At 68.3% G+C, this 55,342-nt stretch carries 54 protein-coding genes (1 of these 54 cut by a window edge); 24 read left to right on the top strand and 30 right to left on the bottom strand.

Annotated features, from left to right (window positions below; genetic code table 11):
• Positions 1–222, bottom strand: partial view of a sensor domain-containing diguanylate cyclase gene (locus ACTHN1_RS16270; RefSeq protein ID WP_440471982.1) — the 5' end (the start) only. 1,590 nt of this gene lie to the left of the window's left edge; 222 of the gene's 1,812 nt are visible here — the first part of the coding sequence; its start codon is at positions 220–222; the stop codon falls past the left edge of the window.
• Between the two features lie 187 nt (positions 223–409).
• Between ACTHN1_RS16270 and ACTHN1_RS16265 the strand changes: the two genes are divergently transcribed.
• The 10 genes from ACTHN1_RS16265 (at position 410) to ACTHN1_RS16220 (ending at position 9,612) form a co-directional block, all read left to right on the top strand.
• Positions 410–739 (top strand): YerC/YecD family TrpR-related protein, encoded by a 330-nt coding sequence (locus ACTHN1_RS16265; protein ID WP_440471981.1) that lies wholly within the window; start codon positions 410–412, stop codon positions 737–739.
• Between the two features lie 10 nt (positions 740–749).
• Complete coding sequence (gene hisG, locus ACTHN1_RS16260; protein WP_440471980.1) at positions 750–1,664, top strand: ATP phosphoribosyltransferase; 915 nt, start codon at positions 750–752, stop codon at positions 1,662–1,664.
• Complete coding sequence (gene hisD / locus ACTHN1_RS16255; RefSeq protein WP_440471979.1) at positions 1,661–2,953, top strand: histidinol dehydrogenase; 1,293 nt, start codon at positions 1,661–1,663, stop codon at positions 2,951–2,953. Before hisG ends, hisD begins: the two co-directional genes overlap by 4 nt.
• Positions 2,950–4,059, top strand: a complete 1,110-nt coding sequence (gene hisC / locus ACTHN1_RS16250) for a histidinol-phosphate transaminase (protein ID WP_440471978.1) — start codon at positions 2,950–2,952, stop codon at positions 4,057–4,059. Before hisD ends, hisC begins: the two co-directional genes overlap by 4 nt.
• Positions 4,056–5,129: a bifunctional histidinol-phosphatase/imidazoleglycerol-phosphate dehydratase HisB gene (gene hisB / locus ACTHN1_RS16245; protein WP_440471977.1), complete on the top strand. Its 1,074-nt coding sequence runs from the start codon at positions 4,056–4,058 to the stop codon at positions 5,127–5,129. The genes hisC and hisB overlap by 4 nt, the downstream gene beginning before the upstream one ends.
• A complete protein-coding gene (gene hisH, locus ACTHN1_RS16240; RefSeq protein WP_440471976.1) occupies positions 5,129–5,725 on the top strand; it encodes an imidazole glycerol phosphate synthase subunit HisH in 597 nt (198 codons plus the stop codon). The genes hisB and hisH overlap by 1 nt, the downstream gene beginning before the upstream one ends.
• The gene (gene hisA, locus ACTHN1_RS16235; protein WP_440471975.1) at positions 5,725–6,489 is read left to right on the top strand and encodes a 1-(5-phosphoribosyl)-5-[(5-phosphoribosylamino)methylideneamino]imidazole-4-carboxamide isomerase; all 765 of its coding nucleotides are present in this window, start codon (positions 5,725–5,727) and stop codon (positions 6,487–6,489) included. The genes hisH and hisA overlap by 1 nt, the downstream gene beginning before the upstream one ends.
• A complete protein-coding gene (gene hisF / locus ACTHN1_RS16230; protein ID WP_440471974.1) occupies positions 6,483–7,259 on the top strand; it encodes an imidazole glycerol phosphate synthase subunit HisF in 777 nt (258 codons plus the stop codon). Before hisA ends, hisF begins: the two co-directional genes overlap by 7 nt.
• Positions 7,249–7,851: a bifunctional phosphoribosyl-AMP cyclohydrolase/phosphoribosyl-ATP diphosphatase HisIE gene (gene hisIE / locus ACTHN1_RS16225; protein ID WP_440471973.1), complete on the top strand. Its 603-nt coding sequence runs from the start codon at positions 7,249–7,251 to the stop codon at positions 7,849–7,851. The genes hisF and hisIE overlap by 11 nt, the downstream gene beginning before the upstream one ends.
• Before the next feature lie 102 nt (positions 7,852–7,953).
• Positions 7,954–9,612: a calcineurin-like phosphoesterase C-terminal domain-containing protein gene (locus ACTHN1_RS16220; protein WP_440471972.1), complete on the top strand. Its 1,659-nt coding sequence runs from the start codon at positions 7,954–7,956 to the stop codon at positions 9,610–9,612.
• Positions 9,613–9,660: 48 nt separating this feature from the next.
• Here ACTHN1_RS16220 and ACTHN1_RS16215 read toward each other — a convergent pair whose 3' ends face one another.
• Positions 9,661–10,413, bottom strand: a complete 753-nt coding sequence (locus ACTHN1_RS16215) for a maleate cis-trans isomerase family protein (RefSeq protein ID WP_440471971.1) — start codon at positions 10,411–10,413, stop codon at positions 9,661–9,663.
• 257 nt (positions 10,414–10,670) lie between these two features.
• On the opposite strand from ACTHN1_RS16215, the gene ACTHN1_RS16210 reads away from it, so the two are divergent.
• Both ACTHN1_RS16210 and ACTHN1_RS16205 read left to right on the top strand, forming a co-directional pair.
• Complete coding sequence (locus ACTHN1_RS16210) at positions 10,671–11,306, top strand: YbhB/YbcL family Raf kinase inhibitor-like protein (protein WP_440471970.1); 636 nt, start codon at positions 10,671–10,673, stop codon at positions 11,304–11,306.
• Positions 11,307–11,309: 3 nt separating this feature from the next.
• A complete protein-coding gene (locus tag ACTHN1_RS16205) occupies positions 11,310–12,197 on the top strand; it encodes a helix-turn-helix transcriptional regulator (protein WP_440471969.1) in 888 nt (295 codons plus the stop codon).
• A 211-nt stretch (positions 12,198–12,408) separates the two neighbouring features.
• On the opposite strand, the gene mtnC is transcribed toward ACTHN1_RS16205, so the two are convergent.
• The 5 genes from mtnC to ACTHN1_RS16180 form a co-directional block, all read right to left on the bottom strand.
• Entirely contained in the window at positions 12,409–13,107 is a 699-nt protein-coding gene (mtnC, locus tag ACTHN1_RS16200; protein ID WP_440471968.1) for an acireductone synthase, read from the bottom strand.
• Between the two features lie 87 nt (positions 13,108–13,194).
• Positions 13,195–13,755, bottom strand: coding sequence for a 1,2-dihydroxy-3-keto-5-methylthiopentene dioxygenase (locus ACTHN1_RS16195; RefSeq protein ID WP_440471967.1), 561 nt, complete (start codon positions 13,753–13,755; stop codon positions 13,195–13,197).
• A gap of 100 nt (positions 13,756–13,855) precedes the next feature.
• On the bottom strand, positions 13,856–14,500 hold the full coding sequence (locus tag ACTHN1_RS16190; protein WP_440471966.1) for a methylthioribulose 1-phosphate dehydratase: 645 nt from the start codon (positions 14,498–14,500) through the stop codon (positions 13,856–13,858).
• A gap of 62 nt (positions 14,501–14,562) precedes the next feature.
• On the bottom strand, positions 14,563–15,987 hold the full coding sequence (locus ACTHN1_RS16185; protein WP_440471965.1) for an amino acid permease: 1,425 nt from the start codon (positions 15,985–15,987) through the stop codon (positions 14,563–14,565).
• A gap of 115 nt (positions 15,988–16,102) precedes the next feature.
• Complete coding sequence (locus ACTHN1_RS16180; RefSeq protein WP_440471964.1) at positions 16,103–17,575, bottom strand: amino acid permease; 1,473 nt, start codon at positions 17,573–17,575, stop codon at positions 16,103–16,105.
• 146 nt (positions 17,576–17,721) lie between these two features.
• Here ACTHN1_RS16180 and ACTHN1_RS16175 point away from each other — a divergent pair, with 146 nt between their 5' ends.
• Positions 17,722–18,309: an NUDIX hydrolase gene (locus ACTHN1_RS16175; RefSeq protein ID WP_440471963.1), complete on the top strand. Its 588-nt coding sequence runs from the start codon at positions 17,722–17,724 to the stop codon at positions 18,307–18,309.
• 80 nt (positions 18,310–18,389) lie between these two features.
• On the opposite strand, the gene ACTHN1_RS16170 is transcribed toward ACTHN1_RS16175, so the two are convergent.
• Positions 18,390–19,073, bottom strand: coding sequence for an HAD family hydrolase (locus ACTHN1_RS16170; RefSeq protein WP_440471962.1), 684 nt, complete (start codon positions 19,071–19,073; stop codon positions 18,390–18,392).
• A gap of 119 nt (positions 19,074–19,192) precedes the next feature.
• Entirely contained in the window at positions 19,193–20,434 is a 1,242-nt protein-coding gene (gene serA / locus ACTHN1_RS16165) for a phosphoglycerate dehydrogenase (protein ID WP_440471961.1), read from the bottom strand.
• Between the two features lie 190 nt (positions 20,435–20,624).
• On the opposite strand from serA, the gene ACTHN1_RS16160 reads away from it, so the two are divergent.
• The 3 genes from ACTHN1_RS16160 to ACTHN1_RS16150 all read left to right on the top strand — a co-directional run bounded on the left by ACTHN1_RS16160 (position 20,625) and on the right by ACTHN1_RS16150 (position 24,329).
• Positions 20,625–22,013, top strand: coding sequence for an FAD-binding oxidoreductase (locus ACTHN1_RS16160; protein WP_440471960.1), 1,389 nt, complete (start codon positions 20,625–20,627; stop codon positions 22,011–22,013).
• 118 nt (positions 22,014–22,131) lie between these two features.
• A complete protein-coding gene (locus ACTHN1_RS16155) occupies positions 22,132–22,431 on the top strand; it encodes a DUF2388 domain-containing protein (protein ID WP_440471959.1) in 300 nt (99 codons plus the stop codon).
• 47 nt (positions 22,432–22,478) lie between these two features.
• Positions 22,479–24,329, top strand: a complete 1,851-nt coding sequence (locus tag ACTHN1_RS16150) for a DUF7844 domain-containing protein (RefSeq protein WP_440471958.1) — start codon at positions 22,479–22,481, stop codon at positions 24,327–24,329.
• Positions 24,330–24,495: 166 nt separating this feature from the next.
• On the opposite strand, the gene yeiP is transcribed toward ACTHN1_RS16150, so the two are convergent.
• The 8 genes from yeiP to ACTHN1_RS16110 form a co-directional block, all read right to left on the bottom strand.
• Positions 24,496–25,062 (bottom strand): elongation factor P-like protein YeiP, encoded by a 567-nt coding sequence (yeiP, locus tag ACTHN1_RS16145; RefSeq protein ID WP_440471957.1) that lies wholly within the window; start codon positions 25,060–25,062, stop codon positions 24,496–24,498.
• Between the two features lie 95 nt (positions 25,063–25,157).
• Positions 25,158–25,928 carry an SDR family NAD(P)-dependent oxidoreductase gene (locus tag ACTHN1_RS16140; RefSeq protein WP_440471956.1) on the bottom strand — a complete coding sequence of 257 codons (771 nt, stop codon included), beginning with the start codon at positions 25,926–25,928 and terminating at the stop codon, positions 25,158–25,160.
• A 69-nt stretch (positions 25,929–25,997) separates the two neighbouring features.
• Positions 25,998–28,595, bottom strand: coding sequence for a sensor domain-containing protein (locus tag ACTHN1_RS16135; protein ID WP_440471955.1), 2,598 nt, complete (start codon positions 28,593–28,595; stop codon positions 25,998–26,000).
• Entirely contained in the window at positions 28,592–29,485 is an 894-nt protein-coding gene (locus ACTHN1_RS16130) for a hydroxymethylglutaryl-CoA lyase (protein ID WP_440471954.1), read from the bottom strand. The genes ACTHN1_RS16135 and ACTHN1_RS16130 overlap by 4 nt, the downstream gene beginning before the upstream one ends.
• Complete coding sequence (locus ACTHN1_RS16125; protein ID WP_440471953.1) at positions 29,482–30,096, bottom strand: hypothetical protein; 615 nt, start codon at positions 30,094–30,096, stop codon at positions 29,482–29,484. The genes ACTHN1_RS16130 and ACTHN1_RS16125 overlap by 4 nt, the downstream gene beginning before the upstream one ends.
• Positions 30,093–32,084 carry an ATP-binding protein gene (locus ACTHN1_RS16120; protein ID WP_440471952.1) on the bottom strand — a complete coding sequence of 664 codons (1,992 nt, stop codon included), beginning with the start codon at positions 32,082–32,084 and terminating at the stop codon, positions 30,093–30,095. The genes ACTHN1_RS16125 and ACTHN1_RS16120 overlap by 4 nt, the downstream gene beginning before the upstream one ends.
• 52 nt (positions 32,085–32,136) lie before the next feature.
• Positions 32,137–32,529: a VOC family protein gene (locus tag ACTHN1_RS16115; RefSeq protein ID WP_440471951.1), complete on the bottom strand. Its 393-nt coding sequence runs from the start codon at positions 32,527–32,529 to the stop codon at positions 32,137–32,139.
• A gap of 66 nt (positions 32,530–32,595) precedes the next feature.
• Complete coding sequence (locus tag ACTHN1_RS16110; RefSeq protein ID WP_440471950.1) at positions 32,596–33,396, bottom strand: enoyl-CoA hydratase-related protein; 801 nt, start codon at positions 33,394–33,396, stop codon at positions 32,596–32,598.
• A 109-nt stretch (positions 33,397–33,505) separates the two neighbouring features.
• Here ACTHN1_RS16110 and ACTHN1_RS16105 point away from each other — a divergent pair, with 109 nt between their 5' ends.
• The 3 genes from ACTHN1_RS16105 to ACTHN1_RS16095 are packed head-to-tail and all read left to right on the top strand — an operon-like array spanning position 33,506 to position 35,852.
• Positions 33,506–33,751: a FeoA family protein gene (locus ACTHN1_RS16105; RefSeq protein WP_440471949.1), complete on the top strand. Its 246-nt coding sequence runs from the start codon at positions 33,506–33,508 to the stop codon at positions 33,749–33,751.
• Positions 33,748–35,598, top strand: a complete 1,851-nt coding sequence (gene feoB / locus ACTHN1_RS16100) for a ferrous iron transport protein B (RefSeq protein ID WP_440471948.1) — start codon at positions 33,748–33,750, stop codon at positions 35,596–35,598. Before ACTHN1_RS16105 ends, feoB begins: the two co-directional genes overlap by 4 nt.
• Positions 35,598–35,852, top strand: a complete 255-nt coding sequence (locus ACTHN1_RS16095) for a DUF6587 family protein (protein ID WP_440471947.1) — start codon at positions 35,598–35,600, stop codon at positions 35,850–35,852. Before feoB ends, ACTHN1_RS16095 begins: the two co-directional genes overlap by 1 nt.
• Here the strand turns inward: ACTHN1_RS16095 and ACTHN1_RS16090 are convergent, their stop codons facing one another.
• The 11 genes from ACTHN1_RS16090 to ACTHN1_RS16040 all read right to left on the bottom strand — a co-directional run bounded on the left by ACTHN1_RS16090 (position 35,853) and on the right by ACTHN1_RS16040 (position 47,352).
• Positions 35,853–37,349, bottom strand: a complete 1,497-nt coding sequence (locus ACTHN1_RS16090; protein WP_440471946.1) for a J domain-containing protein — start codon at positions 37,347–37,349, stop codon at positions 35,853–35,855.
• Between the two features lies 1 nt (position 37,350).
• Positions 37,351–39,045, bottom strand: coding sequence for an Hsp70 family protein (locus ACTHN1_RS16085; protein WP_440471945.1), 1,695 nt, complete (start codon positions 39,043–39,045; stop codon positions 37,351–37,353).
• Positions 39,046–39,116: 71 nt separating this feature from the next.
• Complete coding sequence (locus ACTHN1_RS16080) at positions 39,117–39,482, bottom strand: hypothetical protein (RefSeq protein WP_295382443.1); 366 nt, start codon at positions 39,480–39,482, stop codon at positions 39,117–39,119.
• A gap of 3 nt (positions 39,483–39,485) precedes the next feature.
• Entirely contained in the window at positions 39,486–40,019 is a 534-nt protein-coding gene (locus tag ACTHN1_RS16075) for a bactofilin family protein (RefSeq protein WP_440471944.1), read from the bottom strand.
• 154 nt (positions 40,020–40,173) lie between these two features.
• Entirely contained in the window at positions 40,174–40,923 is a 750-nt protein-coding gene (locus ACTHN1_RS16070; protein WP_440471943.1) for an SDR family oxidoreductase, read from the bottom strand.
• Positions 40,924–40,927: 4 nt separating this feature from the next.
• On the bottom strand, positions 40,928–42,535 hold the full coding sequence (locus ACTHN1_RS16065; RefSeq protein WP_440471942.1) for a carboxyl transferase domain-containing protein: 1,608 nt from the start codon (positions 42,533–42,535) through the stop codon (positions 40,928–40,930).
• 122 nt (positions 42,536–42,657) lie between these two features.
• Positions 42,658–43,035: a hypothetical protein gene (locus ACTHN1_RS16060; protein WP_141452496.1), complete on the bottom strand. Its 378-nt coding sequence runs from the start codon at positions 43,033–43,035 to the stop codon at positions 42,658–42,660.
• Positions 43,036–43,188: 153 nt separating this feature from the next.
• Positions 43,189–43,548, bottom strand: a complete 360-nt coding sequence (locus ACTHN1_RS16055; RefSeq protein ID WP_440471941.1) for a hypothetical protein — start codon at positions 43,546–43,548, stop codon at positions 43,189–43,191.
• Positions 43,549–43,742: 194 nt separating this feature from the next.
• Positions 43,743–44,918: a thiolase family protein gene (locus ACTHN1_RS16050; protein ID WP_440471940.1), complete on the bottom strand. Its 1,176-nt coding sequence runs from the start codon at positions 44,916–44,918 to the stop codon at positions 43,743–43,745.
• Between the two features lie 121 nt (positions 44,919–45,039).
• Entirely contained in the window at positions 45,040–46,212 is a 1,173-nt protein-coding gene (locus tag ACTHN1_RS16045) for an acyl-CoA dehydrogenase family protein (RefSeq protein WP_440471939.1), read from the bottom strand.
• A 39-nt stretch (positions 46,213–46,251) separates the two neighbouring features.
• A complete protein-coding gene (locus ACTHN1_RS16040) occupies positions 46,252–47,352 on the bottom strand; it encodes a Glu/Leu/Phe/Val dehydrogenase dimerization domain-containing protein (protein WP_440471938.1) in 1,101 nt (366 codons plus the stop codon).
• A 221-nt stretch (positions 47,353–47,573) separates the two neighbouring features.
• Here ACTHN1_RS16040 and ACTHN1_RS16035 point away from each other — a divergent pair, with 221 nt between their 5' ends.
• From ACTHN1_RS16035 to ACTHN1_RS16020, 4 genes are all read left to right on the top strand, one after another.
• Entirely contained in the window at positions 47,574–48,173 is a 600-nt protein-coding gene (locus ACTHN1_RS16035) for a TetR/AcrR family transcriptional regulator (RefSeq protein WP_440471937.1), read from the top strand.
• A gap of 16 nt (positions 48,174–48,189) precedes the next feature.
• On the top strand, positions 48,190–49,119 hold the full coding sequence (locus ACTHN1_RS16030; RefSeq protein ID WP_440471936.1) for an alpha/beta hydrolase: 930 nt from the start codon (positions 48,190–48,192) through the stop codon (positions 49,117–49,119).
• A 137-nt stretch (positions 49,120–49,256) separates the two neighbouring features.
• On the top strand, positions 49,257–52,865 hold the full coding sequence (locus tag ACTHN1_RS16025; RefSeq protein ID WP_440471935.1) for a methylmalonyl-CoA mutase family protein: 3,609 nt from the start codon (positions 49,257–49,259) through the stop codon (positions 52,863–52,865).
• A gap of 123 nt (positions 52,866–52,988) precedes the next feature.
• Entirely contained in the window at positions 52,989–53,297 is a 309-nt protein-coding gene (locus ACTHN1_RS16020) for a hypothetical protein (protein WP_440471934.1), read from the top strand.
• A gap of 50 nt (positions 53,298–53,347) precedes the next feature.
• On the opposite strand, the gene ACTHN1_RS16015 is transcribed toward ACTHN1_RS16020, so the two are convergent.
• Positions 53,348–53,677, bottom strand: a complete 330-nt coding sequence (locus ACTHN1_RS16015) for a DUF6122 family protein (RefSeq protein ID WP_440471933.1) — start codon at positions 53,675–53,677, stop codon at positions 53,348–53,350.
• Between the two features lie 10 nt (positions 53,678–53,687).
• Positions 53,688–54,170 (bottom strand): YaiI/YqxD family protein, encoded by a 483-nt coding sequence (locus ACTHN1_RS16010; RefSeq protein ID WP_440471932.1) that lies wholly within the window; start codon positions 54,168–54,170, stop codon positions 53,688–53,690.
• 236 nt (positions 54,171–54,406) lie between these two features.
• On the opposite strand from ACTHN1_RS16010, the gene ACTHN1_RS16005 reads away from it, so the two are divergent.
• Positions 54,407–55,318 carry a VOC family protein gene (locus ACTHN1_RS16005; protein WP_440471931.1) on the top strand — a complete coding sequence of 304 codons (912 nt, stop codon included), beginning with the start codon at positions 54,407–54,409 and terminating at the stop codon, positions 55,316–55,318.
• The last annotated feature ends 24 nt before the right edge of the window (positions 55,319–55,342 follow it).

Here is a 55,342-nt window from a genome sequence, read left to right as displayed (position 1 = left end):
GCCGGGCAAGGGGCGGAAGCGGCCCGTCCGCTGGCTTGTCTCGATGGCAGCGAGCGTGGCCTGGCCGTCGACGTCGTGGAAATAGGTCGTATGCGCGGCGAGAGGGTAGGTGGCCGTATCGCCGGACATCACCAGCGGGTCCCGTGTCTGCGCCTGTGCGAACGCGCACAGCAGCCACAGCCCCGTCAGCAGCCAGCGAAACCCGCGAATGGCCTCCCTCATCCGGTTCCCTTCCCCGATTCTCGACACCCGCCCAGGCCGGCGGACCCGTCGCCAGTTTAACCATGCGACCCCGTCCGGCAGGGAGGGGCGGCGCTGGACTTGACGACCGCCGAGGGCTTCATTAATGTATTAACGCATTAATGCATTGATTGGCCGGCAACCGGCCTCAGACCCTGCCGGATTCCCGATGAAACGCCGCCCTGCCGCCTCCGACGACCCGAGTGAGAGCACCTCCCTGCAGGCGCTTTCCCAAGCCCTGGCCAGCCTGGGCGAGGCGGGACAGGTGCGGGCGTTCCTGGAAGACCTGTGCACGCCGGCCGAACTGGAAGCCATGGCGGATCGCTGGCGGGTGGTGCCGCTGCTGCTCAAGGGCGTCCCCTATCGCGAAATCCACGATCTGACCCAGGTCAGCGTCACCACCATCGGGCGAGTCGCCCGCACCCTGGAGCGGGGCACCGGCGGCTACGCCACCGCGTTCCAGCAGCAGCAACCGCGCGCCAACGGCGCCTCCCACTGAGTTTTCTCCCATGAGTCCCAGGGTTGTTCCCGCGACGCGCGATCGCCTGCGCATCGCCATCCAGAAAAGTGGCCGCCTGGCCGAGCCCGCGCGCGCGCTGCTGGCAGCCTGCGGCCTGAGCTGGCGCGAGAGCCGCGACAAGTTGTTCTGCTACGGCGAGTCGCTGCCGATCGATCTGCTGCTGGTGCGCGACGACGACATCCCCGGCCTGATCGCCGACGGCGTGTGCGACTTCGGCGTGGTCGGCCGCAACGAGCTCGACGAGCAGGCCGGCGAACGCGCGCGCATCGGCCTGGCGCCGGCCTACCAGGAATTGCGTCCGCTCGGTTTCGGCCAATGCCGGCTGATGCTGGCGGTGCCCGATACCTGGGAATGGCAGGGCCCGGCGCAACTGCAGGGGCTGCGCATCGCCACCAGCTATCCGGCAATCCTGTCGGCGTGGCTGCAGCGGCAGGGCGTGGAGGCCGGCGTGGTGGAACTGTCCGGTTCGGTCGAAATCGCGCCCCGCCTGGGTACCGCCGATCTGATCTGCGATCTGGTCTCCAGCGGCGCGACCCTCGCGGCCAACCAGCTCAAGCCGGTGGAAACGCTGCTGGACAGCGAGGCGGTGCTGGCCGGTCCGGTCCGCGAGTTCGAGGACGAACGCGCGGGCCTGGCGGCGATGCTGCTGCGCCGTGTCGATGGCGTGCTCAAACTCAAGGACAGCAAGCTGCTGATGTTCCGCGCCCACCGCGATACCGTGGCCGAGCTGTCGCGCCTGCTGCCGGACGCGGAGCCGCTGGTGCAGCTGCCCGCATCCGGCGATGGCCCGCTGTCGCTGCAGACCATGTGCCACGGCGCCATCACCTGGCAGCGGCTGGAGGAACTGGAACGCGCCGGCGCGCAGGGCTTGATGGTGCTGTCGGTCGAGAGGTCGCTGGCATGAATCGCCTGATCTGGTCACGGTTGGATCTTGAACAACGTGGCGCCGCGCTGCGCCGTCCGGTGCAGGCAGTCGCCCAGCGCACCCGCGACGCGGTCGCCGCGGTGCTGGCGGAAGTCCGTCAGCTCGGCGACGCGGCGCTGCGGGAGTTCACCAGCCGCTTCGACGGCGTGGCGCTGGATGATTTCGAAGTGGGGACGGCGGAATTCGCCGCCGCCGAGTCGGTGGTGGCGCCGGCGTTGAAGCAGGCGATGCAGGAAGCCGCCGCGCGCATCGAGGCGTTTCACCGCGCCGGCATGGCGCAGCCGTACGCGGTGGAAACCGCGCCCGGCGTGGTCTGCGAACGGATGATCCGGCCGATTCCCCGGGTCGGCCTGTACGTACCGGCCGGCAGCGCGCCGCTGCCCTCCACCGCCCTGATGCTGGGCGTGCCGGCACGGCTGGCCGGATGCCGCGAAGTGATCCTGTGCACGCCGCCGCGCGCGGATGGAAGCGCCGATCCCGCCGTGCTGGTGGCGGCGCGTCTCACCGGCGTGACCCGGGTGTTCAAGCTGGGCGGCGCGCAGGCGATTGCCGCGATGGCTTTCGGCACCGGCAGCGTGCCCCGTTGCGACAAGCTGTTCGGTCCCGGCAACAGCTACGTGACCGAGGCCAAGCAGCAGGTCGCGCAGGCGGGCGTAGCTGCCATCGACATGCCGGCCGGCCCGTCGGAAGTGCTGGTGATCGCCGACGCGGGCGCGGATCCCGCGTTCGTCGCCGCCGACCTGCTGTCGCAGGCCGAACACGGCCCGGATTCGCAGGTATTGCTGCTGTCGGATGCGCCCGCGCTGCTCGACCGCGTCGCCCGCGAACTGGATCGCCAGTTGGCCGCGCTGCCGCGCGCGGCGATTGCCCGCCAGGCACTGTCGGCATCGCGACTGATCGAGGTGGAGCGGCTGGACGACGCTTTCACCATCAGCAACGAATACGCGCCGGAGCACCTGATCCTGGCACTGCGCGAACCGCGCGCCTGGCTGGAACGGGTGGAGGCGGCGGGTTCGGTGTTCCTGGGCGACTACACGCCGGAAGCGCTGGGTGACTATTGCAGCGGCACCAACCACGTACTGCCGACGAGTGGCGCCGCGCGCGCCTACAGCGGGGTGAGCGTGGCCAGTTTCCAGAATTTCGTCAGCGTGCAGGCGGCCAGTCGCGCCGGCATCGGCCGCATCGGCGAATGCGCGTTGACCCTGGCGCGCGCCGAAGGCCTGGACGCGCACGCCAACGCGGTCGCGCTGCGACTGGAGGCGGCATGAACGGCTCGGCTCCGAATGTCGCGGATGCCGGCGTGCTTGCGTTGATCAGGCCGGATCTGCGCGGTTTTGGCGGCTACAAGTCCGCGCGGACCGAGGCGCTGCGGGGCGATGTGTGGCTCAACGCCAATGAATCGGCCTGGGCCAATCCCGCCGATGCGGATGCGGCCTGCCGGCGTTATCCGGACCCGCAGCCGGCCGCGCTGCGCGCGGCGCTGGCCGGCCTGTATGGCTGCGCGCCGGAGCAGTTGCTGATCGGACGGGGCAGCGACGAGGCAATCGATCTGCTGGTGCGCGCGCTGTGCGTGCCGGGGCGTGACGGCGTGGTGATCAGCTCGCCGGTGTTCGGCATGTATGCCGTTTCCGCGCGGCTCCAGGACGCTCCCCTGATCGATGTCCCGCTGCACGACACGGCTCAGGGGTTCCTGCCGGATCTCGATGCGCTCGCCCACGCGGCGCTGGCGGGTTCAGCGAAGCTGGTGTTCCTGTGCTCGCCGACCAATCCCACCGGCCACGCCTGCACGCTGGACGAAATCGCCGGCCTGGCCGGACGCCTGGCCGGTCGCGCCCTGCTGGTGGTGGACGAGGCTTACGTGGAATTCTCCGACGTGCCATCGGCGACGACGCTGCTGGCGCGCTGCCCGAACCTGGTGGTGCTGCGCACCCTGTCCAAGGCGCATGCGCTGGCGGCGGCGCGGATCGGCGTGGCGATCGCGGCGCCGGAACTGATCGCGGTGCTGCGCGCCTGCCAGGCGCCGTATCCGATTCCCGCGCCCTGCGCCGAACTGGCGCTGGCTGGCCTGGCCCCCGCGGCGCTGGCGCAGACCCGGCAGCGGGTGGCGCTGGTGCGCGGCGAACGCGAACGGATGCGCGAGGCACTGGCGATGCTGCCCGGCGTGCGTCGCGTCTATCCCTCGCAGGGCAACTACCTGCTGGTGCGGTTCGACGACGCCGATCGCGCATTCGCGGCGTTGCTGGCCACCGGCGTGGTGGTGCGCGACCAGCGTGCGGCGCCACAACTGGATGATGCGCTGCGGATCAGCATCGGCAGTCCGGAACAGAACGACCGGGTGCTGTCGGCGCTGGCGGTGCGGGAGGCGGCGGCATGACCCCGATTCTGTTCATCGACCGCGATGGCACGCTCATCGAGGAGCCGGCCGATTTCCAGATCGACGCCTACGAGAAGATCCGCTTCGTGCGCGACTGCATTCCGGCCCTGCTGAAACTGCGCGATGCGGGCTATCAGTTCGTCATCGTCAGCAACCAGGATGGACTGGGCGGCGAGGGCTATCCGCAGGCGTCCTTCGATGGCCCGAACGACCTGATGCTGCAGATCTTCGAGAGCCAGGGCATCCGCTTCCGCGAAGTGCTGATCGATCCGAGCTGGCCGGAAGAGAACCGGCCGACCCGCAAGCCCGGCATCGGTCTGGTCCTGCACTACCTGCAGGACCGCGACATTGACTGGGCGCGCTCGGGCATGGTCGGCGACCGGCCGACCGACCTGCAGTTCGCCGACAACCTGCGCATCCGTGGGTTCCAGTTGAAGACGCCGCAGTTCGGCGGCGAGTGGGACTGGCCATCGATTGCGCACGAACTGGCCGACGCACCGCGCCGGGCCAGCGTCCAGCGCAATACGAAGGAAACCCGGATCCGGGTGGACGTGGATCTGGATCGGGTGGCCGAGCCGGCCGTCCGCACGGGACTGCCGTTCTTCGACCACATGCTGGAGCAGATCGGAAAACACGGCGGTTTCGCGTTGGCGATCGATACTCAGGGCGATCTGCACATCGACGAGCACCACACGGTGGAGGACACCGGGCTGGCGCTGGGCCAGGCGTTGAAGCAGGCGCTGGGCGACAAGCGCGGCATCGGCCGCTACGGGTTCACCCTGCCGATGGACGAAACCCTGGCCAGCGCCGCGCTGGATTTCAGTGGCCGGCCGTATTTCGTGTTCGAGGGTGAATTCCGCCGCGAGCGCGTGGGCGATCTGCCGACCGAACTGGTGCCGCACTTCTTCCGTTCACTGTGCGACGCGGCCGGGCTCAACCTCAACCTGAGCGTGCGTGGCGACAACGACCATCACAAGGTGGAAGCCTGTTTCAAGGCGCTGGCGCGCGCACTGCGACAGGCGATCCGCCGCGAAGGCGCGGAACTGCCCTCGACCAAGGGAGCCCTGTGATGCGCGTGGCCCTGGTCGATGCCGGCGGCGCCAACATCGGTTCCGTCCGCTACGCGCTGGAGCGGCTCGGCGTGGACGCCATGTTGACCGCGGACGCGGCCGACATCCGCGCGGCGGATCGCGTGATCCTGCCCGGTGTCAGCACCGCCGCCACGGTGATGGGGCGGCTGCGCGAGCAGGGGCTGGTGGAGGTGCTGCGGCAACTGGAACAGCCGCTGCTGGGCGTCTGCGTGGGCATGCAGCTGCTGTTCGAGCATTCGGAGGAAGACGACACGCCCTGCCTGGGATTGCTGCCGGGGCGGGTGACGCGGCTGTCTCCCGCGCCGGGCATCCGGGTGCCGCACATGGGCTGGAACACGCTGGGCGAGCAACGCGCCTCCAGCCTGACCGCCGGTCTGGACGGTGGCCATGCCTACTTCGTGCACAGCTATGCGGCGCCGGTGGGCGCGGATTGCCTGATGAGCTGTGAACACGGCCAGTCGTTCGCCGCGGTCGTGCAGCGCGGCCACGTGGCCGGCGCGCAGTTCCATCCGGAACGCTCCGCCGATATCGGCGCGCGCTTGATCCGGAACTTCATCGAAACAGGATTGCAGTAATGGTCGCGGTATCGAAAGACACGCAGGCGCGGGATTTCCTGGCCTATCCGGCCATCGACATCCGCGATGGCCGGGTGGTGCGGCTGGCCCAGGGCGACTATGCGCGCGAGACCCGCTACGGCGACGACCCGCTGGCGATCATCCGTGGCTACGCGGAGCAGGGCGCGCAGTGGCTGCATCTGGTGGACCTGGATGCCGCGCGCGCCGGCGGCTACACCCTGGCGCCACTGCTGCGCGATATTTCCGCCACCACCGGCCTGCGGATCCAGACCGGCGGCGGCGTGCGCTCGCGCGACGATGTGGCCCGCCTGCTGGAGGCGGGCGCGGAGCGGGTGGTGATCGGATCGCTGGCGGTGCGCGAACCGGAGGCGGTGCTGGCTTGGCTGGCGGAGTTCGGCGCGGCGCGGATCACCGTGGCCCTGGACACGCGGCAGGACGCCGCCGGCGTGTGGCGCCTGCCCGTGCATGGCTGGACCGAGGACGCCGGCGCAACCCTGGATGAGCTGGCCGGCCGGTTCGAGCGCGCCGGGCTGGTTCACCTGCTCAGCACCGACATCGCCCGCGACGGCATGCTGTCCGGTCCCAATCTGGATCTCTACCGTCACCTGCGCGCCATCGCGCCGGGGCTGCGGGTGCAGGCGTCCGGCGGCGTGCGCGCGCTGGACGATATCGCCGCCGCGCGTGCGCAGGGCTGTGCGGGCATCGTGCTGGGGCGCGCGTTGCTGGAAGGCCGCTTCAGCGTGGCGGAGGCATTGGCATGCTGAGCCGGCGGATCATTCCGTGCCTGGACGTCCGCGACGGGCGCGTGGTCAAGGGCGTGCGCTTCCGCGACCACGTCGACATGGGCGACATCACCGAACTGGCGCTGCGCTATCGCGACGCCGGCGCGGATGAACTGGTGTTCTACGACATCGGCGCCAGCCCGGAAGGACGCTCGGTCGATTACACCTGGGTGGAACGGGTCTCGCGGCTGCTGGACATTCCGTTCTGCGTGGCCGGCGGCATCCGCGACGTCGATACCGCGCGACGGGTGCTGCATGCCGGCGCCGACAAGATTTCGATCAACACGCCGGCACTGGAACGTCCCGCGCTGATTGGCGAATTGGCCCGGGCGTTCGGCGTGCAATGCGTGGTGGTCGGCATCGACTCGGTGCGCGAGGACGACGGCGAATGGCGGGTGCGCCAGTACACCGGCGATCCTTCGCGCACGCGCGCGCTGTCGATCCGCACGCTGGACTGGGTGGCGCAGGCACAGCGCCTCGGCGCGGGCGAGATCGTGCTCAACTGCATGGACAGCGACGGCGTGCGGCGCGGCTACGACATCGAACAGCTGTCCGCCGTGCGCGCGATCTGCGAAGTGCCGCTGGTGGCCTCCGGCGGCGCCGGCGAGCCGGCGCATTTCGCCGATGTGTTCCAGCGCGCCGATGTCGATGGGGCGTTGGCCGCCAGCGTGTTCCACAGCGGCCGGATCGCCATTCCGGAACTGAAGCGTTTCCTGCGCGCGCAGGATATCGAGGTGCGTGATGCCGCTTGAACCGGATCAACTGGATTGGAACAAGGGCGATGGCCTGCTGCCGGCGATTGTCCAGGACGCGGCGACGTTGCGGGTGCTGATGCTGGGCTACATGAACCGCGCGGCGCTGGTCGAGACCCTGGCCAGCGGGAAGGTGACGTTCTACAGCCGCAGCAAGCAGCGCCTGTGGACGAAGGGCGAAAGCTCCGGCCACGTGCTGGAACTGCGTTCCATCGAGACAGACTGCGACAACGATACGCTGTTGATCCACGCGGTCCCCCACGGCCCGACCTGCCACCTGCAGCGCGCCAGCTGTTTCGCCGATGCGCCGGGATCGTTCCTGGCGGAACTGGACGCGCTGGTCGCGCGTCGCGAGCGCGAACGTCCCGCCGGCAGCTATACCACCCGGCTGTTCGAGGAAGGGGTGCGGCGGATCGCGCAGAAGGTGGGCGAGGAAGGGGTGGAGACGGCGCTGGCCGCGGTGGCGCAGGACGAGGCGGCCCTGCTGGGCGAAAGCGCCGATCTGCTCTACCACCTGCTGGTGCTGCTGCGCAGCCGCGGACTGGGCCTGGCCGAAGTGGAAGCCCTGCTGGCCGCGCGCCACGCCGGTTGAGGGCCGGGCTTCGACCCCGGGCAATCCCGGCTACCCCGTTGGGTCTCGGCGACCGATAATCGGCGGATTCGCCTGAAAGGCGCTGACGGGAATCCGCTGCCCATGTCGATGCGCGCATTGTGCCTGCCGCTGCTTGCCCTGTTGCTGTCCACCGGTGCGAACGCGCCGCTCCGCGCGCAGGCGACCGCGGCTAACGGCTCGCAGTCCCCTGCATCGTCCGCGGAACAGCAGCCCGCGACGGTGACGGGCATCGTCTACCTGGACCGCAACGGCAATGGTCGGCGCGACAGGACCGAACCCGGGCTGGCGGGCGTGAAGGTATCCAACGGCCGCGACGTCGTGGCCAGCGACGCGCAGGGGCGCTACGTGCTGTCGAATGACGCACGGATGACCGTATTCGTGATCAAGCCGGCCGGATACGCGGCGCCGACCGGCGCCAATGGCCTGCCGCGATTCTGGGAACAGATATTTCCCAAGGGATCACCTGCGTTGAAGTACGGCGGCATCCCCGCCGGCCCGGTTCCGGCTTCGCTGGACTTCGGCCTGCTGCCCGCGCCACGCCCGGCCCGCGATGCCGCGCTGAAGATGCTGGTGTTCGGCGATCCGCAACCGAAGAGCCGCACCGACGTGGACTACTACGACCGCGATATCGTGGCGCCATTGGTCGGCCGCCACGATGCGAAGCTGGGCCTGAGCGTGGGCGACATCGTCAGCGACGATCTGAGCCTGTATCCGGACATGAACCGGGTCACCGCGAAGCTGGGCGTCCCCTGGCTGCACGTCGCGGGGAACCATGATCTGGATTTCGACGCGGCGACCGACGAGGACTCGCTGCTGAGTTTCCGCAACGTCTATGGACCGGACTCCTACGCGTGGGAGGAACCGCAGGCCAGCTTCATCGTGCTGGACGACGTGGTCTATCGACCGGGCCAGAAGCCGGCCTATGTCGGTGGCCTGCGCGAGGAACAGTTCGAATTCCTGCGTGGCTATCTGGCGACGCTGCCGAAGGAACGGCGCGTGGTGATCGCCGCGCACATCCCGTTCTTCGATCCGGTGCCGGGCGTGGAGAGCTTCCGCCGCGCGGATCGCGAGCGGCTGTTCACCCTGCTGCGGGAACACACCCAGGTGCTGCTGATCAGCGCGCACACCCACAACCAGCGTCACTACCGGCACGGCGCGGCCGACGGTTGGCACGGAGCGCAACCGCTGCACGAATACAACGTGGGCGCGACCTGCGGGGCGTTCTGGTCGGGCACGAAGGATGCGCAGGGCATTCCCGACACCACGATGAGCGACGGCACGCCGAATGGTTACGCGTGGCTGACGATCGCGGCGGATGGCCGGTACGCGCTGCGCTATCGGGTCGCGCGCGCGAAAGACGATCCGGCCATCGGTCTGCATGCACCGAAGGTATTGCGCCAGGGCGCGTATCCGGCCTACGGCGTGTACGCCAATGTCTACATGGGCGACACCGATACCCGGGTGGAATACCGCGTCGACGGCGGCGAGTGGAAACCGATGCGGCGCGTGTTGCAGCCGGATCCGCGCCTGCTGGTGGAAAACATTGCCGACGATGCCGCCGACGCGCTGCGTGGCTACGACCGCTCGCCCGAAGCCGACATTTCCACCCACCTGTGGCGTGGCGCGCTGCCCACCGACCTGGCGATGGGCGAGCACCGGGTCGAGGTGCGGGCGCTCGATCGTTGGCAGGGCGAGCAGCGCGCGGCCACGACCTACCGGCTCGATGAGGCGCAGCCATAGCGAAGGGGAAGCGGGTTCCGCCCGCCCGTCTGCCGCCAGATCCTCCGGTCAGAATTTTCCGGAAAGAAGATACCCGGCATCCGGTACCTGCGCGGGCAGCCGCAGGGTCTTGAGAATCTGATGGACGGTGGCGACGGCGGCCGAGAGCACCGGCTTTCCCAATGCGTCTTCGACGCGCTGGATGGCTGGCAGCGAAGGCATCTGCACGCAGGCCGACAGGACCACTGCGTCCGCTTCGCGGGTGTCGAGTCGTTTGACGTGTTCAAGCAAGCTCATCGGGTCGATTCGCCCGACTGCTAGATTGTCGGAAACCTCCAGGCTGACGGCGTCCGTCACGCGGATGGATTCACTTTCGATGTATGTCGCGACCTGTTGCGTCAATGGCTTCATGTACGGTGTCAGGATCGCCACCTTGCCGAACCCCATGGCCTTGATGCCGTCGCACAACGCGCCGGCGGAACTGATGACCGGCGCGGGCGCCTGATTGTCGCCGGTGATCCTGGCGAGGCGCCGTTCGGATTGGCGATGGTAGCCCGGTCCCTGGCACATGATCGCCACCAGGCAGGCGTAGGCCAGCACATCACAGCGCGCGTCGCTCAATTCCCGCGCGCATCGGTCGCTTTGCTGATCCATCGCCGTCAGTTCGTCGCGGGTAACGTGCATCATGCGCATGCGCGCGGCATGGAACGTGAAGCGCTCTTCCGGGAGCAAGCGTTGTCTTGCATTCAACATGGCCGGGATTTCAGTTTCCATGGTGGTGTTGGAACTCGGCACGATCTGGCCGATGCGATAGGTTTTCATGGTGTCGTCCAAGGTGAGAGGGCATGGAGGCACTTGCGGCCAGCACAGGGGCCGAAAGCAGCGTCGCGCTTGTCGCGCCGTGCTGGAATCTATCGCCGGTTGAGCTGAAGACAATCCATATGCAGTCAGATTGAACGTATTTGGAATAAAATTGATTGGATTTGGTAATTTTGTGTCCCGGGGTGCTCCTAGAATTCCCAACGTGGCGCGGGCTTGCGTCGCGTCGCCTTTCTTCAACACACAGGACAACACCCCACATGAAACTCTTCAGCCACAGCTTCCAGGACGGGCAGGTCATTCCCGGCGAATTCGCTTTCGCGGTGCCCGACGCTGCCGCGCACATTGCGCTGTCGTCGAACCGGAATCCCCACCTTGCGTGGTCCGATGTTCCCGCGGATACCCGGTCATTCGTCATCGTCTGCCATGACCCCGATGTGCCGAGCCGGGGCGACGATGTGAACCAGAAAGGTCGCGAAGTGCCCGCCGAACTGCCCCGCGTCGATTTCTTCCACTGGCTGCTGCTCGATGTTCCCGCGAGCACCACACAGATCGCCGCCGGTTCGCATTCGAACGGCGTGACGCCGCGTGGAAAGCCCGGCCCCGCCACCGTCGATGGTGGGCGCCACGGGCTCAATGACTACACCGGCTGGTTCGCGGACGATGCCCAGATGAAGGGGGAATACCATGGCTATGACGGCCCGTGCCCGCCCTGGAACGACACGCTGGTTCACCGCTATGTCTTCACGATCTACGCACTGGCCACGCCCGAACTCGTCGTTGACGGACCGCTGACCGGTACCAACGTATGTGCCGCGCTGGCCGCCGCACCGGTGCTGGCGCAGGCGAGCCTGACCGGCCTCTATGGCCTCAATCCGTCCGTGCCTCTCGGTTGACCCGTGAGCAGGCGCAACATCGCCGCACCGCGATCACGCCCCGCTTCCCTGTCCATGGAAGCGGGGCGTGGCGCGCAATGGTCATTGCCCTCCGGCGCACCGGTGCTGCGGCGCGGCCTGTGCAGTCTTGCGCAACCCTCTCTGACGCAGGTCCAGCACACACCGCGATTCCTGTTCCATGAGGCGACCATGCTCCTGGTGGCCTCCGGACGGCTCGATCTGGACGACGGGACAAATCCGGTATCGGTGGGACCAGGCACGTCGCTGCTGCTGGTCGAGCCGGAGACATGCGCCGATCTGCTCAAGACGCCGGATGGTCCGGAGCAGCGTTTCCGCTCGCTCTTCCTGACGCTTTCGGCAACGCTTCTGGAAGCGTTTCATCGCGCTCATCCCTCCAGTCCACCGGGCAACGGCGATCCGGCGCCATATCGGCAGGTGCCGCTGGACGAGGACCTGGAATCGACATTTCGATGGGTGCTGGAGAGTGTGGAAGCCAGACCGGCGAGCGACGAACGGCTCCAGTACCGGTTGATGGATCTTCTTCTGGCCCTGGCCGAGCGTGGGCATGCCTTCAGGAATGCGGGGCAGGGCGGAACCGCCGGGCGCCTGCGCACGTTGTTGGGCGAAGCGCCGGACCGGCATTGGACGGCGAACGAGGCGGGGCGCGCGCTGGCGATGAGCGAAGCCACGTTGCGTCGCCGCCTGGCCGGAGAAAACGTGCGCTTCGAGGACCTGTTGGCCGGCATCCGGATGAACCACGCCATGATGCTGCTCCAGACAACGTCGTGGAGCATCCCGCGTATTGCGTTGGCTTGCGGATACCAGTCGCGCGCGCGATTCGCCGATCGGTTCCGCGCACGCTTCGGCTATCTGCCATCCGCCGTTCGCTGACGGCGACTGGCGGCGGATCCATCCGGCAAGGCCCGCGACGGGCGCCGCGCTGAAACGAAAAACGCCCCGGAGAGGGGCGTCATCGGATCCCGGCTGGCTGGCGGAAGCGGGCTGGCGGGATGTGCTGGCGAGCGCAGGCTGGCTGGCAACGGCGCGCAGTCTACCGGCTGCCGTCAGTGAACGAGGAAATGCGAATCGCTCGCAACAAAACTCAGTGCGGCAGTTCGATGGCGTCGAACGCGACCGCGCGGGGATGTCCGTGCGCGGCGTCGTCCCGCCGCGGCTGCGGGTAGTCCTGTGGCCGATCAATCAGCTGCGTGCGCATGCCGGCTTCGCGCGCGGCGTCCAGTTCCTCGACGATGTCGGACAGGAACAGGATTTCGCCGGCGGGCGCGCCGATCTGTTCGGCGATGCGGCGATAGCTGTCGGCCTCGCGCTTGCCGCCGACCTCGGTGTCGAACCAGCCGGAGAACAGCGGGGTCAGGTCGCCCGCGTCGCTGTGGCCGAAGAACAGCTTCTGCGCCGGCACCGAACCGGAGGAATAGACGTACAGCGAGTAGCCCTGTTCGTACCACTGCTTCAGGGCGGGCGCCGCATCCGGGTAGATGTGCGCGGTGAAGTCCGCGTCGCGGTAGCCGGCGTCCCAGATCATGCCCTGCAGGGCCTTCAGCGCGGTGTGCTTGCGATCCTGATCGATCCAGCCCTGCAGTGTCTCGACGATGACGTCGTCACTGCAGACCGCGCCATGTTCGGTGGCGACCACGTCCAGCCAGCGGCGCACTTCCGGTTCCTGGCCGTGCTCGCGGACGAAGCCGGGCAGGGCGCGGCGGGCATAGGGGAACAACACGTCCTTGACGAACGAGATGCTGCTGGTGGTGCCTTCGATATCGGTCAGGATGGCGCGGAGCATGGGGAATGGCGGGTTCGGGAAGACGGGGAACGAATGAAGAACGGCACCGGATCGCGCATGGCGCCCGGTGCCGCGCGGCGGTGCCGCTTACTCGGGCCGGGTCGGGCCGTGGTAGCGCGGGAACTGCTGCGCGATGGTGGTGCCGGTGAAATGACCGACCCAGCCATCCGGCTCGGTGAAGAAGCGGATGGCGACGAAATGCGGTTCCGGTCCCATGTCGAACCAGTGCAGGGTGCTGTCCGGCACGGCGATCAGATCGTCCTGGACGCACTCCACCTCGTAGACCTTGTCGTCCACGTGCAGGGTGAACAGGCCGGAGCCGGCGACGAAGAAACGCACTTCGTCTTCCTTGTGATAGTGCTCGTCGAGGAACTTGGCGCGCATTTCCTCGCGCTTGGGGTTGTCCGGCGCGATGCTGACCACGTCCACGGTCTTGAAGCCGCGCTCGGCGACCAGCCGGTCGATGTCGGCGCGATAGGCGTCCATCACGGCCTCCGGTGCCGCGCCGGGCTGGATTGGCTGGTTGGCCTTCCAGCGCTCGAAGGTCACGCCGATCTTCTGCAGTTCGGTGGCGATGAAGTCGGGGTCGTAGCTGGCGAACTCCGGGGTGACCGGATCGCTTTCATGGAAGATGCGGAGGCGGCTCATGGCTATATGGCTCGACGCGTGGGGAAGGCAAGGTTAGCAGGCGTCCGGTTCCGGTCCAGTTACCTGGCCGGAGCGCGGACGCGGGCCGGGTTATCAGCGCTCAGCGCCGGCAACCCAGCTTGCGCAATTCCAGTTCGCAGTGGAACAGGAACTCGAAGGCTTCCAGGTGGCGGCGCGCCTCGGCCATGTCGCGGCCCCAGGCGTACAGGCCGTGGCCGTCGATCAGGTAGCCCCACAGCGGCTGCTGGTCCAGCAGCGCGTCCACCTGCGCGGCCAGGGTCGGCATGTCCTGGGTGTTGCTGAACACCGGCACCTGGATTTCGGTCTCGTGGGTGGTGTTGCCATGGAAGGCCTTGAGCAGTTCGTAGCCTTCCAGCCGGATGTGGCCGACGCCCGCGTACAGCCGCGAAGCGATGGTCTGGACCGGGGAATGGGTATGCAGCACGCAGCCGATGTCCGGGAAGCGGCGGTACAACTGGGTGTGCAGCAGGGTTTCGGCGGAGGGACGGTGGTCGCTGCCGACCGCCTTGCCGTCGAAGTCGACGACCATGATGTCGCCTTCCACCAGCCGGCCCTTGTCGCGCCCGGAGACGGTGATCGCGGCATGGCGATCGTCCAGGCGGTGCGAGAAGTTGCTGCTGGTGGCGGGGGTCCAGCCGGCCTGCGAAAGCTCGCGGATGTTGTCGATCAGCAGGCGGGCGAGTTCGCCCAGGCGGGCGGCGTCATAGGGCAGGGGGGCGTTCATGGCCCCATTTTAACGCCTGCCGCCGCCGTCGGGCGGGCAGGCGCGGGTTTCCGCGGCGCGCCTCAGCGGCGTAGTTTGCTGTGGCGGTGGCCGTACAGGAAGTAGATCACGAAGCCGACCACCGTCCAGACCGCCATGAGGAACCAGTTGTGCGCGGTCATGGTGGACAGCAGCGCCAGGCAGCAGAAGATGCCCAGGGTGCAGATCAGCCAGGCGGCCGGAATCCGGAACGGGCGCGGCAGGTCGGGCTGGGTACGGCGCAGGATCAGCACGCCGGCGCAGACGGCGGCGAAGGCGATCAGGGTGCCCATCGAGGTCAGCTCGCCCAGCACGTCGAGCGGGAACAGCGCCGCCAGCAGGGCGATGCCGATACCGGTGATGACGGTATTGATGTGCGGGGTGCGGTACTCGGGATGGATCTTGGTGAACACCGGCGGCAGCAGGCCGTCGCGGGCCATGATCATGAAGATGCGCGGCTGGCCGATGATCATCACCAGCACCACCGACGACAGGCCGACCAGCGCGCCGATTTCCACCACCACGCGCAGCCAGCCCAGTTGCGGATGCGCCGCCACCGCGGTGACCACCGGTTCGTCGGTGCCCAGCAGGGTATAGGGCACCAGGCCGGTCATGACCGCGGCCATCGCGATGTAGAGCACGGTGCAGATGGCCAGCGACAGCAGCATGCCGATGGGCATGTCGCGCTGCGGGCGATGCGATTCCTGCGCGGCCACCGAGACCGCCTCGAAACCGATGTAGGCGAAGAACACCATCGAGGCGCCGCGCAGCACGCCTTCCCAACCGAACTTGCCCGGGCCCTCGTTGGCCGGGATGAAGGGCTGCCAGTTGGCCGGATCCACGTATTTCCAGCCCACCGCGATGACCAGCACGATCAGGCCGCTCTTGAGCAGCACCATCGCCATGTTCATCGCCGAGGACTTGCGGATGCCGATGTAGCAGACCCAGGTCAGCAGCAGCACGATGGCGGCGGCGGGCAGGTTGGCGATGGCGCCGGTGGGTTGCAGTTTCGCGTCCAGCGGCGCGCTCACCAGCGCCGCCGGCAGATGGATGTTGAAATGATCCAGCAGGCTCAGGAAGTACCCGGTCCAGCTGACCGCCACCGCCGAGGCGGAGACGCCGTATTCCAGCACCAGCATCCAGCCGATGAACCAGGCCGACAGTTCGCCCAGGGTGGCGTAGGTATAGGTGTAGGCGCTGCCCGACACCGGCACCATCGCCGCGAACTCGGCATAGGCCAGCGCGCAGAAGGTGCAGCAGATGGCCGCCAGCACGAAGCTCAGCATGATCGCCGGGCCGGCGTGATTGGCCGCGGCCTGTCCGGTGATGACGAAGATGCCGCCGCCGATCACCGCACCGATGCCCAGGGCGGTCAGGCCCCATGGGCCGAGGGTGCGGTGCAGGCTCAGCCCTTCGGCGTCGCTGTGGCTGGCATGGGGGTGCTTGGTGGCCCAGAGTTGTCCGAACATCAATCCACTTCCAATCGTCGTTCTTCATCAAGACGTACGGGCAGGCGATTTCCCGGCCATCGTCTCGATGCGTGCATAAAAAAGGCCGGCGCCGTGCGCCGGCCCGTTCGGGCCCTCAGGCCTTCTGCCGCAGTTTGCTGTGGTGGTAGCCGTAGCTGAAATAGATCAGCAGGCCGAACACCGTCCAGCCGACGAAGATCGGCCAGTGCTCCATGAAGGGCTGCCAGAACAGGTAGAGGCAGGCGGCCGCGCCCACCGGGCAGATCACGATCGCCAGCGGAACGCGGAACGGCCGCGGCAGTTCGGGGCGGGTGAAGCGCAGCACCAGCACGCCGATGCAGACGGTGGCGAAGGCGAGCAGGGTTCCCATCGACACCAGTTCGCCCAGCACGTTGAGCGGCATGAGGCCGGCCAGCACGGCGGCGAGCACGCCGACGATGATGGTGCCGACGTAGGGGGTGCGGAACTTCGGATGGACCTTGCCGAACAGCTTCGGCATCAGGCCGTCCTTGGACATGCTGTAGAAGATGCGCGGCTGCGCCATCAGCATGACCAGGATCACCGAGGACAGGCCGGCGATGGCGCCGATTTCCACGGCGGTCTTCAGCCAGGACAGCGCCGGATAGGCCTCCAGCGCGGTCGCCACCGGCTTGGGCGTGCCCAGCAGGCTGTAGTGGGTCATGCCGGTGAGCACCGCGCAGACCACGATGTAGATGATCGTGCAGATGGCCAGCGAACCGAGGATGCCGATCGGCATGTCGCGCTGCGGATTCTTGGCCTCGCCGGCGGCGGTGGAGACCGCGTCGAAACCGATGTAGGCGAAGAACACGATCGCCGCCGCGCGGGTCACGCCTTCGAAACCGAACTTGCCGGGGCCTTCGTTCGGCGGAATGAACGGCGTCCAGTTGGCCGGATCGATGTGCTGCAGACCGAAGCCGACGAACAGGCAGATGACGGTGACCTTGATCGCCACCACGATCGCGTTGACGAACGCGGACTGGGTGATGCCGACGTAGCACAGGCCGCTGATGGCGGCGACGATCAGGATGGCCGGCAGGTTGAACAGGCTGCCGGTGGAGACGAAGTCGGTGCCGTTCCAGTCGATCGGCGCCTGGGTGAGCTGCATCGGGAACGGCAGGTGCAGCGTGGTGGTGAGGAAGCTGACCAGATAACCCGACCAGCCCACCGCGACGGTGGAGGAGGCGAACAGGTACTCCAGTACCAGGCACCAGCCGATGAACCAGGCGACGAACTCGCCCAGGGTGGCGTATGAATACGAATAGGCGCTGCCCGATACTGGCATCAGCGCGGCGAACTCGGCGTAGCACAGGCCGGCCAGGGCACAGGCGAAACCGGCCAGCACGAAGCTCAGCATGATCGCGGGGCCGGCGTGGTTGGCGGCCGCCTGGCCGGTGAGCACGAAGATGCCGGCGCCGATGACCGCGCCGACGCCCAGCATGGTCAGGTGCTTCGCTGTCAGGGTCCGTTTGAGGGTGGCCTCGCCATCGAGGCTGCCTTCGAAGGGTTCACCGGCATCCACATGGCCGGCCGGTTCGACCGGCTTGACCCTGAACAGAGATTTGAGCATTCGCGACTTCCCCGGAGTTGGCGACCGGTCTTGGCCGGTGCCTGTCATTTGGCGGTCACGGGTGTGTGGGTCACCCGCACGGAAGCGCCGTACCTTGCCAAACCGGGCGGGGGATCACAAGCGCGGATGCAGCACGGGGAGGGATAATGCGAGCGAGCATCATTCCCCGCATAACTGAACAGGGCGACCGCGTGTTTGAATCACCGTTGATGGAACAATTGCAGGCCTATCGGGCGCGCTGGCCGGAGGAGGCCGCGACCGTGGATGACTTCCTGGAACTGCTGGCAGACTCGCGAAACCCGTTCCTGCGCGAACGGCTGGAAGGGCATTTCACCGGCGGCGCCTGGCTGGTCAGCGCCGACGGCCGGCGCATCCTGCTGACCCATCACCGCAAGCTGGCGCGCTGGCTGCAACTGGGCGGCCACGCCGATGGCGACACCGACATGGGCCAGGTGGCGCTGAAGGAAGCCGAGGAGGAATCCGGGCTGCCGGACCTGCGGCTGGAGGAGCCGGCGATCTTCGATCTGGACCGGCACTGGATTCCGGAACGCAAGGACGTGCCCGGACACTGGCACTACGACGTCCGCTACGTGATCCGCGCCGGCGCGGACGAACGCTACGTGGTCAGCGAGGAGTCGCTGGATCTGGCCTGGCGCGAGATCGCCCCCATCGCCGAGGAGGACGACGAGTCCCTGGGCCGCATGGCGCGCAAATGGCTGGCCAGGCAGCCGTAGGGTGAATCCGGGAGCCCGAGGCGGCGGCGCACCGAAACGCGCCGGCCAATGATGCCGACACGCCCGACGCGCGCCGCGCGTCAACTGCGGGCGACCACTTCGTCGATGTGGCGCAGCAGATCGGCCGGATCCTCGTACACCCGGAACGCGCCCGAGCGCTCCAGTTCCTCCTGGCCGTAACCACCTGACAGCAGGCCGATGCCGAGCGCCCGCGCGCGCTGCGCGGCCAGCATGTCCCAGATGCTGTCGCCGATCACCAGCGAGCGGGTGATGTCCACGCCCAGCCGGTCGGCGGCGGCGATGAACAGATCCGGATCCGGCTTGGCGTGGCGCACCAGGTCGCGGGTGATCACCGGCACCTGCGCCGGGTCCACGCCGAGCGCGTGCAGGTTGTGCGCGGCGGTCTCCATCCGGCCGCTGGTGGCGATGCCCCAGGGAATGCCCTGCTCGGTCAGGAACGCCAGCAATTCGCGCGCGCCCGGCAAGGGCTGCACCGCGCGCTGCTCCGACTGCCGCGAGTAGGCCTGGGCGTGCCAGCGGCGCAGGCGATCCAGCCGTTCCTCGGTGATGTCCATCCCGGTCTCGCGCAGCAGGATGTGGGTGAACAGCCCGCCGCTCATGCCTATCTTGCGATGGATGCGCCATACCGACAGGTTCACGCCTTCGCGGTCGAGGGCTTCCTTCCAGGCCAGCACGTGCTGGTAGACGCTGTCCACCAGCGTGCCGTCGAGGTCGAACAGGAATGCGGTATCGGCGCGGGGCATGGTTTTCTCCTCCGGAAAGAACGATATGGGCGGCCAGCGGCCGCTTCAGAGACGCTGCGGGCGGCCGGTGGCCGCTTCAAAAATGTTGCGGGCGGCCAGTGGCCGCCCGTGGAGTGAACTCAGTACAGGATGCGCGTCCGCAAGGTGCCGGGAATCGCCGACAGCGCATCCTTCAGCTCTTCGCTCTGCGCCTCGTTCGCGGTTACGTCGATCACCACGTAGCCGACCTTGGGATCGGTGCGCAGGAACTGGCCGTCGATGTTGACGTTGTGCTTGCTGAAGATCTCGTTGATCTGCGACAGCACGCCGGGCACGTTGCGATGGATGTGCAGGATGCGGCGGCTGCCGTCGTGGCCGGGCAGGGTGACCTCGGGAAAGTTCACCGCCGACAGGGTGGAGCCGTTGTCGCTGTAGCGGACCAGCTTGGCCGCCACTTCCACGCCGATGTTGTCCTGCGCCTCCAGCGTGCTGCCGCCGACATGCGGGGTCAGGATCACGTTGTCGATGCCGCGCAGCGGCGATTCGAAGGCCTCGGCATTGCCCTTGGGCTCGACCGGGAAGACGTCCACCGCCGCGCCGCCCACGGCGCCGGACTTCAGCGCGGCGGTCAGCGCGTCGATGTCGACCACGGTGCCGCGCGAGGCGTTGATCAGGTGCGCGCCGCGCTTCATCTTCGCGATCTGGGCGGCGCCGAACATGCCCTGGGTGGAAACCGTCTCCGGCACGTGCAGGGTCACCACGTCGCTGCGTTCCAGGAGATCGTTGAGGCTGCCGGCCGAACGCGCGTTGCCCAGCGACAGCTTGGTTTCGATGTCGTGGAAGATCACGTTCATGCCGATTGCCTCGGCCAGCACGCCGACCTGGGTGCCGATGTGGCCGTAGCCGATGATGCCCAGGGTCTTGCCGCGCGCCTCGTGGCTGCCGGCGGCCGACTTGGACCAACCGCCGCGATGGCATTCGGCGTTCTTCTGCGGGATGCCGCGCATCAGCATGATCGCCTGCGCGATGACCAGTTCGGCCACGCTGCGGGTGTTGGAGTACGGCGCGTTGAAGACCGGGATGCCGGCCAGTTCCGCCGCTTCCAGATCCACCTGGTTGGTGCCGATGCAGAAGCAGCCGACCGCGATCAGCCGGCGCGCCTGCGCCAGCACGTCCGCGGTCAGATGGGTGCGCGAGCGGATGCCGATGATGTGCGCTTCGGCGATGCGGCGCTTGAGTTCCTCTTCCGGCAGCGACTTGTCATGGAAATCGATCTGGGTGTAACCGGCGGCGCGGAAGGTTTCCACCGCGGTCTGGCTCACTCCCTCCAGCAACAGCACGCGGATGTCCTGCTTCGGATAGGAGGTCTTCTTGGTCGACATTGCGGGCGCGGCGGAATGAGGAGGGAAGGGCTTTCCACTATGCCAGAAGCGGGCTTCGTTTGCTGCATTGCCACATGCCGCGGGAGGCTGGACCGCAAATGGTTTCGAGTGCAACCAGGCCGCTGTCTGGACGCGCCGCAGCATCGCTGGCACGCTGGCGCTCCCCCGAGCCGTCCATTCCTCCCGACCGATGACCGATCCGCGTTTGCAGGCGCTGCAGCAGGCCGTGCCGGAGTTGCGCCTGACCACCGAAGCCGCCGAGCTGGAACACTACGGGCGTGACTGGACGCGCCGCTGGACCCCGGCGCCGCTGGCGGTCGCGCTGCCGGCCACGGTGGAAGAGGTGCAGGCGATCGTGCGTTGGGCCAACCAGCACGGCGTGGCGGTGGTGCCTTCCGGCGGCCGCACCGGCCTGTCCGGCGGCGCGGTCGCGGCCAACGGCGAACTGGTGCTGAGCCTGGCGCGGATGAACAAGGTGCTGGCCTTCGACGCGGTCGACCGGACCCTCACCGTGCAGCCGGGCATCGCCCTGGAGGCCGCGCACAACGAAGCACGCGAGCATGGACTGGTCTATCCGGTGGATTTCGCCGCCCGTGGCTCCTGTTCGATCGGCGGCAACATCGCCACCAACGCCGGCGGCATCCGGGTGATCCGCTACGGCAACACCCGCGAGTGGATCGCCGGCCTGAAGCTGGTGACCGGCAGCGGCGACCTGCTGGACCTCAACCGCGGGCTGATCAAGAACTCCAGCGGTTACGACCTGCGGCAACTGGTGATCGGTTCGGAAGGCACCCTGGGCATCGTGGTGGAAGCCACCCTGCGCCTGACCGATCCGCCGCCGCCGACCAACGTCATGCTGTTGGCGCTGCCGTCGTTCGAAGTGCTGATGCGGGTGTTCGCCGAATTCCGCGCACGCCTGCAACTGGAGGCGTTCGAGTTCTTCACCGATCTCGCGCTCAGGCACGTGCTGGCGCATGGCGCGCAGGCGCCGTTCGCGGACGTCCATCCGTACTACGTGGTCACCGAGTTCGCGGTGGGGGACGAGGCCAGGGAAGCGGCCGCGATGGCCGCGTTCGAGGCCTGCCTGGAGCAGGGCTGGGTCAGCGACGGCGTGATCAGCCAGAGCGATGCCCAGGCCGCCCAGCTGTGGCGGTTGCGGGAAGGCATCACCGAGGCGCTGGCGCGCTACAAGCCGTACAAGAACGACGTGTCGGTGCGGATTTCGGCGATGCCGGCGTTCCTGGCCGAGACCCAGGCGCTGCTGGGCGAGGCGTATCCGGATTTCGAGGTGGTGTGGTTCGGCCATATCGGCGACGGCAATCTGCACATCAACGTGCTCACGCCCGAAGGCCTGGACGATGCGGAGTTCGTCCGCCAGTGCGAACACGTCACCAAGCTGCTGTCGGCCTCGCTGCAGCGGCATGGCGGCAGCATCTCCGCTGAACACGGCATCGGCCTGGTCAAGAAACCCTATCTGGACAGCACCCGTTCGGCGGCGGAGATCGCGGTGATGCGCGGCATCAAGCGGGTACTGGACCCGAACGGACTGATGAATCCGGGCAAGCTGCTGGACGCCTGACCGGCGGCTTACGCGGGCGGCAGGCCTTAAGCCGGCCGCGGGCGATTGCGGTTAGTCTTGGCGCGCCGTGCGAGTCACGGCGCCCTGTCATCCAGTCCACCCGAGAGACGGAATGTCCATGTCCCGATTGCTTGTCGCCAGCGCGCTGCTGGTCCTTTCGATTCCCGCTTTCGCCGGCAGTTTCGCCGGCACCTCCGCGGGTGCTTCCTCGGCCGGTTCCTCCGCCTCCTCCGGCAGTTCCTCCGGCGACGACAAGGTGGTGCTGCAGGCCCGCGACGACGCGGCCAGCTTCGTCGCCAGCGAAGGCCGCATCCGCGGCGCGCGCCTGGAGGCCGCGCTGCGCCATCTGCGCGAACGCGACGCCGACGCGCGCGAGGCCAGCGACATGGCCCTGGCGCGAGCCATCCTGGCGCTGTGAACCCCGACCGCCGGAACCCGCGCCGCGCCGGCGCGGGAGTCCGGGTGATGGCCGCGCTGGCGCTGTTCGCGGGCGTGACCGGCGCAGCGGCGGCCGCACCGCGCCTGCGACTGGACGAGGCCGGTCTGGCGGCGAAGGAAATCGCCGCATCCCATGAATTTTTCAGCGCCGCCGAGGCGCGCCTGACGCCGGCCATGCGTCAACGACTCGCCGGCGACATCACCGTGCGCTGGAGCGCGACGCTTGACGAACGGGTGCACGGAAGGGCGCGGCGCGACGGCGTGCTGCTGCTCAATCGCCGCCTGCTGCCGGACCTGCTGGCGGCGCCCGATGCCGCCGGGCGCACGACGGCGTTGACCGCCTTGCTTCACGAACTCGCGCATCTGCTGGATCGCGCGACGGCCGGTGGACCGATGTCGCGGGATCCGCGCCTGCTGGATCTGGCGGGCTGGCAGGTCCGCGCCACGCCGGGCCTGACCCTGCTGATGGGACGCGTGCGCGGGAACCGTTTCCGCGAGCGCGGACCGGATCCCTACGAACTGCACAACCCGCGCGAGTACGTGGCGGTCAACCTGGAGCGCTACCTGCTGGATGCGGACTACGCCTGCCGGCGACCGGCGCTGTACCGCTACTTCGCGCAGCGCTGGGGCCCCTCGCCGGTGGCGGACGCGTCCGGATGCGCCGTCGGTTTCGCCTATGTGGACGCCGGCGACGTCGGTGTCGGCGCGGACGCGGCGATGGCGACGGGAGGGCGCCTGGGCACGCTGGATCCGGAACGGATCTACCAGGTGGACTATCTGCTGGCCGAAGGCAACGACGCGATGATGAGCCGCTGGGGCCACAGCATGCTGCGGCTGGTGATCTGCGCTCCCGGCCGGCCGCTAGGCCCGGATTGCCGGCTGGATCTGGAATACCACCGGGTGCTGTCGTTCCGCGCGTTCGTCGGCGATCTTCAGATTTCCAGCTGGCGCGGACTGACCGGCCGCTATCCCTCGCGCCTGTTCGTGCTGCCGCTGGACCAGGTGATCGACGAATACACCAAGGTCGAACTGCGTGGACTGCGGTCGTTGCCGCTGCGCCTGGAGCGCGCGGAGATCGCGTCGCTGGTGGAGCGGGCGGCGCAGCTGCACTGGAGCTACGACGGCCGCTATTTCTTCCTGGGCAACAACTGCGCGGTGGAGACCTACAAGCTGCTGCGCGACGGCGTGCCGCGGTTGCGCGCGGTGGATCTGGGAGGCATTACCCCGACCGGACTGTCGCGTCGCCTGCAACGCGCCGGCATCGCCGATGGCGGGGTGCTGGCCGATCCGGTGCGCGCGCTCCGCGAGGGCTATCGCTTCGATTCGCTGCGCGAGCGTTTCCAGACCCTGTTCGAGGTCGCCCGCGCGCAGACGGGATTGCCGCAGCGCAGGGTCGAGGATTGGCTGGACGCCTCGCCGCAACAGCGACGGCCCTGGCTGGAGCGCGCGGACCTGAAGGCCGCGGCGGCGCTGCTGGTGCTGGAACAGGCGGCGCGCCGCCAGCAGCAACTGCGCGTGCGCGATGCGTTCAAGCGCCGTTACCTGCGATCGGATGATCCGGCCGGCGACCTGCACGAAGCCGCCGGCACGCTCCAGACACTGTTGCGGGAGACCTCGTGGATGAGTCGTCCGGCGGACCTGCTGGCCGGCACCGGTTATGGCCTGCCGCAGGCGGATGAAAGGAAGGCACTGGAGGCGGGCGGCGACGCGCGCCGGGAACGGCTGCGGGCGCTGGAACAGCGTCTGGATCACCAGGTCCGCGCGCTGCTCAGCCCGGCGCAGGCGCGGGATCTGGAGGCCGTGGACGCCAACATCGCGTGGCTGGGCGCGCACCTGCGCGCGCTCCATCGCGACGAGGGCGGCCTGCGGTTGAACTGACGCTCAGGCGTTTTCGTCGAGCCGGCGGATCATCAGCCGGCGCGGACGCGCGTCATGGACGCCGCGCGGCGGGGCGTAGGCGGGGCGCAGGCGGGGGAGGGGCACTTCCGGAAAAACAAAAAGGGCGGACCCGCGCGGGCCCGCCCTCCGTGGAAACGCCGTCGAATCAGTCGGCGCGGCCGCCGAACTCGCCGGTGGTGGTGTTCACCAGGATGCGTTCGCCGTTGACGATGTACTCGGGCACCATGATTTCGATGCCGGTGTTCAGCTTGGCCGGCTTCGGACGCTTGGTGGCGGTGCCGCCCTTCAGTTCGGGTGGGGTGTCGATCACTTCTAGGGTCACGTGTTGCGGCAGCTGCAGCGCAACCGGCAGTTCGTCGATCACCTGCACATAGCAGCCGCTCAGGCCTTCGGTGATGTAGCCGGCATCGTCGCCCAGCACATCGGCGTCGAGGGTGTACGGGGTGTAGTCCTCGTCGTCGAGGAACACGAAGGCCTCGCCGTCCTTGTACGAGAACGTCGCCTGGCGGCGCAGCAGCTCCACTTCGGTCAGGTTGTCGTCGGCGTCGAAGCTGGCGTCCAGCTTGTTGCCGCCCGGCACGCTGTACATGGTGAAGCGGAAGCGCACGTTGCCGCCGCGGCCCTGCGGCGAGCTGCGGTCGATGTCGCGGATCTGGTACACGCCGCCGTTGTGTTCTACGACGTTTCCTTTCTTGATGTCGAAAGCTTTCATGGGATTGTGGATTCGGGATTGGGAATTCGGGAAAAGGCGGAAGGGGTTTCGGGGGACTGACGCTGCGGATCTCCAGTCCTGAATCCGGTCTCCGCTTACTTGGGCGCCAGCCGGACGGCGCCGTCCAGGCGGATGGTTTCGCCGTTGAGGTAGGTGTTGCCCAGGATGTAGGCGACCAGGTCGGCGAACTCGTCGGGCTTGCCCAGGCGCGAGGGGAACGGGATCGAGGCGCTCAGCGACTGCTGCACCGCCTCGGGCATGCCGTCGACCATCGGCGTCCAGAAGATGCCCGGCGCGATGGTCATCACCCGGATGCCGAAGCGCGAGAGTTCGCGCGCCATCGGCAGGGTCATGCCGACCACGCCGCCCTTGGAGGCGGAGTAGGCGGCCTGGCCGATCTGGCCTTCGTAGGCGGCCACGCTGGCGGTATTGATGATCACGCCGCGCTCGCCGTCGGTGCCGGCATCGTTGTGCTGCATCAGGTTGGCGGCGGCCTTGGCGACGTTGAAGCTGCCGACCAGGTTGACCATCACCGTGGTCTGGAAGGTCGACAGCGGCATCGGCGCTTCCTTGCCCAGCACGCGGCCGGCGCCGAGGATGCCGGCGCAGTTGATGGCGGCGTTCAGCCCGCCGAGGAAATCGCGGGCGGCGGCGATGTTCGCGGCCACGCCGGCTTCGTCGGTGACGTCGGTGCGGAAGTAGCGGGCGTTGGCTTCGCCCAGCGTCGCCACCGCGGCCGCGCCCTTGTCGTCGTTGACGTCGAACAGCGCGACCTTGCCGCCCTGGGCGACCAGATGCTGGGCCACGGCGAAGCCGAGGCCGGAAACACCGCCAGTGATGACGGCGCGGGTAGCGGACAGTTGCATGCAGGAAACCCGGAACGGAAAGGGCCGCATTTTACGCGAACGGCCCGCCGCCCCGGCAGCCGGGCGCGCTCAGCCGTTGGAAGCGCGCTCCAGCGGCAGGTCCAGGCGGCGGGCGAACTCGTCCGGCGACAGCCCCGGGGCGAACAGGAAACCCTGGCCCACCGGCACGCCCAGTTGCAGCAGGAACTGGCGCTGGGCCTCGGATTCCACGCCCTCGGCGACCAGCCCCAGCCCCAGGCTGCGGGCGATGGCGGAGACCGCCTGGCATACCGCCACGTCGGAACGGTTCTGCGGCACGCCTTCGGTGAACAGCTGGCTGAGTTTCAGGCCGTGGATGGGCAGGCGGCGCAGGTAGTTGAGCGCGCTGTAGCCCTCGCCGAAATCGTCGATGGTCAGGACCACGCCCAAGGCCTTCAGTCCGGCGAAGGTGCGCAGGGTGGAAGGCGCATCCTCGATCAGCACGCGCTCGGTGAATTCCAGTTCCAGCGCCGAGCCCGGCAACTGGTAGTCCTCCAGCAGCCGGCGCACCTTCTCGGCCAGGTCCTCGCCGACGAACTGGCGATAGGAGACATTGACCGCCACCCGCACGATGCCCAGTCCCTGGTCGCGCCATTCGGCGACCTGGCGGCAGGCCTCGCGCAGCACCCAGCTGCCGATGTTGACGATGTCGCCGGTGGTCTCGGCGTGGCTGATGAACAGGTCCGGACGCAGTTCGCCGAGCTGGTGGTTCTGCCAGCGGATCAGCGCCTCGGCGGCGACGATGCGGCCCTGGCGCAGATCCACCTGCGGCTGGTAGACCAGCCGGAATTCCTGGTTGTCCACCGCGCGCCGCAGCTGGGTCTCGATCTGCAGGCGATCCTGCTGGCGCTGCGCCAGTTCCGGCGAGAACACCTGCCAGCCGTTGCGGGCGCGGTGCTTGCTGTCGTACATCGCGATGTCGGCGTTCTGGATCAGCTGCTGCGGACGCTGGCCGTCGCCGGGCGCGCGGGCGATGCCGATGCTGGCGGTGATGGAGAACTCGTCCTGGTCGAAACGGAAGGCTTCGGCGAAGGCGCCCAGGATCGCATCGGCCAGGCGTTCCGGGCGCGCCGGTTCCCCGCTGGCGTCGCATACCACCAGGAATTCGTCGCCGCCGAAACGCGCGATCATGCCGTCCTCGCCGACCGCGTCGCGGATGCGGTTGGCCGCCTGCACCAGCAGTTCGTCGCCGGCGTTGTGGCCGAGCACATCGTTGATCATCTTGAAGCGATCCAGATCGATGTACAGCACCGCCGCCTGCGGATGCGCGGGATCGGCCAGGCGTTCGGCGATCTCGGTCAGCACGGCGTCGCGGTTCATCAGTCCGGTCAGCGGATCGGTGCGGGCCTGGATGCGCAGGGTCTCCTCGGCCTGCTTGTCGGTGGAGATGTCCTGCAGGGTGCCGGTGATGCGCGAATTGCCGGGATCGCCGGGCTCGGCGTCGCCGATCACCCGGATCCAGAACGGCTGGCCGTCCTGGCGCCGGCCCTGCAGTTCCAGATCGAAGCCGGCGCCGCCGGTGGACACCCGTTCCACCGCGCAACGCAGTCGCCGCCGATCCGGTTCGCGCAGGCAGGCCAGCAGCGCGTCGAGCGTGTCGGGCGGCAGGGCGGCGCCGAGGATGCGGATGGCTTCCTCGGTCAGGTACATGCGATCGCGGGCGATGTCCCATTCCCAGCCGCCGATATGGGCGAGCGACTGGGCGCGATCGAACAGCGCGCTGTCGCGCTTGAGTTCGGTCACGTCGCTGAAGAGCGAGGTGACCTGGGCGGGACGGTTGCCGCCGGGCAGGAACTGCGGCACCGAGGTGACCGTCAGCCAGATCATCTGCCGGCGCTGGCGGTGGTACATCCCCAGCAGCGCGCTCTCCACCACGTGCCCGGAATCCAGTGCGCGCTGCGCGGGCAGTTCGTCGCGGCGCAGCTCGCGCCCGTCCGCGCCGACCACGCGCCAGTGCTCCATCCGCATCTCGTCGCCGGCGCGCTGATCCTCGCGGATGCCGAAGATCCGCATGGCCGCGCCGTTGCAGTAGTGGATGTCGAGGTCGTGGCCCTGCACCACGATGCCCTTGTCGATGGTTTCCATCAGCTCGCGGTAGCGCATTTCCGCTTCCCGGCGGGTGCTGATGTCGCGCGCCACCGCCACGATGCACTTGCGTCCGTCGAAGGTGATGTTGGCCGAATGCACCTCGACCGGGAAGCGGCTGCCGTCGCCGCGCATGTTGGTGACCTCGATGACGTAGGTGTCACCGCGGTTGAGCGTCTCCCACACCGGGACCAGATGATCGCGCGGCAGATCCGGGTTGAGGACGTTGATGTTCTTGCCGACGATCTGCTCGCGCGGGCGGCGGTAGGCCCGCATGCCGGCGCGGTTGAGATCCATCACCGTGCCGTCCTCGGCGATGATGCTGACCGGATCCGGCACGGCGTCGAACAGGTTGCGGTAGCGCTGGCGCTCGGCTTCGGCCTGGGCCCGGGCGGCCAGCAGCGCCTCGTGGGCACGCGCCAGCAGGTCGCGGATGTCCGCCGGCAGCGCCGGATCGGCGGCGGCCCGCTGCAGGGACGGGAGGGAGTCGTCGGTATCCGACGCGCCGGGGACGACCGCCGCGCTGGCGGAATCGCCCGGATCCGGTGCGCCGGGGGTATTCATGTCGCCGCCATCGCCTTGCCGGCCTTGCTGCCGGTTTCGCGACCGAGCAGGGCGGCCAGCCAGCGGCCGGTTTCGCTAAGGCGTTCCAGATCGACGCCGGTGGCGATGCCCATGCCATGCAGCATGTAGACCACGTCCTCGCTGGCGACATTGCCGCTGGCGCCCTTGGCGTAGGGGCAGCCGCCGGTGCCGGAGACCGCCGCGTCGACCACCCGCACGCCTTCCTCCAGGCAGGCCAGGATGTTGGCCAGCGCCTGCCCGTAGGTGTCGTGGAAATGCACCGCGAGGGAAGACAGCGGGACCACGCTGGCCACCGCCTGCAGCATCGCGCGGGCCTTCAGCGGCGTGCCGACGCCGATGGTGTCGCCCAGCGAAATCTCGTAGCAGCCCAGCTCGTACAGGCGGCCGGCGACCTTGACCACGTCGGCCACCGGCACGTCGCCCTGGTACGGGCATCCCAGCACGGTGGAAACGTAACCCCGCACCCGCACGCCGTCGGCGGTGGCGCGGGCCAGCACCGGGCGGAAGCGCTCGATCGATTCGTCGATGCCGGCGTTGATGTTCTTGCGATTGAACGCCTCGGAGGCGGCGGTGAACACCGCGATTTCCTCCACGCCGACCGCACGCGCGCGGTCGTAGCCGGTCTCGTTGGGCACCAGCACCGGATAGGCGACGCCGGGTTCGCGATGGATGCCGGTGAACACCTCGGCCGCGTCGGCCAGCTGCGGCACCCAGCGCGGGCTGACGAAACTGGTGGCCTCGATGGTGCGCAGGCCGGTGCGCGACAGGCGATCGATCAGGGCGATCTTGTCGGCGGTGGCGATCACCGCCTTCTCGTTCTGCAGGCCGTCGCGCGGACCGACCTCGACGATGCGGACGAAATCGGTCATGGCGTCGCCTCCGTGCCGGCACGGCGCAGGCGCGGATTGCGCGACGCCGGATCGAACGGGTCGAACAGGCCGGGATCGGTGGCGAGCCGCCTGCGCAACGCCTCGGCGTCGCCTTCCACCACATAGACCATGGTGTCGGCTTCGCGCACGCTGCGATCTCCCTGCTGGATGCTTTCCAGCGCGCGGCTGGCCTTGGGCAGGGCGACTTCCAGCACGTCGTCGGCGATGCGGTACTTGAGCAGGAGCACGCTGGTGGCGGGCAGCTTGCCCGGAGTGGCGGGTTTGGTGTCTTCGAACAGGTCGCGCATGTCGTCCTGGCTCAGGGCCAGGTAGCGCTGTCCGTCGAGTTCGAAGCCCAGGGCGCGGAACTTCGAGCGTGGCGGCTTGCCGTGTTCGACCAGCGACACCTGGCATTGCGCGTCGATCTCGGCGTAGTCGCCGGCGCCCAGCGGCATCTTCTCGGTGTCGGCGCCGGGCAGCGGCAGCCAGCGGCCGACCAGCGCCGGGTCGCAGGCCAGTTCCGCTGGCGGACGTTCGAACATCACGCACCCGGACACGACTGGCAGCAGCAGCGCCAGCAGCCAGGGCCGGAACGAACGGCGCCCCCTCATTCCAGCGTCACCAGGACGGCGTCGGCCTCGACGAAGTCGCCGGCGCTGGCGCGCAGTTCGCCAACCACGCCATCGCGCGGGGCTTTCAACGCCAGCTCCATCTTCATCGCTTCCATCACCAGCAATTCCTGGCCCGTGGTCACCGTGTCGCCGGCCTTGGCGCGGACCACCACCACGCGGCCCGGCATCGGCGCGCGCACGCGGTGGTCTCCCCCGGCATCGGCGGTCGCGGTCCTGCGATAGGCGGGCACCTGTTCCAGCACGGCCCGCTGCTGGCCGTCGTGGACGGTGATGCGCTCGCCCTCCCGCAGGATGCGGAAACGCCGTGCTTCGTTATCAATACGCAAACCGAGCAGGTCGCCGGTCAGGCGCGCGCCCTCGATCAGGTGGGTCTCGCCGTCCCGTTCAATCCGGTAACGCCCGTCCGCGCCCTGCGCCTTCAGGGCGAAGGTCTGCTCGCGGTGGATGAAACTTAACGGGCGGTGGCCGGCGTGGCCCAGCCGCCAGCCATCGGCGACGGCCCAGGGCGAGCCGGGATCGGTGGAGGCGCGCGCGTCGGCGGCGGCCTGCGCTTCCTGCGCCAGCAGGGTGGCGGTGGCCGCGGCCAGCAGGGTTGCGGGCGCGGGCGCGCCGCTGGCGACGAACTCGTCCAGGTGCCGGTCCAGGTAGCCGGTGTCGATGCGCCCCTCCAGCACCGCGGGATGCCGGGCCAGCCGTTCCAGGAACGCGATGTTCGATTTCGGCCCGATCACGTCGCACTGTTCGAGGGCGTCGCGCAGGCGCGCCAGCGCGGCGGGCCGGTCGCGGTCGTGGACGATCAGCTTGGCGATCATCGGATCGTAGAAGATGGTCACCGTGTCGCCCTCGACGACGCCCGAGTCCAGGCGCACGTGTTCGTCGCCGGCGGGCAGGCGCAGGCGCTCCAGCCGGCCCGAGCCCGGCAGGAAACCGGCTTCCGGGTCCTCCGCGTACAGGCGCACCTCGATGGCATGGCCGCGCTGCGGGATGGCGTCCTGCGCCAGCGGCAGCGGTTCGCCCGCGGCCACCCGCAGCTGCCATTCGACCAGGTCCAGGCCGGTGGTCATCTCGGTGACCGGATGCTCGACCTGCAGGCGGGTGTTGATCTCCATGAAGAAGAATTCGCCGTCCGGAGCGACGATGAACTCGACCGTGCCCGCGTTGACATAGTCGATCGCCTGCGCGGCCTGGATCGCGGCCTGGCCCATCGCCGCGCGCTGTGCCGGGGTCAGGAACGGGGAGGGCGCTTCCTCCAGCACCTTCTGGTAGCGGCGCTGCGCCGAACATTCGCGTTCGTTGAGGTGCACGGTGTGACCGTGGCGATCGGCGAACACCTGGATCTCGATGTGGCGCGGCGTGGACACGTAGCGCTCCAGCAGCACGCGGTCGCGGCCGAAGGCGTTGGCGGCCTCGCGCTGGCAGCTTTCCAGTTGGGCGATGAAATCGTCCAGCCGATGCACGATGCGCATGCCCTTGCCGCCACCGCCGTGCGCGGCCTTGATCATCAGCGGGAAACCGATGCGCGCGGCCTCGCGCGACAGCGTGTTGGGCGACTGATCCGCGCCGGTGTAGCCCGGCACCACCGGCACGCCGGCCGCGGCCATCAGTTCCTTGGCGCCGGCCTTGCTGCCCATCTTGCGCATCGACGCCGCGCCGGGGCCGATGAACACCAGTCCGGCCGCTTCCACCGCGTCGGCGAAATCGGCGTTTTCCGACAGGAAGCCGTAGCCGGGATGGATCGCCTGCGCACCGCTGCGGCGCGCGACCTCCAGGATGGCGTCGCCGCGCAGGTAGCTGTCGGCCGGGCGCGGTCCGCCGATCGGCCAGGCTTCGTCGGCCTGGCGCACGTGCTGGGCATCGGCGTCGGCTTCCGAATACACCGCGACGGTGCGGATGCCGAGGCGACGGCAGGTGCGGATCACGCGGCAGGCGATTTCGCCGCGGTTGGCGATGAGGACTTTGTCGAACATTGCGGTCGGGATTTCCGTGTCGGCGCGGAGGGAGGCGGCGGGGCGTGGCCGGTCAGGCCGGTGCGTGGCAGACCGCTTCGACGTTGTTGCCGTCGGGATCGATCACGAACGCCGCGTAGTAGTCGGGATGGTAGTGCGGGCGCAGCCCCGGCGAGCCGTTGTCGGTCGCGCCCGCCGCCAGCGCGGCGGCATGGAACGCATCGACGGCGGCGCGGTCGGGAGCCACGAAGGCGATATGGGTGCCCGTGCCCGGACGCGCGCCGGTGCCCACCCAGAACGCGGGGTGGCGCGGCGGGCCGAATCCGCAGCCCTGGTAGCCGCCCGGTCCGGTTTCCCGCTCGGTCACTTCCATGACCACCGCGTAACCCAGCGGCGCCAGCACCTGCGTGTAGAAGGCGCGGCTGCGCGGATAGTCGGCGACCGCAAAACCCGCATGGTCAATCATGTCGGTACTCCCTGTTGGTGGAACGGAGCGTCGGCGCATCCCCTGCGCCGGGTCGCGTGATGGTGCTCAGCGCGCGGGGGCCCAGGCCGGTGCGCGCTTTTCGAGGAAGGCGGAGAGTCCTTCCTGGCCTTCGGCCGATACCCGCAGGCGCGCGATCAGGGCCGCGTTGTCCGCATCCATCGCATCGCGGTCGCCGCCGGCGGCCACCCGCGTGACCAGTTGCTTGGCGGCGGCGGCGGCATGCGGACCGGCCTTCAGCAGCAGATCGATCTGGCGCTGCACCGCCGCGTCCAGCGCATCGGCCTCGACCACCTGGTGCAGCAGGCCGATGGCCAACGCGGCGCCGGCGTCGAAAATCTCGGCGGTGGCGAACCAGCGCCGAGCCTGGCGCGGTCCGATCGCGCCGATGACATAGGGCGAGATCACCGCCGGCAGCAGCCCCAGCTTGCTCTCGGTCAGGCCGAACTTCGCCTCCGGCACGCCGATGGCGATGTCGCAGCAGGCCACCAGGCCCACGCCGCCACCGAAGGCCGCGCCGTGCACGCGCGCAAGGGTGGGGCGCGGGAGTTCGTCCAGAACCCGCATCAACCGGGCCAGCGCCAGCGCGTCCTCGCGGTTTTCCGCCTCGCTGGCGGCGGCCATGCCACGCATCCAGTTGAGGTCCGCGCCGGCGGAGAAGGAAGCGCCCGCGCCTTCCAGCACCACCACCCGGACCCTGGAGTCGGTTCCGGCTTCTTCCAGTGCGTCGGTCAGTTGCGCGATCAGGCCGGCGTCGAACGCGTTGTGCAGTTCCGGACGGTTCAGCCGCAGCCGCAGCACGCCATCGGCCAGATGGCGGGTAAGCGCCTGCGCGTGCGGTTCCGTCATGTCTGCTCCTCCCGAAAGCGGCAAATGATAGCCCCTGCGTCCGGTTTGGCCTTCGTGCGCTGCGGCGATGCTACAATGAGAATAGTTCGCATTTGAGAGTCGCCGCGTGATGCTGACCGAATTGGCCCCCCGGACCCCGGCAATCGTCGAATCGGTCGACGATCGCCACCCCAACGACAACATCGCCCGCCGCCTGCGCGAGCTGGGGTTTGTCGACGGCGAGGAGGTGCAGATTGTCGCCAAGGGACCGCTGGGCGCGGAACCGCTGCTGGTGCAGGTCGGCTTCACCCGTTTCGCCCTGCGCCGCAGCGAGGCCGCGCGGATCCGGGTGCGCCCGGCCGGGGCGGCGGCATGAGCGCGCAGCCCTTGCGCCTGGCCCTGGTCGGCAATCCGAACTGCGGCAAGACCGCGCTGTTCAACCAGTTGACCGGCAGCCGCCAGAAGGTCGCCAACTACGCGGGCGTCACCGTCGAGCGCAAGGAAGGGCGCCTACATACCGCGTCCGGCCGCAGTTACGCGGTGCTGGATCTGCCGGGCGCGTACAGCCTGCACGCCGCCAGTCTCGACGAGGCGGTCACCCGTGATTTCTGCCGCGGCTTCCTGCCCGGCGAGACGCCGCCGGACGTGCTGGTCTGCGTGGTTGATGCCACCAACCTGCGCCTGCACTTGCGCTTCGCGCTGGAAGTGCGCGAACTCGACAAGCCGATGATCCTCGCGGTCAACATGATGGATGCCGCGCGCCGTCGCGGCATCCGCATCGATCTGGAGGCGCTGTCGCGCGAACTGGGCGTGCCGGTGGTGGAAACCGTCGCGGTCAAGCACAACGGCGCGCGCGCGCTGGTCGCGCAGATCGAGCGCATGGCCGAGGCCCCGCATCCGCCGAAGTTCCGGCTGGGCGGCGACGCGGACCTGCACGCGGAGACGCGCCGGCTGCTCTCGCTGGCGGTGGACATGCCGCAGCGCACCGCGCGGGTGGACGATGCGCTGGATCGCTGGCTGCTGCACCCGGTGATCGGTTTCATTGTACTTATCGTGGTGATGTTCCTTATCTTCCAGGCGGTTTTCGCCTGGGCCACACCCGTGATGGATCTGATCGACGCCGGTACCGGCGCGCTGGGCGACTGGGTGGGGGCGATGCTGCCGGAAGGGCCGCTCAACAGCCTGCTGGTGAAGGGCATCATTGCCGGCGTCGGCGGGGTCGTCGTGTTCCTGCCGCAGATCCTGATCCTGTTCGCCTTCATTCTGGCGTTGGAAGAGAGCGGCTATCTTCCGCGTGCCGCTTTCCTGCTCGATCGAATGATGAGCACGGCCGGCCTGTCGGGACGCTCGTTCATTCCGTTGTTGTCGAGCATTGCCTGTGCGGTGCCCGGCATCATGGCGACTCGCAGTATCCAAGATCCACGCGATCGCCTGGCTACGATCCTGGTCGCACCACTGATGACCTGTTCCGCGCGCGTTCCGGTATATACGTTGCTGATCGCCGCATTCGTGCCGCAGAAGCAGATTGGGATCTTCAATCAGCAGGGGCTGGTGATGTTTGGCCTCTATGTGGCCGGCATCCTCAGCGCACTGCTGGTGTCCTGGGTGATGAAGAAGTGGCGCCGCGACAAGAGCGAGCATCCGTTGATGCTGGAGCTGCCGTCCTACCGCATCCCGCATCCCCGCGATCTGCTGATCGGCCTTTGGGAGCGGGCGATGATCTTCCTCAAGCGGGTCGGCGGCATCATCCTTGCCCTGACCATCCTGCTGTGGGTCCTGCTGACGTTCCCGGCGGCGCCGGCCGACGCGGTGGGGCCGGCCATCGACTACAGCTTCGCCGGCCGCATCGGCCACGCGATGGCGGTGTTCTTCTCGCCGCTGGGCTTCAACTGGCAGATCTGCATCGCGCTGATTCCCGGCATTTGCGCGCGCGAGGTCGCGGTGTCGTCGCTGGCGACGGTCTATGCCCTGTCGGCGGCGGACGATGACGCGGCGGCCCAGGCGCTGACGCCGCTGATCAGCGATGGCTGGTCGCTGGCCACCGCGCTGTCGCTGCTGGTCTGGTACATCTACGCGCCGATGTGCATCTCCACGCTGGCGACGATCAAGCGCGAGACCAATTCCTGGAAGCAGATGTCCTACGCGATGTTCTACCTGTTCGCGTTGGCCTACCTGGCCTCGCTGCTGACCTACCAGATCGCCAAGGCGCTGGGAGCCGGCTGATGGACGGATCGCTGCTCGTGCAGTACGCGATCATCGGCCTGCTGGTGGTGATCAGCGCCTGGGTGGTGCTGAAGAAGCAGTTCCCGGGAACAGTCCGCAAGGCGCGGGTGGCATTGGCGCTGCCGCTGCTGCGCGAGGGCCGTCCAGGCTGGTTGCGCGCGCTGGGCCGGTGGATCGCGCCCGAACCGAGGGGGGCGGGCGGCGCTGACGGCTGCGGCGGTTGCAGCAGTTGCGGGCCGTCGTCGAAGGTATAGCTACACCAGCCGCGCCAGTACCCAGCCAACGAAGAAACCGTACGAGGCCAGCGTGGTCCAGCCATTGCCGGCGGCGGCGGACAGCGGAATCCGCTGGCTACGCGCATACAGTCCGTCGAACAGCGACAGCCCAAGCGGGACCATGGCGAAGCCGACGGCCCCCGCCGAAAGCAGTTCGGGGAGAGTACCCGGCAGCAGCGGCTGCATGGCGATGCCGCCCAGCAGGAAGCGCAACGCATCGAAGCTGCGTCGCCAGTGCACCAGCGCAGCGGGGATGACCAACGGATAGGCCAGCCACTCCACGCCCCAGGCCGCCGCCATGACAAGGCCACCCAGCGCCAGCCATACCGGTATCAGCGCGCGCCGGTTCTCTTTGGAGGATCCGCTGTCGCCCAGACTGATCGCGTGCAGCCAGATCATCACGCGCCACCCGATCTGGATCGCCAGCGCGCTCCCGCCGATCACCAGCGCGGTCTGCAGGGCGGGGCGCGACTGTGCGAACACAAGCGGCGCGAGCAGGTAACCCAGGATGGCCAAACCGATCGCGCGCGCCAGCATCGGCAGCCAACGCCAGATGCCGAGGTAGTCCTTGCGAGCAAGCTGCTGGAAGAACTGATCCTGGCGGGGGTCGATCCTTTCCGGCAGATCGCCGTAGTCGTCGCTCAGGCGTTGCGACAAGCGGGCGATACGGGCGGACAAGCCCGGCACGCAGCTGACCGCCAGGGCCTGCGGCCATCGGAATGGACGCTTCAGCTGGCGAATCGCCAGCGGACGCGGCTCGTCGTAGCGCGCGGTCTGTTCCTGCTCGATCGCCCATCGCACCGCCATCCGCTGCGCCAGCCAGTAATCCTGCAGGCCAAAGAAGGTCTCCAGTACCGACAGGTTCGCGGGTGGAATGGCGATGCCGTCGTCATAGCCCAGGCGCTGGAACAGCGCTTCGCCCACCGACTGTTTGAGCTCCAGGTGATAGAGGTCGTCGCGCGCCGCGAGCCAGGCGGAAAAGGCCGGGTGCGGCGTATCGCGGGCGCGCTCCATGGTTTCCGCGAAGAAACCGTCGAAATCGAAGCGCCGCGTTTCCACGTCCGCGATGGCGGAGGCTGCCGCCGCCGCGGCCGGCGAGGGCAGGCGGGTGGTGCGCCCGGCGATCAACGCTTCCAGTTGTTCCGCGTCGAGCAGCACGGTATGGGCGGCATCCGCATCCGCGGGGATGCCGGCTTCCTCCGGATTCCGTTCCCGTCCCGTTTCCCGATCCTGCGCATGCACGGCGTGGACGACCGCGCTGTCCCCGTCCCCGGCATCCTCTTCCCCGTCTTCCCACGCCGCCGCCATCGCCCGTTGCCGGCAATGTTGCAGGGCCTGCTGGTAGGCCTCGTGCAGGCGCTGGAAACCTTCCGGGTCGTCGTCCGGACGGGTGACCTTCAGGCGCCGCGCGTAGGCGCGCTTGATGGTGGCCTCGTCCGCGTCGCCGGGAACGCCGAGCAGATCGAACGGCGCCATCTCAGGCCTGCGATTCGATGTGCTGGAGCATGGCGGCGAAATGCGTGCGGTGTTCGCGGATCAGATCCGGATCCTGGCTGTCCAGCGCGCCGCGGAAGCGCACCAGCGCGTCCTGCAGGTCGCCGCGCGCCCACAGCAGTTCCTCGTACAGGCGCTCGGCGCGGGCGATCAGGCTGAGGTTCTCCTGCTGATCGCGCGGATGGATCTTCAGTGTCGCCAGCGCGGCCAGGCGCTCGCGGATTTCACCGGGTGACAGGATGCCGGGGTTCTGCTCCAGGATGACTTCGCGGGTTTCGCCGGTGGCGACCACGGTGGCCTCGACCTGCAGCAGGCCGTTGACGTCGTAGGTGAAGCGGATGTCCACCGGATTCTCGTGCGACGCCTTGGCCGGCACCGCCACGCTGATCTTGCCCAGGCGCACATTGTGCTCCACGCGCGGGCTTTCGCCCTGGAAGATCTCGAACTCCACCTGCCGCTGCCAGTCCTGCAGCGGCTGATAGCGTTCCACCCGGCTGACCGGCACCGTGCTGTTGCGGTGGATGATCGGCGAGAAGATGCCGCTGGTGACCTGGCCGTTGGCGCCCTGCTGGCTGGTGCCCACGCCGAGGGTGTGCGGGCAGACGTCGGTGAGGATCACTTCCTCCAGCTTCTCGTCGCGGGCCTTCATGCCCGCGGCGATGGCCGCGCCCACGGCGACGGCTTCGTCGGGATTGATGTGGCGCAGCGGCAGGCGGCCGAACATGCGCGACACCAGCCGCGCGGTCAGCGGCATGCGCGAGGCGCCGCCGACCAGCACGATGTCGTCCAGCTGCGCGGGGGTGAGCCGGGCGTCGCGCATCGCGCGCTCCAGCGGCGCGCGCAGGCGCTGCACCAGCGGCTCGCAGATGCGGGCGAAGCGGGTTTCGTCCAGCTGCCAGCGGCGGGGCTGTCCGGCCAGGGTCAGTTCGATGCCGTGTTCCGTCGTGGAGGCGTGGGACAGCTCGCGCTTGAGCGTTTCCAGCCGGCGCAGCAACTGCGCGGATTCGGCCGGTTGCAGGGTGCCGGCGGCGATGCCGAGGTCCTGCAGGCAGGCGTCGCGCAGGGCGTGCAGGAAATCCTCGCCGCCGAGGAAGTTGTCGCCGGCGCTGGCGTGCACTTCCATCACGCCCTCGAACATTTCCAGGATCGAGACGTCGAAGGTGCCGCCGCCCAGATCGAACACCAGGAAACGGCCGCCACCCTCGCGTTGCTGCAGGCCGTAGGCCAGCGCCGCCGCGGTGGGTTCGTTGATCAACCGCTCGACCTTGATGCCGGCCAGCTCGCCGGCGATGCGGGTCGCCTTGCGCTGGGCGTCGCCGAAATAGGCGGGCACGCTGATGACCGCCTCGGCGACCTTGCGGCCCAGGTGCGCTTCGGCGTCGGCGATCAGCGAACGCAGCACCAGCGCGGACAGTTCTTCGGGCCGGAAGGCATGCTTGCCCAGCCGGGTGACCCGGTCGGTGCCCATCCAGCGCTTGAAGTGGGCCACGCTGCGCTGCGGATGGGTGATCAGGCGCTCGCGCGCGGCCTGGCCGACCAGGACCGCATCCTGGTCGTCGACGCTGACGACCGAGGGCGTCAGGTAGCTGCCCAGCGCATTCGGAATCAGCTGTGGACCCTGTTCGCCGTAAACGCCCACCAGCGAATGGGTGGTCCCCAGATCAATGCCGACAATCATTCAATCCCCTGGATCCGTCCCTGCATCGACGATCAGTGTAAGGGCAGGGACGGGGGCGGTGCCAAGCGCGCTCAGCGGCGCGGTCCGCGGCCGCCCGGCCGCGGGAACATCTCCACGCTGAGGGTGAAGGTGCGTTGCTCGCCGGGTTGCATCGCGCCCACTCCGACCACCTGGCGGGTGACTTCCTCGCCGCGATCATTGCGGATGCTCATCACCACCGAATACTCCCAGGGGCCGCCGTCGGCGGGATGGCGGACGCTGCCTTCCACCTTCAGCGGGACCACGGTCTGCGCCGTGCGCGCGGCCGCCAGCGACGCTTCGTCGAAGCGCAGGTGGTGGCGGCACGCCGGGCAGACCGCGGCGCTTTCCAGGATGGTGGCCTTGCAGTGCGGGCAGGTGCGGGTCGCTCCGGCCATCCCCGGGCGCGGGCTGCTCATGCGTCAGCCGGCGTCGGTACCGTTGGCCGCCTTGGCGGTGCGCGAAGCGCCCTTGTCTTCTTCCCAGCCGAAGTCGGCCTGGCCGCGCATGCGCGAACCGGCGGCCACCGTCAGCGAGCCGGCCTTGACGTCGCCGACCAGCACGCCGGAGGCCAGCAGCTCCACCCGCGAGGCGGATTCGATATTGCCTTCCAGCTCGCCGGCGATGATGACCTTCTTGGCGCGGACGCCGCCGTTCAACTTGGCGCCGTTCTCGATGGTCAGATCGCCCTGCACGTTGACGTCGCCCTTGAACTTGCCGGCGATGCGGATGTGGCCGGCGCCTTCGATCTTGCCCTCGATGGTCAGATCGGCGGCGATCAGCGATTCCTTGGCTTCGCGTTCCGGGGCCGGCGCGGCGCGCATGCCCGGCGGGTTGTTGACGGTCGGGGAAAAATCCGCGGCCGCCGTCACTTCGCGCGCAGGCGCGGGCGAGGATTCCGGCGGCGGCGGAACGGCATCCTTCTTGGCGGGGCCTTGGTCTTTCCAGATGGACATAAAACGGCAACTCCGGGCGATGTGAACGCCCGACTATCGCGCCTCGCCGGCGCCAAGGTTGTGACCGCCTTTGCCCATTGTTCGGTTCGTCCGTGCGGGTTCACGCGCGGGTTGGTGATGTGGAGATCTTCCTCACGCAGCTGAAGAGGGCGGCTCAGCGTCCGCCGGCGACATCCACAATCGCGCCGCTGCAGTAGCCGGCTTCCGCCGACAGCAGCCACAGGATGGCGTTGGCCACTTCCCCGGGTTGTCCGCCGCGCTTCATCGGCACGAACGCCTTGACCCGTTCCACCCGATCCGGCTCGCCGCCACTGGCATGCATGTCCGTGTGGATGAAACCGGGACGCACCGCGTTGACCCGGATGCCATCGGCGGCGACCTCCTGGGCCAGGCCGATGGTGAGCGTGTCGACCGCGCCCTTCGACGCGGCGTAGTCGACGTACTCGCCGGGTGACCCGGTGCGCGCCGCCACCGAGGAGACGTTGACGATCGCGCCGCCCTGGCCGCCGTGGCGGGTCGACATGCGCCGGATCGCTTCGCGGCAGCACAGCAGGGGGCCGACGACGTTCGTCGCCAGGATGCGCCGCATGCGCGCGGCGTCCATCGCCTCGACCCGCATCTGGGTTTCCAGCACGCCGGCGTTGTTGACCAGCGCGGCCAGCGGCCCGAGCGTGCGCTCCACCGCCTGGAACAACCCCACGACCTCCGCCTCGTCGCCGACGTCGGCGGCGAACGCGGCGGCGTTCCCGCCCTCGGCGCGGATCTGGTCGACCAGCGTGCTGGCGGCGGTGGCATCGCTGCGATAGTTGATCGCCACCGCATAGCCGCGCGCGGCGGCCAGGCGGGCGGTGGCGGCGCCGATGCCGCGGCCGCCGCCGGTGATCAGCAGGACGGGGGCGCCCACCGGATTACATCCGGAACACGCCGAAGCGCGCCAGCTCGATCGGTGCGTTGAGCGAGGCCGACAGGCCCAGCCCCAGCACGCGGCGGGTGTCGGCCGGATCGATGATGCCGTCGTCCCACAGGCGCGCGGTGGCGTACCAGGGGCTGCCCTGGGTTTCGTACTGCTCGCGGATCGGCGCCTTGAAGGCTTCTTCCTCTTCGGCGGCCCACTGGCCGCCGCCGGCCTCGATGCCGTCGCGCCGGACCGTGGCCAGCACGCTGGCGGCCTGTTCGCCGCCCATCACGCTGATGCGCGCGTTCGGCCACATCCACAGGAAGCGCGCGCCATAGGCGCGTCCGCACATGGCGTAGTTGCCGGCGCCGAAGCTGCCGCCGATCACCACGGTGAACTTGGGCACCGACGAACAGGCCACCGCGGTCACCATCTTGGCGCCGTCCTTGGCGATGCCGGCGTTCTCGTACTTGCGGCCGACCATGAAGCCGGTGATGTTCTGCAGGAACACCAGCGGGATGCCGCGCTGGTTGCACAGCTCGATGAAGTGCGCGCCCTTGAGCGCGCTCTCGGAAAACAGGATGCCGTTGTTGGCGATGATGCCGACCGGATAACCGTGCAGATGGGCGAAGCCGGTGACCAGGGTCTTGCCGTAGCGCGCCTTGAACTCGTCCAGTTCGCTGCCGTCGGTGATGCGTGCGATGACCTCGCGGATGTCGAACGGACGGCGGGTGTCCTTCGGCACGATGCCGTACAGCTCGTCGGCCGGATACAGCGGAGCGCGCGCCTCGCGCGCCGCGACGGGAACGTCCTTGCGACGGTTGAGATTGCCGACCAGGCGACGGGCGATCTGCAGCGCGTCGCGGTCGTCCTCGGCGAAATGATCGGCCACGCCGGACACGCTGGTATGCACGTCCGCGCCGCCCAGCGCTTCGGCATCGACTACCTCGCCGGTGGCCGCCTTCACCAGCGGCGGGCCGCCGAGGAAGATGGTGCCCTGTTCCTTGACGATGATGGACTCGTCGCTCATCGCCGGCACGTAGGCGCCACCGGCGGTGCAACTGCCCATCACCACCGCGATCTGCGGGATGTTGTCCGCGCTCAGCCGCGCCTGGTTGTAGAAGATGCGGCCGAAGTGCTCGCGGTCCGGGAACACCTCGTCCTGCAGTGGCAGGAACGCGCCGCCGGAGTCGACCAGATAGATGCAGGGCAGGCGGTTCTCGCGTGCGATTTCCTGCGCGCGCAGGTGCTTCTTCACCGTCATCGGGAAATAGGTGCCGCCCTTGACCGTGGCGTCGTTGGCGACCACCACCACTTCCTGGCCCATCACCCGGCCGATGCCGCAGACCATGCCGGCCGCGGGCGCGGCGCCGTCGTACATCTCCTCCGCCGCCAGCGGCGCGATTTCCAGGAACGGCGAACCGGGATCGAGCAGGGCGGTGATGCGATCGCGCGGCAGCAGCTTGCCGCGCTCGGTGTGGCGCTGGCGCGCCTTGTCGCCGCCACCATCGGCGGCGCGCGCAAGGCGGCGATCGAGCTCGGCGACCAGCGCCCGATGGTAGTCGGCGTTGTCCAGGAATTCCTGCGAACGCGGATCGAGTTGCGAAGTAATGGCGGACATGCGGCGACCGGAACGGGAAAGGCGGCATGTAAACACAAAGCCGCAGGTCCGCCAAACTTTCCGCGCCGCAAAAACAAGGCCCGCTTGCGCGGGCCTTGTCGTGTTCGGCGTTGGCCGGACGATTACTTCTTGGCTTCTTCGGCCTTGGCGTCAGCCTTGTCGGCCACTTCGGCAGCCTTGTCGGCGGTCGCCTGGGCAGCGTCGGCCACGGCGCCAGCAGCGGTGGCGGCAGCGTCGGTGGTGGCAGCGGCAGCGGCGTCGCCAGCCTGGGCGGCGGCGTCGGCGGTGGCGGCAGCAGCGTCGGTGGCGGCAGCAGCGGCGGCGTCGCCAGCGGCGGCAGCGGCGTCACCGGCAGCAGCGGCGGCGTCGCCGGCGGCGGTGGCAGCCTGGTCGGCGGCGGCAGCGGCGTCGGTCGCGGCGGCGTCGGTGGTTTCGCTCTTGTTGCAGGCGCTCAGGGCCAGAACGGCGGCGGCCAGCAGGATGTAGAACTTGGTCTTCATTTGGATCCCCAGTGAGGTTTCGGTTGAGAGCAAAACGGGTGAGCGTCCTTGCCCGCTGGGAACAGCGGCGCCAGTGCCCGGGCCCGGGTACAGAAAAAGCCGCCAATCAACCGGCGGCTTTTTCAATTTTAACGCTATGAAGCTAAGAAGTGATTACTTCTTTTCTTCGGCCGGAGCGGCAGCGTCCTTGGCAGCGTCGGCAGCCTGGCCGGCGGCGTCGGAAGCCTGAGCAGCGGTGTCGGCAGCAGCGTCGGCAGCGGCGGCGGTGCCAGCGGCAGCGGCGTCGGTGGCGGCGGTGGCGGCAGCGTCAGCAGCGGTGGCAGCGGCGTCGGCCGACTGCTGGGCGGCGTCGGCGGTCGCGGTGCCGGCCTGGGCGGCGGCGTCGGCGGCAGCCTGGGCTTCGGTCGCAGCGGCGTTGGCGTCGGCAGCGGCGTCAGCAGCCTGTTCCTGGTTCGAGCACGCAGCCAGGGCGAAACCCAGAGCCAGCGCGATCAGAGCCTTGTTCATGGTCATGTTGCATTTCCTCGTCGTTAGTTAGGCAACGCGCTATTGCGCGCCTGCAACATGATGACAAGCCAGTTACGCCTGTCAAGCGGTCCGCTGGTTATTTTTGTCAAACCTTCGTTAAAGCGACCATCGAACCGCCAAAACGGCATGCGGTCGGGCATCCACGGGGAATGCCGCGACCGCTCGGGCCGGGGTGGGACTCAGACGATTTCCACCGCGATGGCGGTCGCTTCGCCACCGCCGATGCACAGCGAAGCCACGCCACGCTTGCCGCCACGCTGGCGCAGGGCGTTGATCAAGGTCACCACCAGGCGCGCGCCGGAGGCGCCGATGGGATGGCCGAGTGCGCAGGCGCCGCCATTGACGTTGAGCTTGGCGTGCGGGATGCCGAGGTCCTTGATCGGGGCCATGGCGACCACGGCGAAGGCTTCGTTGACCTCGAACAGATCCACCTGGTCCACCGTCCAGCCGACCTGCTTGAGCAGCTTGTCGATCGCGCTGACCGGCGAGGTGGTGAACCACTCCGGCTCCTGCGAGAAGGTCGCGTGACCGACGATCTTCGCCAGCGGCTGCAGGCCGCGCCTGGCCGCTTCCTCGGCGGTTAGCAGCACGGTGGCGGCGGCGCCGTCGGAAATGCTCGACGAACTGGCCGCGGTGACGGTGCCGTCCTTCTTGAACGCCGGCTTGAGGGTCGGGATCTTGGCGAGATCGGACTTGCCCGGCTGCTCGTCGGTGCTGACCTCGACCTCGCCCTTGCGGGTGGCGACCTTGACCGGAACGATTTCGCCGTCGAAGGCGCCGGACTGCTGGGCGGCCTGGGCGCGCTTGACCGACTCGGTCGAGTAGGCGTCCTGCTCCTCGCGGGTAAAGCCGTACTTGGCGGCGGTGGCTTCGGCGAACACGCCCATGGCCTGGCCGTCATACGGATTGGTCAGGCCGTCCCACGCCATGTGGTCGACCGCCTGGAAGTTGCCGAAGCGGTTGCCGGTGCGCGAGTTCGGAATCATGTGCGGGGCATTGGTCATCGACTCCATGCCGCCGGCGACGACGATGCTGGCCGAGCCGGCCTTGATCAGATCGTGGCCCAGCATGATGGCCTTCATGCCCGAGCCGCAGACCTTGTTTATGGTGGTGCAGCCGACCGCGGTCGGCAGGCCGGCGGCCAGTGAGGCCTGGCGGGCCGGCGCCTGGCCCAGGTTGGCGGGCAGGACGCAGCCCATGATGACTTCGGAGACGTCGGCGGCGGGAACGCCGGCCTGTTCCAGCGCCGCGCGGATGGTCGCCGCGCCCAGGGTCGGGGTCGGCACGCCGGTGAACTGGCCCATGAAGGAACCGATGGCGGTGCGCTTGGCGGCGGCGATGACGATATCGGACATGAAACGGAACCTCGTGTAGGGGTGGCCGGATTATCCCGCTCGCGGTGCGGTGCAGCAATCGGCCATTCGGACAGGGGAGAGCCGCCCGGCGGGCCGGGCGGCGGCGGGATGCCTGTTCAGCTCAGGCGCGGCCGTCGAACAGTTCGCGGCCGATCAGCATGCGGCGGATTTCGTTGGTGCCGGCGCCGATGGCGTACAGCTTGGCGTCGCGCAGCAACCGGCCGGTGTCGAACTCGTTGATGTAGCCATTGCCGCCCAGGGCCTGGATGGCTTCCAGGGTGACCTGCACCGCGGCTTCCGAGGCATGCAGCAGGCAGCCGGCCGCGGCGGCGCGCGAGCCGTGGCCCGCGTCGTAGTCGCGGGCGACCTGGTAGGCGAAGGCGCGGCTGGACTGCAGCGCGGTGTACATGTCGGCGAGCTTGCCCTGCATCAGCCCGAAGGTGCCGATCGGCGAATCGAACTGGCGGCGTTCGCGCACGTAGGGCAGGGTGATGTCCATCGCCGCCTGCATCAGGCCGATCGGGCCGCCGGTCAGCACCAGCCGCTCGGTGTTGAGGCCGCTCATCAGCACGCGCACGCCCTGGTGCACTTCGCCCAGCACGTTATCGGCGGGAATCTCGCAGTTCTCGAACACCAGTTCGCAGGTGTTGCTGCCGCGCATGCCCAGCTTGTCGAGCTTCTGCGCGGTGGAGAAACCCTTCATGCCGCGTTCGACGATGAAGGCGGTCATGCACTTGCTGCCTGCTTCCTTGCCGGCGGTGCGCATGTAGACCAGCAGCACGTCGGCTTCCGGCCCGTTGGTGATCCACATCTTGTTGCCGTTGGCGACCCAGACGCCGTCGCGCAGTTCGGCGCGGCAACCCATCGAGCCGACCACGTCGGAACCGGCGCCGGGCTCGCTCATCGCCAGCGCGCCCTTCCACTCACCGGTGCACAGCTTCGGCAGGTACCTGCGGCGCTGGGCGTCGCTGCCGTTGAGGAACAGGTTGGACACGCACAGGTTCGAATGCGCGCCGTAGCTCAGGCCCACCGAACCGGAGGCGCGCGAGATTTCCTCCATCGCCACCAGGTGCGCGAGGTAGCTCATGCCGCTGCCGCCGAAAGCCTCGTCCACGGTCATGCCCAGCAGGCCCATTTCGCCCAGCTTGGGCCACAGGTCCTGCGGGAACACGTTGTCGTGGTCGATCTGCGCGGCGCGCGGGGCTATCTCGGCATCCGCGAAACGGCGCACGGCGTCGCGCAGCGCGTCGATTTCCTCGCCAAGTGGAAAAGCAGCGATTGAAACGGGTCGCATTCGGTCCTCCCTCCTATTGCGGCCTGTGGATGCCGGCGATCAACGCTCTCCGCGCAGATGCCCCATGAAGCGTGGTGCGGTCCGGCCCAGCGGCAGCTTGAGCTTGCCGATGGCGGCGATGCGCGCCTCGGCGATGCGGTCGGCGGCGTATTGGGGCGCGATGTTCTCGCGTTCGGCCAGGTCGAAGATCTTGCCGACCGTGTGGTAGATGGTGCGCATCATCCGCATCGCCCGCTCGCGGTTGTAGCCGTCGATTTCCAGCGACACGTTGATCACGCCGCCCGCGTTCACCGCGTAGTCCGGCGCATACAGGATGCCGCGCTTGGCGGCCTCGACGCCGGTGACGTGCGACATCTGGTTGTTGGCGGTGCCGCAGATGACCTTGGCCTTCAGGCGTGGCAGGGTCTCGGCGTTGACCGCGTACTCCAGGGCGCAGGGCGAGAACACGTCGACCGGCAGATCGTAGATTTCATCCGGCTTGACCGCCTCGGCGCCGTATTCCTCCACCGCGTACTCCACCAGCTTGGGGTTGAGATCGGTGACGAACAGCTTGGCGCCGCGTTCCTTCAGCAGTTTGACGAACTCCATGCCGATGTGGCCCAGGCCCTGCACGGCGAAGCTGTACTTGCCGATTTCCTCGTTGCCGAACTTGCGGTTGAGGGTGGCCATCAGGCCCTGCAGCGCGCCGTAGGCGGTGAACGGCGCCGGATCGCCCGAACCGCCGTGGACCTGGTGCACGCCGACCACGTATTCGGTCTCGCGGTAGACGTTCTCCATGTCGTTGACGTCGGTGCCGACGTCCTCGGCGGTGATGTAGCGGCCGCCCAGCGAATCGACGTAACGGCCGAACGAGCGGAACAGCACCTCGGTCTTGTCGGCGGTGCTGTCGCCGATGATCACCGCCTTGCCGCCGCCGACGTTGAGGCCGGCGAGGGCGTTCTTGTAGGTCATCGTGCGGCTGAGCCGGAGCGCGTCGGTCAGCGCCGCCTGGCTGTCGGCGTAGGGCCGCATCCGCACGCCCCCGAGGGCCGGACCCAGGACCGTGCTGTGGACCGCGATGATGGCCTTCAGGCCGGCGTCGGGGTTGTGGCAGAAGACGACCTGCTCGTGGCCGGACGTATCGAGGGTTTCGAAGATCATCTGGGGCTCCGTGCGGCGTGGGGCCGCTGGCTACGCCGAGTGGCTTTGGCTAACCGCTTGTTCACAAAACAAAAAAGCGACGTTTCCGGCTCGCCGTGGTCGTCGCAGGCGGGCATTCTAATCCATACGGGCGATGGGGGGCAGTTTGTGGACCGGATCCCGTTTTCGTGCCCCTCCCGGGCGGGCTGACTTATGCGAACGACCGTGCTATTTTTCCGCCCATGAACCTGTGCGCCGCCACCAGCAAGGGCACCGCCACCCGCGAGATGATTGTCGAGCGGGCCTACGCCATCGCCTGCCGGCAGGGGTTGGAAGGGCTGTCGATCGGCGAACTGGCGCAGGCCGCGGGCATGTCCAAGAGCGGCGTGTTCGCCCATTTCGGGTCCCGCGAGGATCTGCAGATCACCGTGCTGGACTGGACCGCGCGCCGTTTCGGCGAGGCGGTGATGGCGCCGGCCCTGCGCCAGCCGCGCGGACTGGCGCGGCTGCGCGCGATCATGGACGGCTGGTTCGACTGGGTCCGGGCCAATCCCGATGGCTGCGTGATCCTCGGCGCGGCCAACGAGTACGACGCCCGTCCCGGGATGATGCGCGAGCGCGTGGTCGCCTGGTTGACCGAATGGCGCGGCGTGGTCGCCAGGGCCGCGCAGATGTGCATCGACAGCGGCGAGCTGGCCGCCGACACCGATCCGGTGCTGGTGTCGTTCCAGTTGTTCGCCATCACCGAAGGGCTGCACAACGCCCGCCTGTATGACCCCGCCCAGGCCGAAGCCCTGGCCCGGCGGGCGCTCGACCATCTGTTCGCCTCCTACGCCGCCTGATCCGGAGAGACCCCCCATGGCCGCCGTCGTTTCGCCACAAAAAAGCACGACCGTTCGTAAAAATGCCCGCCTGCTGCCGCTGCGCTCCGCATTCGCCGTCGGCAGCTGGCTGATGCCGGAGGCCACACTCCAGCGCGCCTTCCGTCTGTTCGGCACGCCGATGCCGGGCGGGCGCGAGAAGGCGCGCCGCAGCGAGACCTGGGGCGCCCGCGTGCAATCCTTCGTGCATGGCCGCGAACGACTGGCCTGGTATGCCTGGGGCGATCCCGAACGCCAGCCGGTCGCGCTGCTGGCGCATGGCTGGTCGGGCTACGCGTTGCAACTGCTGCCGTGGGTGGAGCCGCTGCGTCGCGCGGGTTACGCGGTGGTCGCGCTGGATCAGATCGCGCATGGCCGCAGCAGCGGTTATCGGGCGACGCTGCCGATGTTCGCCGACGTTCTTCACCGTTTTGGCGAACGTTTCGGCACGGTGCAGGCACTGGTGGCGCATTCGCTCGGCGGCGCGGCCGCGATGATCGCGCTCGCGCGTGGCCTGAAGGCCGAACGCGCGATCCTGATCGCGCCGGCGGCCGACCCGATTGCGGCGGCGCAGCGCTTTGGCGGTTTCGTCGGTCTGGCGACGCACCTGTCGGCGCGGTTGTTCGACGAATTCGAATCGTTGACCGGCATGGCCGTCGATGGCTTCCAGGCCCATCTCAACGCGCCGCGCATCGCCAGCCCCGCCTTGATCGTGCACGACCTGGAGGATCGCGAAGTGCCCTGGTCCGAAGGCGAGCGCTATGCGCGCTACTGGCCCGAGGCGCGCCTGCTGAGCACCACCGGGCTGGGACACCACCGCATCCTCACCGATCCCGGCGTCATCGCCGCGGCGATGTCCTACCTGGATGGCCGCGCGGTGGGGCAGCGCGTGGTGTCCACGCCGAACCTGCCATACGGCTTCGCCTGAACAGGCGTTTGATCGCGACTGCGCCGCCGCGCCAGACGGCGGCGTAGGGTCCTTCCGCCCTGGGCGTCATGGGGCGGAACTCCGCCGCGCGCTACAATTCCGCCTCTAATGCATGCAATACGCGAGTGAGGGCGCGAATGAGCACACCGGCTTCCCAGCTTCCAGCAGCACGCGCGGATGTTTCGCCGCTGCGTTTCGTCACTGCGGCCAGCCTGTTCGATGGCCATGACGCAGCGATCAACATCATGCGCCGCCTGATCCAGGGGCAGGGCGCCGAAGTGATCCATCTGGGCCACAACCGCAGCGTCGAGGACGTGGTGCGCGCCGCGCTGCAGGAGGATGCCGACGGCATCGCCCTGTCCAGCTACCAGGGCGGCCACGTCGAGTACTTCAAGTACATGGTCGACATGCTCAAGGAACGTGGCGCCAGCCATATCCGCGTGTTCGGCGGCGGTGGCGGCACCATCACCCCCGAGGAGATCGCCGAGCTGCAGGCCTATGGCGTCGAGCGCATCTACCACCCCAACGACGGCATGAAGATGGGGCTGGTGGAGATGATCGAGGACGTGGTGGGGCGCGCGGGCGCGGCCCGGGATTCGGGAACGGGGACCGGGGACCCGCAGGATGCGCCTGCCTCCGCCGGCGACGAAGCGGCCATCGGGCGCATGCTCAGCCGCATCGAGGACGGCGATTTCAGCGAAGCCGAACTCGCCGGCTTGCGACGCCAGTGGGCCAACCCGCGTTCCACCGAATCCCGGCTTTCAACAGCCGCGGGGCCGGTCATCACCAATCTCGAATCCCGCACGGGCACGCCGGTGATCGGCATCACCGGTACCGGCGGCGCCGGCAAATCGTCGGTGACCGACGAGTTGATGAACCGCTTCCTGTCGAGTTTCCCGCACATGCGGATGGCGGTGATTTCGGTGGACCCGACCCGCCGCCGCACCGGCGGCGCGCTGCTCGGCGATCGCATCCGCATGAATTCGCTGCGCAGCGAGCGCATCTACATGCGTTCGATGGCCACCCGCCGCCAGAACGTGGCGACCAACGCGGTGCTGAAGGACTGCATCGCCTACCTGAAGTCGCTCGGTTTCGATCTGATCATCGTCGAGACCGCCGGCATCGGCCAGAGCGATTCGGAGATTGTCGACCTGGTCGACTTCCCGATGTACGTGATGACCAGCGATTACGGTGCGGCCAGCCAGCTGGAGAAGATCGACATGCTCGACTTCGCCGAACTGGTGGTGCTGAACAAGTACGACAAGCGTGGCGCCGAGGACGCGCTGCGCGACGTGCGCAAGCAGTGGAAGCGCAACCGGGTGGCGTTCCAGACCCCGGACGCCGACGTGCCGGTCTATCCGACCATCGCCAGCCAGTTCAACGATCCCGGCATCAGCTGGATGTTCGCCAACCTGTGCCGGCTGCTGCGCGAAAAGCTGCACCTGCCGGCGGAGAAGTGGACGCCGGACATCGACACCGAACTGAAGGAGCCGCGCGCGACCGTGCTGATTCCCGGTGCGCGCGTGCGCTACCTGGCCGAGATCGCCGAACAGGGACGTGGCATCAACCGACGCATCGAGACCGAGGCGGAGACCGCCAGCCGCGCGCAATCGTACTGGCAGTCGCTGCGTGATCTGGACGATCCGGCCCTTCCCAAGGCCCTCGATCTCTACGCCGCCGAAGATCTCCTTCCCCCGCCTGCGGGGGAGGGAGCGATTCCCGTGGATCGCTCCCTGCTGACATTGCGCCAGCGCTACCAGGACGCCGTGCAGTCGCTGTCCAGCGAGGCGCTGAAGCTGCTGCGCGAGTGGCCGGCGCGGTTGAAGGCGGCGACCGACGAGGTCAACGAGTACGAAGTGCGCGGCAAGACCATCCGCATCGAGAACTACCGCGAATCGCTCAGCCACCAGAAGATTCCCAAGATCGCCGCGCCGAAGTACCACAGCTGGGGCGAACTGCTAACCTTCCTGCAGAAGGAGAACCTGCCGGGCAGCTATCCGTACACCGGCGGCGTGTATCCGTACCGCCGCACCGGCGAGGATCCGATCCGCATGTTCGCAGGCGAAGGCACGCCGGAGCGGACCAACCGCCGCTTCCACTACCTGAGCCTGGGCCAGCCGGCCGCGCGACTGTCCACCGCTTTCGACAGCGTCACGCTGTACGGCGAGGATCCGGCGCCGCGTCCGGACATCTACGGCAAGATCGGCAATTCCGGCGTCAACATCCCCACGCTGGACGACATGAAGAAGCTGTACTCGGGCTTCGACCTGTGCGCGCCGACCACTTCGGTGTCGATGACCATCAACGGGCCGGCGCCGATCATCCTGGCGATGTTCATGAACACAGCCGTCGACCAGCAGGTGGAGAAGTACCTGAAGGCCGACCCCGTCCGCTGGGCCGAGGCGCAGGAGAAGCTGGACGCGCTGTTCGCCGGTCGCGAGCGCCCGCGCTACTCCGGCGATCTGCCGGCCGGCAACGACGGCCTGGGCCTGGGGCTGCTGGGCGTGACCGGTGATCAGCTGGTCGACGCGGAAACCTACGCGCGGATCAAGGCCGAGACCCTGAAGACCGTGCGCGGCACCGTGCAGGCCGACATCCTGAAGGAAGACCAGGCGCAGAACACCTGCATCTTCAGCACCGAGTTCGCCCTGCGCATGATGGGCGACATCCAGCAGTACTTCGTCGACAACGGCGTGCGCAATTTCTACTCGGTGTCGATTTCGGGCTATCACATCGCCGAGGCGGGCGCGAACCCGATCTCGCAGCTGGCGTTCACCCTGTCCAACGGCTTCACCATCGTCGAGTACTACCTGGCGCGTGGAATGAAGATCGACGACTTCGCGCCCAACCTGTCGTTCTTCTTCAGCAACGGCATGGATCCCGAGTACACCGTGATCGGCCGGGTGGCCCGTCGCATCTGGGCGCGCGCGATGCGCGAGCGCTATGGCGCCAACGAGCGCAGCCAGATGATGAAGTACCACATCCAGACCTCGGGCCGTTCGCTGCATGCCCAGGAAATCCAGTTCAACGACATCCGCACGACGTTGCAGGCGCTGTACGCGCTGTTCGACAACTGCAACAGCCTGCACACCAACGCCTACGACGAGGCGATCACCACGCCGACCGAGGAAAGCGTGCGCCGGGCGGTGGCGATCCAGATGATCATCAACAAGGAACTGGGCCTCAACTTCAACGAGAACCCCTGGCAGGGCAGTTTCGCGGTCGAGTACCTGACCGACATCGTCGAGGAGGCCGTCTACAAGGAGTTCGAGGCGATCAGCGAGCGCGGCGGCGTGCTCGGCGCGATGGACACCATGTACCAGCGCGGCAAGATCCAGGAAGAGTCGCTGTACTACGAGCACAAGAAGCACGACGGCAGCCTGCCGCTGGTGGGCGTGAACACCTTCCTGCCCAAGGAGCACGGCGGCGAGATCGCCACCGAGATCGAACTGATCCGTTCGACCGAGGAGGAGAAGGGACAGCAGATCACCAACGTGCGCGCCTGGCAGGCCTCGCGCAACGGGCTGGCCCCGGAAGGCGAAACCGACCACGCGCATTCCACCGCGCTGGAAGAGCATGCCGAGGCCGAGCCGCACGACGGCCATGGCCTGGCCTACCTGCAGAAGGCCGCGCGGGATCGCCGCAATGTGTTCGTGGCGCTGGTGGAAGCGGTCAAGACCCACAGCCTGGGCCAGATCAGCCACGCCCTGTACGACGTGGGCGGGGAGTACCGGCGCAATATGTGAACGGCGCGGCACCGCCGGGCGCACGCGGAATGAAATCCGATGACGCCCGGCGGCCGGGTTTGCCGGTAGAGGAAATGCAGGCCGGTGGTGGCCTGCATCAACCCTTACCGAGGAGATACCCGAATGCGCAAGTTCATCGTCAGCTCCACCTCCCTGGCCGGCCTGCTGCTGGCCGGCGCCGCCCTGGCCGGTGGTCCCGTCAATCCGCCGCCGGCGTCCTGCGCCGTGGACGAGGTCTACAAGTGCCAGAACATCGGTGGCCAGACCTACTGCAAATGCGCCAAGCGCGATCTCAGCGCCGCCCCGCAGCGCAATGACGATCCGCGCCGCCTGAAGGGCAAGCCCCAGCATCTGGTCAACCACGGTGCGGGTGCGACCGGGCAGACGCCGTCCGCGCCGCAGCCGGAACCGCGCAAGTCCGACCAGCGCTGAGGCGACGCGGGGAGAGGGCGCCCGCGCCCTCGTTCCCGCGACCGGCGGACCTACATCAAAAGACAGTCCAGTCCGTCGAGCGTGATATGGATGAGCAGGCCGATGCCGAACCAGCGGGTCCGGCGCGGGATCGCCAGCGCGCCATAGACGGCGACGGCGGGCCAGGTGTGCAGCGGATGGAAGCCGAGACTGCAGCGCCCCGGCGCATAGATCGGATCCGCGAGCAGATGATCCAGATCGATCAACCAGCCGGCCAGCATCCACGCGGCGGCGCGCTTCCATTCCTTCGGCCAGAACACGCGGGCGACGGCAAGCGGCACCGCGACGTGCAGCAGGAGGTGGACGAGCGGCCGGAGTTCGAAGTCGGGCAAGGCAGGCATCCGCGCGGGTTCAGCGTCGCGCCGCCAGCCAGCGATCCAGCTGGTTGGCGAAGGCCTGGCGATCGCGGGCATTGAAAGCGGCGGGGCCGCCGGTCTGCACACCGGCGCCGCGCAGTTCGTCCATGAAATTGCGCATCGACAGCCGCTCGGCGATGTTGTCCGGCGTATACCGGTCGCCGCGTGGATTGATCGCCTGCGCGCCGTTGGCCAGGACCCGGGCGGCGAGCGGGATGTCCTGGGTGACCACCAGGTCGCCGGCGCGCGCGCGTTCGGCGATGGCGTCGTCGGCCACATCGAAGCCGCCCTGCACCTGCAGGGCGCGGATGTAACGCGAAGGCGGCGTGCGCAGCCACTGGTTGGCGACCAGGGTGACCTGCACCCGCGCGCGTTCGGCCGCGCGGAACAGGATTTCCTTGACCGGCCCCGGGCATGCGTCGGCATCCACCCAGATACCCGGCGGCACCGGAACGGTGTCGTCGTTATCGTCGTTCATGGGCTTGGTTCCGGGACATGATTGCCTTGGCTGCGCGAGGGGCGTGCGTGCCCGGAGGCCGCGGGCGCTCATCTTCGCACACCGTCCAGGCCGGTTCCGGCGGCGAAGCGGGCGCGACCGCACAGGGCGGAACGGCGCAGGGGACGGTGGCTTTACATGCGATGCGGGAGCATGTCGATTTCCGGCATCCCGGTTCGTCGAACAGGAAAACCCCCCTTCCGCAGGAGAATGTCCGCATGTCCCTGGTCAAGCCCATCACCCCGCATCTCTGGTTCGACGCCCAGGCCCGCGAAGTCGCGCAATTCTACTGTTCGCTGTTTCCGGATTCGAAGGTCGATTCCATCGTCCGCCTGCGCGACACGCCCTCCGGCGATTGCGACGTCGTGTCGTTCACGCTCGCTGGCCAGCCATTCATGGCGATCAGCGCCGGCCCGGTATTCACCTTCAATCCCTCGATTTCCTTTCTGGTCCATTTCGATCCCGCCCGCGACGAACGCGCGCGCGCGCATCTGGATGCGGCCTGGGCCAGCCTCATCGACGGCGGCGAAGCGCTCATGCCGCTCGATGCCTATCCCTTCAGCGAGCGCTACGGCTGGGTGCGGGACCGCTATGGCCTGTCGTGGCAGCTGATGCTCAGTCCGCCGGGCACGCCGGCCCGTCCGCGCATCATGCCGGCGTTGATGTTCACCGGCGAGGTGTACGGCAAGGCCGAGGAGGCGATGACGTTCTACTGCTCGGTGTTCGACGACTCGGGCGTCGGCCAGGTCGCCCGCTACACGGAGGACACCGCCAACGATCGCGCCGGCACGGTGATGTTCGCGGATTTCCACCTCGGCGATACCTGGTTCGCGGTGATGGACAGCGGCTATTCGCACGGTTTCGCCTTCAACGAGGCGATTTCGCTGCTGGTGACCTGCCGCGACCAGGCCGAAATCGATCGCTACTGGGCGAAACTGTCGACGGTGCCGGAAGCCGAGCAATGCGGCTGGTGCAAGGATCGTTTCGGACTGTCCTGGCAGATTTCGCCGCAGGTGCTCGACCAACTGATGACGTCGGGCGACCAGGCCCTGGTGGATCGGTTGACGCGCTCTTTCCTGGACATGCACAAGCTGGACGTCGCGAAGATCGAAGCGGCGGCGCGTGGCTGAAGACCCGCGGGGGGGGGGGGGGGG

The sequence above is a fragment of the Pseudoxanthomonas sp. genome, assembly GCF_051953815.1.
Classification (GTDB): domain Bacteria; phylum Pseudomonadota; class Gammaproteobacteria; order Xanthomonadales; family Xanthomonadaceae; genus Pseudoxanthomonas_A.
Note: the sequence above shows the minus strand (reverse complement) of the source record. Positions and strands in the feature narration are given on the sequence as shown.

What these genes read in the sequence shown, in the direction of transcription:
- ACTHN1_RS16080 (WP_295382443.1), bottom strand. Translation starts at nt 39,482, where the DNA reads ATGAGCAGCCCGCGCCCGGGGATGGCCGGAGCGACCCGCACCTGCCCG.
- ACTHN1_RS16175 (WP_440471963.1), top strand. Translation starts at nt 17,722, where the DNA reads ATGCGAGCGAGCATCATTCCCCGCATAACTGAACAGGGCGACCGCGTG.
- ACTHN1_RS16040 (WP_440471938.1), bottom strand. Translation starts at nt 47,352, where the DNA reads ATGATCTTCGAAACCCTCGATACGTCCGGCCACGAGCAGGTCGTCTTC.
- ACTHN1_RS16105 (WP_440471949.1), top strand. Translation starts at nt 33,506, where the DNA reads ATGCTGACCGAATTGGCCCCCCGGACCCCGGCAATCGTCGAATCGGTC.
- ACTHN1_RS16125 (WP_440471953.1), bottom strand. Translation starts at nt 30,096, where the DNA reads ATGAGGGGGCGCCGTTCGTTCCGGCCCTGGCTGCTGGCGCTGCTGCTG.
- ACTHN1_RS16035 (WP_440471937.1), top strand. Translation starts at nt 47,574, where the DNA reads ATGAACCTGTGCGCCGCCACCAGCAAGGGCACCGCCACCCGCGAGATG.
- ACTHN1_RS16025 (WP_440471935.1), top strand. Translation starts at nt 49,257, where the DNA reads ATGAGCACACCGGCTTCCCAGCTTCCAGCAGCACGCGCGGATGTTTCG.
- hisD (WP_440471979.1), top strand. Translation starts at nt 1,661, where the DNA reads ATGAATCGCCTGATCTGGTCACGGTTGGATCTTGAACAACGTGGCGCC.
- hisG (WP_440471980.1), top strand. Translation starts at nt 750, where the DNA reads ATGAGTCCCAGGGTTGTTCCCGCGACGCGCGATCGCCTGCGCATCGCC.
- ACTHN1_RS16185 (WP_440471965.1), bottom strand. Translation starts at nt 15,987, where the DNA reads ATGTTCGGACAACTCTGGGCCACCAAGCACCCCCATGCCAGCCACAGC.
- ACTHN1_RS16140 (WP_440471956.1), bottom strand. Translation starts at nt 25,928, where the DNA reads ATGCAACTGTCCGCTACCCGCGCCGTCATCACTGGCGGTGTTTCCGGC.
- hisA (WP_440471975.1), top strand. Translation starts at nt 5,725, where the DNA reads ATGGTCGCGGTATCGAAAGACACGCAGGCGCGGGATTTCCTGGCCTAT.
- hisC (WP_440471978.1), top strand. Translation starts at nt 2,950, where the DNA reads ATGAACGGCTCGGCTCCGAATGTCGCGGATGCCGGCGTGCTTGCGTTG.
- feoB (WP_440471948.1), top strand. Translation starts at nt 33,748, where the DNA reads ATGAGCGCGCAGCCCTTGCGCCTGGCCCTGGTCGGCAATCCGAACTGC.
- ACTHN1_RS16190 (WP_440471966.1), bottom strand. Translation starts at nt 14,500, where the DNA reads ATGAACGCCCCCCTGCCCTATGACGCCGCCCGCCTGGGCGAACTCGCC.
- ACTHN1_RS16170 (WP_440471962.1), bottom strand. Translation starts at nt 19,073, where the DNA reads ATGCCCCGCGCCGATACCGCATTCCTGTTCGACCTCGACGGCACGCTG.
- ACTHN1_RS16215 (WP_440471971.1), bottom strand. Translation starts at nt 10,413, where the DNA reads ATGAAAACCTATCGCATCGGCCAGATCGTGCCGAGTTCCAACACCACC.
- ACTHN1_RS16135 (WP_440471955.1), bottom strand. Translation starts at nt 28,595, where the DNA reads ATGAATACCCCCGGCGCACCGGATCCGGGCGATTCCGCCAGCGCGGCG.
- ACTHN1_RS16015 (WP_440471933.1), bottom strand. Translation starts at nt 53,677, where the DNA reads ATGCCTGCCTTGCCCGACTTCGAACTCCGGCCGCTCGTCCACCTCCTG.
- ACTHN1_RS16055 (WP_440471941.1), bottom strand. Translation starts at nt 43,548, where the DNA reads ATGACCATGAACAAGGCTCTGATCGCGCTGGCTCTGGGTTTCGCCCTG.
- ACTHN1_RS16095 (WP_440471947.1), top strand. Translation starts at nt 35,598, where the DNA reads ATGGACGGATCGCTGCTCGTGCAGTACGCGATCATCGGCCTGCTGGTG.
- ACTHN1_RS16180 (WP_440471964.1), bottom strand. Translation starts at nt 17,575, where the DNA reads ATGCTCAAATCTCTGTTCAGGGTCAAGCCGGTCGAACCGGCCGGCCAT.
- ACTHN1_RS16030 (WP_440471936.1), top strand. Translation starts at nt 48,190, where the DNA reads ATGGCCGCCGTCGTTTCGCCACAAAAAAGCACGACCGTTCGTAAAAAT.
- ACTHN1_RS16150 (WP_440471958.1), top strand. Translation starts at nt 22,479, where the DNA reads ATGGCCGCGCTGGCGCTGTTCGCGGGCGTGACCGGCGCAGCGGCGGCC.
- hisIE (WP_440471973.1), top strand. Translation starts at nt 7,249, where the DNA reads ATGCCGCTTGAACCGGATCAACTGGATTGGAACAAGGGCGATGGCCTG.
- ACTHN1_RS16085 (WP_440471945.1), bottom strand. Translation starts at nt 39,045, where the DNA reads ATGATTGTCGGCATTGATCTGGGGACCACCCATTCGCTGGTGGGCGTT.
- ACTHN1_RS16210 (WP_440471970.1), top strand. Translation starts at nt 10,671, where the DNA reads ATGAAACTCTTCAGCCACAGCTTCCAGGACGGGCAGGTCATTCCCGGC.
- ACTHN1_RS16050 (WP_440471940.1), bottom strand. Translation starts at nt 44,918, where the DNA reads ATGTCCGATATCGTCATCGCCGCCGCCAAGCGCACCGCCATCGGTTCC.
- ACTHN1_RS16195 (WP_440471967.1), bottom strand. Translation starts at nt 13,755, where the DNA reads ATGAGCCGCCTCCGCATCTTCCATGAAAGCGATCCGGTCACCCCGGAG.
- ACTHN1_RS16160 (WP_440471960.1), top strand. Translation starts at nt 20,625, where the DNA reads ATGACCGATCCGCGTTTGCAGGCGCTGCAGCAGGCCGTGCCGGAGTTG.
- ACTHN1_RS16265 (WP_440471981.1), top strand. Translation starts at nt 410, where the DNA reads ATGAAACGCCGCCCTGCCGCCTCCGACGACCCGAGTGAGAGCACCTCC.
- ACTHN1_RS16220 (WP_440471972.1), top strand. Translation starts at nt 7,954, where the DNA reads ATGTCGATGCGCGCATTGTGCCTGCCGCTGCTTGCCCTGTTGCTGTCC.
- hisF (WP_440471974.1), top strand. Translation starts at nt 6,483, where the DNA reads ATGCTGAGCCGGCGGATCATTCCGTGCCTGGACGTCCGCGACGGGCGC.
- ACTHN1_RS16020 (WP_440471934.1), top strand. Translation starts at nt 52,989, where the DNA reads ATGCGCAAGTTCATCGTCAGCTCCACCTCCCTGGCCGGCCTGCTGCTG.
- ACTHN1_RS16010 (WP_440471932.1), bottom strand. Translation starts at nt 54,170, where the DNA reads ATGAACGACGATAACGACGACACCGTTCCGGTGCCGCCGGGTATCTGG.
- ACTHN1_RS16075 (WP_440471944.1), bottom strand. Translation starts at nt 40,019, where the DNA reads ATGTCCATCTGGAAAGACCAAGGCCCCGCCAAGAAGGATGCCGTTCCG.
- yeiP (WP_440471957.1), bottom strand. Translation starts at nt 25,062, where the DNA reads ATGAAAGCTTTCGACATCAAGAAAGGAAACGTCGTAGAACACAACGGC.
- ACTHN1_RS16110 (WP_440471950.1), bottom strand. Translation starts at nt 33,396, where the DNA reads ATGACGGAACCGCACGCGCAGGCGCTTACCCGCCATCTGGCCGATGGC.
- ACTHN1_RS16005 (WP_440471931.1), top strand. Translation starts at nt 54,407, where the DNA reads ATGTCCCTGGTCAAGCCCATCACCCCGCATCTCTGGTTCGACGCCCAG.
- ACTHN1_RS16130 (WP_440471954.1), bottom strand. Translation starts at nt 29,485, where the DNA reads ATGACCGATTTCGTCCGCATCGTCGAGGTCGGTCCGCGCGACGGCCTG.
- hisH (WP_440471976.1), top strand. Translation starts at nt 5,129, where the DNA reads ATGCGCGTGGCCCTGGTCGATGCCGGCGGCGCCAACATCGGTTCCGTC.
- ACTHN1_RS16060 (WP_141452496.1), bottom strand. Translation starts at nt 43,035, where the DNA reads ATGAAGACCAAGTTCTACATCCTGCTGGCCGCCGCCGTTCTGGCCCTG.
- mtnC (WP_440471968.1), bottom strand. Translation starts at nt 13,107, where the DNA reads ATGCTCCGCGCCATCCTGACCGATATCGAAGGCACCACCAGCAGCATC.
- ACTHN1_RS16120 (WP_440471952.1), bottom strand. Translation starts at nt 32,084, where the DNA reads ATGTTCGACAAAGTCCTCATCGCCAACCGCGGCGAAATCGCCTGCCGC.
- hisB (WP_440471977.1), top strand. Translation starts at nt 4,056, where the DNA reads ATGACCCCGATTCTGTTCATCGACCGCGATGGCACGCTCATCGAGGAG.
- ACTHN1_RS16045 (WP_440471939.1), bottom strand. Translation starts at nt 46,212, where the DNA reads ATGCGACCCGTTTCAATCGCTGCTTTTCCACTTGGCGAGGAAATCGAC.
- ACTHN1_RS16155 (WP_440471959.1), top strand. Translation starts at nt 22,132, where the DNA reads ATGTCCCGATTGCTTGTCGCCAGCGCGCTGCTGGTCCTTTCGATTCCC.
- ACTHN1_RS16090 (WP_440471946.1), bottom strand. Translation starts at nt 37,349, where the DNA reads ATGGCGCCGTTCGATCTGCTCGGCGTTCCCGGCGACGCGGACGAGGCC.
- ACTHN1_RS16065 (WP_440471942.1), bottom strand. Translation starts at nt 42,535, where the DNA reads ATGTCCGCCATTACTTCGCAACTCGATCCGCGTTCGCAGGAATTCCTG.
- ACTHN1_RS16115 (WP_440471951.1), bottom strand. Translation starts at nt 32,529, where the DNA reads ATGATTGACCATGCGGGTTTTGCGGTCGCCGACTATCCGCGCAGCCGC.
- serA (WP_440471961.1), bottom strand. Translation starts at nt 20,434, where the DNA reads ATGTCGACCAAGAAGACCTCCTATCCGAAGCAGGACATCCGCGTGCTG.